Annotated in this window: 57 protein-coding genes and 1 pseudogene (2 of these 58 only partly in view); 13 read left to right on the plus strand and 45 right to left on the minus strand. The window is 41.3% G+C overall.

The features are described from left to right. Positions 1 to 1,077 carry the 3' portion of a type 2 periplasmic-binding domain-containing protein gene (locus tag PGQ38_RS00865; protein WP_148461458.1) on the plus strand. Its footprint begins 576 nt before the window's first position, so the window shows 1,077 of its 1,653 coding nt (coding positions 577-1,653); the start codon falls outside the window, past its left edge; the stop codon is at positions 1,075 to 1,077. Between the two features lie 70 nt (positions 1,078 to 1,147). Here PGQ38_RS00865 and PGQ38_RS00870 read toward each other — a convergent pair whose 3' ends face one another. From PGQ38_RS00870 to PGQ38_RS00895, 6 genes are all read right to left on the minus strand, one after another. Next, positions 1,148 to 2,575, minus strand: coding sequence for an alpha-L-fucosidase (locus PGQ38_RS00870; RefSeq protein WP_148461457.1), 1,428 nt, complete (start codon positions 2,573 to 2,575; stop codon positions 1,148 to 1,150). Between the two features lie 66 nt (positions 2,576 to 2,641). Beyond that, entirely contained in the window at positions 2,642 to 4,072 is a 1,431-nt protein-coding gene (locus tag PGQ38_RS00875; RefSeq protein ID WP_148461456.1) for a sialate O-acetylesterase, read from the minus strand. Positions 4,073 to 4,427: 355 nt separating this feature from the next. After that, positions 4,428 to 5,903: an FGGY-family carbohydrate kinase gene (locus PGQ38_RS00880; protein WP_270430549.1), complete on the minus strand. Its 1,476-nt coding sequence runs from the start codon at positions 5,901 to 5,903 to the stop codon at positions 4,428 to 4,430. 147 nt (positions 5,904 to 6,050) lie between these two features. After that, positions 6,051 to 6,983, minus strand: a complete 933-nt coding sequence (locus tag PGQ38_RS00885; protein WP_270430551.1) for a transketolase family protein — start codon at positions 6,981 to 6,983, stop codon at positions 6,051 to 6,053. Next, positions 6,976 to 7,809, minus strand: coding sequence for a transketolase (locus PGQ38_RS00890; RefSeq protein WP_270430553.1), 834 nt, complete (start codon positions 7,807 to 7,809; stop codon positions 6,976 to 6,978). Before PGQ38_RS00890 ends, PGQ38_RS00885 begins: the two co-directional genes overlap by 8 nt. 2 nt (positions 7,810 to 7,811) lie before the next feature. Then, the gene (locus PGQ38_RS00895) at positions 7,812 to 9,212 is read right to left on the minus strand and encodes an L-fucose/L-arabinose isomerase family protein (RefSeq protein ID WP_118577679.1); all 1,401 of its coding nucleotides are present in this window, start codon (positions 9,210 to 9,212) and stop codon (positions 7,812 to 7,814) included. A gap of 336 nt (positions 9,213 to 9,548) precedes the next feature. Here PGQ38_RS00895 and PGQ38_RS00900 point away from each other — a divergent pair, with 336 nt between their 5' ends. From PGQ38_RS00900 to PGQ38_RS00910, 3 genes are all read left to right on the plus strand, one after another. Beyond that, positions 9,549 to 10,556 carry a LacI family DNA-binding transcriptional regulator gene (locus PGQ38_RS00900; RefSeq protein WP_118577680.1) on the plus strand — a complete coding sequence of 336 codons (1,008 nt, stop codon included), beginning with the start codon at positions 9,549 to 9,551 and terminating at the stop codon, positions 10,554 to 10,556. Positions 10,557 to 10,966: 410 nt separating this feature from the next. After that, complete coding sequence (locus PGQ38_RS00905) at positions 10,967 to 11,668, plus strand: hypothetical protein (RefSeq protein ID WP_118577682.1); 702 nt, start codon at positions 10,967 to 10,969, stop codon at positions 11,666 to 11,668. Positions 11,669 to 11,769: 101 nt separating this feature from the next. Further along, on the plus strand, positions 11,770 to 12,348 hold the full coding sequence (locus PGQ38_RS00910) for a TetR/AcrR family transcriptional regulator (RefSeq protein WP_118577683.1): 579 nt from the start codon (positions 11,770 to 11,772) through the stop codon (positions 12,346 to 12,348). A gap of 108 nt (positions 12,349 to 12,456) precedes the next feature. Here PGQ38_RS00910 and PGQ38_RS00915 read toward each other — a convergent pair whose 3' ends face one another. From PGQ38_RS00915 to PGQ38_RS00950, 7 genes are all read right to left on the minus strand, one after another. Beyond that, complete coding sequence (locus PGQ38_RS00915) at positions 12,457 to 14,001, minus strand: AMP-binding protein (protein WP_118577684.1); 1,545 nt, start codon at positions 13,999 to 14,001, stop codon at positions 12,457 to 12,459. Positions 14,002 to 14,080: 79 nt separating this feature from the next. Then, positions 14,081 to 14,311 carry an acyl carrier protein gene (locus tag PGQ38_RS00920; protein ID WP_173770817.1) on the minus strand — a complete coding sequence of 77 codons (231 nt, stop codon included), beginning with the start codon at positions 14,309 to 14,311 and terminating at the stop codon, positions 14,081 to 14,083. A 97-nt stretch (positions 14,312 to 14,408) separates the two neighbouring features. Continuing rightward, a complete protein-coding gene (locus PGQ38_RS00925) occupies positions 14,409 to 15,797 on the minus strand; it encodes a condensation domain-containing protein (protein WP_118577803.1) in 1,389 nt (462 codons plus the stop codon). Positions 15,798 to 16,033: 236 nt separating this feature from the next. Next, positions 16,034 to 17,005 (minus strand): alpha/beta hydrolase, encoded by a 972-nt coding sequence (locus PGQ38_RS00930; protein WP_204454636.1) that lies wholly within the window; start codon positions 17,003 to 17,005, stop codon positions 16,034 to 16,036. A gap of 144 nt (positions 17,006 to 17,149) precedes the next feature. Then, positions 17,150 to 18,103 carry a Fe-S-containing protein gene (locus PGQ38_RS00935; RefSeq protein ID WP_204454638.1) on the minus strand — a complete coding sequence of 318 codons (954 nt, stop codon included), beginning with the start codon at positions 18,101 to 18,103 and terminating at the stop codon, positions 17,150 to 17,152. A 29-nt stretch (positions 18,104 to 18,132) separates the two neighbouring features. Beyond that, positions 18,133 to 19,269 (minus strand): Fic family protein, encoded by a 1,137-nt coding sequence (locus tag PGQ38_RS00940; protein ID WP_204454640.1) that lies wholly within the window; start codon positions 19,267 to 19,269, stop codon positions 18,133 to 18,135. 489 nt (positions 19,270 to 19,758) lie between these two features. Further along, positions 19,759 to 19,884: a hypothetical protein gene (locus PGQ38_RS00950; RefSeq protein ID WP_270430555.1), complete on the minus strand. Its 126-nt coding sequence runs from the start codon at positions 19,882 to 19,884 to the stop codon at positions 19,759 to 19,761. A gap of 126 nt (positions 19,885 to 20,010) precedes the next feature. Here PGQ38_RS00950 and PGQ38_RS00955 point away from each other — a divergent pair, with 126 nt between their 5' ends. Beyond that, on the plus strand, positions 20,011 to 21,168 hold the full coding sequence (locus PGQ38_RS00955) for an IS91 family transposase (protein ID WP_204454642.1): 1,158 nt from the start codon (positions 20,011 to 20,013) through the stop codon (positions 21,166 to 21,168). Positions 21,169 to 21,214: 46 nt separating this feature from the next. Then, entirely contained in the window at positions 21,215 to 21,388 is a 174-nt protein-coding gene (locus PGQ38_RS00960) for a hypothetical protein (RefSeq protein ID WP_003864616.1), read from the plus strand. 207 nt (positions 21,389 to 21,595) lie between these two features. Here the strand turns inward: PGQ38_RS00960 and PGQ38_RS00965 are convergent, their stop codons facing one another. The 3 genes from PGQ38_RS00965 to PGQ38_RS00975 form a co-directional block, all read right to left on the minus strand. Next, positions 21,596 to 22,030, minus strand: a complete 435-nt coding sequence (locus PGQ38_RS00965) for a hypothetical protein (protein WP_204454643.1) — start codon at positions 22,028 to 22,030, stop codon at positions 21,596 to 21,598. Positions 22,031 to 22,082: 52 nt separating this feature from the next. Further along, the gene (locus PGQ38_RS00970; protein ID WP_270430559.1) at positions 22,083 to 22,418 is read right to left on the minus strand and encodes a hypothetical protein; all 336 of its coding nucleotides are present in this window, start codon (positions 22,416 to 22,418) and stop codon (positions 22,083 to 22,085) included. A 111-nt stretch (positions 22,419 to 22,529) separates the two neighbouring features. Beyond that, positions 22,530 to 22,763: a hypothetical protein gene (locus tag PGQ38_RS00975; protein WP_204454647.1), complete on the minus strand. Its 234-nt coding sequence runs from the start codon at positions 22,761 to 22,763 to the stop codon at positions 22,530 to 22,532. 232 nt (positions 22,764 to 22,995) lie between these two features. On the opposite strand from PGQ38_RS00975, the gene PGQ38_RS00980 reads away from it, so the two are divergent. The 3 genes from PGQ38_RS00980 to PGQ38_RS00990 are packed head-to-tail and all read left to right on the plus strand — an operon-like array spanning position 22,996 to position 26,791. Beyond that, positions 22,996 to 23,556 carry a helix-turn-helix domain-containing protein gene (locus PGQ38_RS00980; protein WP_204454649.1) on the plus strand — a complete coding sequence of 187 codons (561 nt, stop codon included), beginning with the start codon at positions 22,996 to 22,998 and terminating at the stop codon, positions 23,554 to 23,556. Between the two features lie 29 nt (positions 23,557 to 23,585). After that, positions 23,586 to 25,694, plus strand: coding sequence for an HsdM family class I SAM-dependent methyltransferase (locus tag PGQ38_RS00985; RefSeq protein ID WP_270430561.1), 2,109 nt, complete (start codon positions 23,586 to 23,588; stop codon positions 25,692 to 25,694). Then, on the plus strand, positions 25,673 to 26,791 hold the full coding sequence (locus PGQ38_RS00990) for a restriction endonuclease subunit S (RefSeq protein ID WP_204454653.1): 1,119 nt from the start codon (positions 25,673 to 25,675) through the stop codon (positions 26,789 to 26,791). The genes PGQ38_RS00985 and PGQ38_RS00990 overlap by 22 nt, the downstream gene beginning before the upstream one ends. Before the next feature lie 406 nt (positions 26,792 to 27,197). Here the strand turns inward: PGQ38_RS00990 and PGQ38_RS00995 are convergent, their stop codons facing one another. The 4 genes from PGQ38_RS00995 to PGQ38_RS01010 form a co-directional block, all read right to left on the minus strand. Beyond that, entirely contained in the window at positions 27,198 to 27,620 is a 423-nt protein-coding gene (locus PGQ38_RS00995; RefSeq protein WP_204454655.1) for a HEPN domain-containing protein, read from the minus strand. Beyond that, complete coding sequence (locus PGQ38_RS01000) at positions 27,607 to 27,948, minus strand: nucleotidyltransferase domain-containing protein (RefSeq protein WP_173703807.1); 342 nt, start codon at positions 27,946 to 27,948, stop codon at positions 27,607 to 27,609. The genes PGQ38_RS00995 and PGQ38_RS01000 overlap by 14 nt, the downstream gene beginning before the upstream one ends. 357 nt (positions 27,949 to 28,305) lie before the next feature. Further along, on the minus strand, positions 28,306 to 28,500 hold the full coding sequence (locus PGQ38_RS01005) for a hypothetical protein (RefSeq protein ID WP_204454659.1): 195 nt from the start codon (positions 28,498 to 28,500) through the stop codon (positions 28,306 to 28,308). Between the two features lie 149 nt (positions 28,501 to 28,649). Continuing rightward, positions 28,650 to 29,489, minus strand: coding sequence for a site-specific integrase (locus PGQ38_RS01010; protein WP_330674418.1), 840 nt, complete (start codon positions 29,487 to 29,489; stop codon positions 28,650 to 28,652). 100 nt (positions 29,490 to 29,589) lie between these two features. Here PGQ38_RS01010 and PGQ38_RS20330 point away from each other — a divergent pair, with 100 nt between their 5' ends. Next, on the plus strand, positions 29,590 to 29,754 hold the full coding sequence (locus PGQ38_RS20330; protein WP_373118348.1) for a hypothetical protein: 165 nt from the start codon (positions 29,590 to 29,592) through the stop codon (positions 29,752 to 29,754). Here the strand turns inward: PGQ38_RS20330 and PGQ38_RS01015 are convergent. The 16 genes and pseudogenes from PGQ38_RS01015 to PGQ38_RS01090 all read right to left on the minus strand — a co-directional run bounded on the left by PGQ38_RS01015 (position 29,688) and on the right by PGQ38_RS01090 (position 44,630). After that, positions 29,688 to 29,882 (minus strand): zinc-ribbon domain-containing protein, encoded by a 195-nt coding sequence (locus PGQ38_RS01015; RefSeq protein ID WP_202017096.1) that lies wholly within the window; start codon positions 29,880 to 29,882, stop codon positions 29,688 to 29,690. The genes PGQ38_RS20330 and PGQ38_RS01015 overlap by 67 nt on opposite strands. A gap of 145 nt (positions 29,883 to 30,027) precedes the next feature. Beyond that, a complete protein-coding gene (locus PGQ38_RS01020) occupies positions 30,028 to 30,630 on the minus strand; it encodes a Type 1 glutamine amidotransferase-like domain-containing protein (RefSeq protein WP_055271744.1) in 603 nt (200 codons plus the stop codon). Between the two features lie 212 nt (positions 30,631 to 30,842). Then, the gene (gene lysS, locus PGQ38_RS01025) at positions 30,843 to 32,876 is read right to left on the minus strand and encodes a lysine--tRNA ligase (RefSeq protein WP_270430562.1); all 2,034 of its coding nucleotides are present in this window, start codon (positions 32,874 to 32,876) and stop codon (positions 30,843 to 30,845) included. A gap of 12 nt (positions 32,877 to 32,888) precedes the next feature. Then, positions 32,889 to 33,371 (minus strand): transcription elongation factor GreA, encoded by a 483-nt coding sequence (gene greA, locus PGQ38_RS01030; RefSeq protein ID WP_148461413.1) that lies wholly within the window; start codon positions 33,369 to 33,371, stop codon positions 32,889 to 32,891. Positions 33,372 to 33,765: 394 nt separating this feature from the next. Then, the gene (locus tag PGQ38_RS01035; protein ID WP_148461412.1) at positions 33,766 to 34,233 is read right to left on the minus strand and encodes an Hsp20/alpha crystallin family protein; all 468 of its coding nucleotides are present in this window, start codon (positions 34,231 to 34,233) and stop codon (positions 33,766 to 33,768) included. A gap of 345 nt (positions 34,234 to 34,578) precedes the next feature. Continuing rightward, a complete protein-coding gene (locus tag PGQ38_RS01040; protein WP_204454670.1) occupies positions 34,579 to 35,784 on the minus strand; it encodes an ATP-binding protein in 1,206 nt (401 codons plus the stop codon). A gap of 166 nt (positions 35,785 to 35,950) precedes the next feature. After that, complete coding sequence (locus tag PGQ38_RS01045; RefSeq protein WP_270430564.1) at positions 35,951 to 37,774, minus strand: ATP-binding protein; 1,824 nt, start codon at positions 37,772 to 37,774, stop codon at positions 35,951 to 35,953. Next, a complete protein-coding gene (locus PGQ38_RS01050) occupies positions 37,723 to 39,096 on the minus strand; it encodes a GGDEF domain-containing protein (RefSeq protein WP_270430566.1) in 1,374 nt (457 codons plus the stop codon). Before PGQ38_RS01050 ends, PGQ38_RS01045 begins: the two co-directional genes overlap by 52 nt. Next, entirely contained in the window at positions 39,084 to 39,287 is a 204-nt protein-coding gene (locus PGQ38_RS01055; RefSeq protein WP_319017142.1) for a phosphatase PAP2 family protein, read from the minus strand. Before PGQ38_RS01055 ends, PGQ38_RS01050 begins: the two co-directional genes overlap by 13 nt. Before the next feature lie 88 nt (positions 39,288 to 39,375). Beyond that, a complete protein-coding gene (locus tag PGQ38_RS01060) occupies positions 39,376 to 39,549 on the minus strand; it encodes a hypothetical protein (RefSeq protein ID WP_226840925.1) in 174 nt (57 codons plus the stop codon). Positions 39,550 to 39,720: 171 nt separating this feature from the next. Beyond that, a pseudogene (locus PGQ38_RS01065) lies at positions 39,721 to 39,879 on the minus strand (TnpV protein); the annotation flags it as partial. 221 nt (positions 39,880 to 40,100) lie between these two features. Then, positions 40,101 to 41,135 carry a hypothetical protein gene (locus PGQ38_RS01070; RefSeq protein WP_195991983.1) on the minus strand — a complete coding sequence of 345 codons (1,035 nt, stop codon included), beginning with the start codon at positions 41,133 to 41,135 and terminating at the stop codon, positions 40,101 to 40,103. Positions 41,136 to 41,573: 438 nt separating this feature from the next. Then, on the minus strand, positions 41,574 to 42,419 hold the full coding sequence (locus tag PGQ38_RS01075) for a metal ABC transporter permease (protein ID WP_204454672.1): 846 nt from the start codon (positions 42,417 to 42,419) through the stop codon (positions 41,574 to 41,576). Continuing rightward, positions 42,416 to 43,129 (minus strand): metal ABC transporter ATP-binding protein, encoded by a 714-nt coding sequence (locus PGQ38_RS01080; RefSeq protein WP_118577697.1) that lies wholly within the window; start codon positions 43,127 to 43,129, stop codon positions 42,416 to 42,418. The genes PGQ38_RS01075 and PGQ38_RS01080 overlap by 4 nt, the downstream gene beginning before the upstream one ends. Then, positions 43,126 to 44,199 (minus strand): metal ABC transporter substrate-binding protein, encoded by a 1,074-nt coding sequence (locus PGQ38_RS01085; protein WP_204454674.1) that lies wholly within the window; start codon positions 44,197 to 44,199, stop codon positions 43,126 to 43,128. Before PGQ38_RS01085 ends, PGQ38_RS01080 begins: the two co-directional genes overlap by 4 nt. 11 nt (positions 44,200 to 44,210) lie before the next feature. Continuing rightward, the gene (locus PGQ38_RS01090) at positions 44,211 to 44,630 is read right to left on the minus strand and encodes a Fur family transcriptional regulator (RefSeq protein WP_173716476.1); all 420 of its coding nucleotides are present in this window, start codon (positions 44,628 to 44,630) and stop codon (positions 44,211 to 44,213) included. 228 nt (positions 44,631 to 44,858) lie between these two features. On the opposite strand from PGQ38_RS01090, the gene PGQ38_RS01095 reads away from it, so the two are divergent. Then, a complete protein-coding gene (locus PGQ38_RS01095; RefSeq protein WP_195589602.1) occupies positions 44,859 to 45,815 on the plus strand; it encodes an L-lactate dehydrogenase in 957 nt (318 codons plus the stop codon). 128 nt (positions 45,816 to 45,943) lie between these two features. Here PGQ38_RS01095 and PGQ38_RS01100 read toward each other — a convergent pair whose 3' ends face one another. Genes PGQ38_RS01100 through PGQ38_RS01110 form a run of 3 tightly spaced genes read right to left on the minus strand, consistent with a single transcriptional unit; the run spans position 45,944 to position 48,245 of the window. Beyond that, positions 45,944 to 46,786 carry a 4Fe-4S binding protein gene (locus PGQ38_RS01100; RefSeq protein WP_118577806.1) on the minus strand — a complete coding sequence of 281 codons (843 nt, stop codon included), beginning with the start codon at positions 46,784 to 46,786 and terminating at the stop codon, positions 45,944 to 45,946. A gap of 7 nt (positions 46,787 to 46,793) precedes the next feature. After that, on the minus strand, positions 46,794 to 46,955 hold the full coding sequence (locus tag PGQ38_RS01105; protein WP_148461398.1) for a CD1871A family CXXC motif-containing protein: 162 nt from the start codon (positions 46,953 to 46,955) through the stop codon (positions 46,794 to 46,796). A 21-nt stretch (positions 46,956 to 46,976) separates the two neighbouring features. Further along, entirely contained in the window at positions 46,977 to 48,245 is a 1,269-nt protein-coding gene (locus PGQ38_RS01110) for a TlpA family protein disulfide reductase (protein WP_187565313.1), read from the minus strand. A 174-nt stretch (positions 48,246 to 48,419) separates the two neighbouring features. Between PGQ38_RS01110 and PGQ38_RS01115 the strand changes: the two genes are divergently transcribed. Both PGQ38_RS01115 and PGQ38_RS01120 read left to right on the plus strand, forming a co-directional pair. Continuing rightward, positions 48,420 to 49,094 (plus strand): response regulator transcription factor, encoded by a 675-nt coding sequence (locus PGQ38_RS01115; protein ID WP_204454676.1) that lies wholly within the window; start codon positions 48,420 to 48,422, stop codon positions 49,092 to 49,094. Continuing rightward, positions 49,091 to 50,308: a HAMP domain-containing sensor histidine kinase gene (locus tag PGQ38_RS01120; protein WP_270430569.1), complete on the plus strand. Its 1,218-nt coding sequence runs from the start codon at positions 49,091 to 49,093 to the stop codon at positions 50,306 to 50,308. The genes PGQ38_RS01115 and PGQ38_RS01120 overlap by 4 nt, the downstream gene beginning before the upstream one ends. On the opposite strand, the gene PGQ38_RS01125 is transcribed toward PGQ38_RS01120, so the two are convergent. The 6 genes from PGQ38_RS01125 to PGQ38_RS01150 all read right to left on the minus strand — a co-directional run. After that, positions 50,305 to 50,871, minus strand: a complete 567-nt coding sequence (locus PGQ38_RS01125) for a M15 family metallopeptidase (protein WP_173716470.1) — start codon at positions 50,869 to 50,871, stop codon at positions 50,305 to 50,307. The two genes, PGQ38_RS01120 and PGQ38_RS01125, sit on opposite strands and share 4 nt — an antisense overlap. Positions 50,872 to 50,985: 114 nt before the next feature. Then, positions 50,986 to 52,392, minus strand: coding sequence for a YfcC family protein (locus PGQ38_RS01130; RefSeq protein ID WP_118577704.1), 1,407 nt, complete (start codon positions 52,390 to 52,392; stop codon positions 50,986 to 50,988). 406 nt (positions 52,393 to 52,798) lie between these two features. After that, a complete protein-coding gene (locus tag PGQ38_RS01135) occupies positions 52,799 to 53,926 on the minus strand; it encodes a linear amide C-N hydrolase (RefSeq protein WP_270430571.1) in 1,128 nt (375 codons plus the stop codon). A gap of 275 nt (positions 53,927 to 54,201) precedes the next feature. Further along, entirely contained in the window at positions 54,202 to 56,259 is a 2,058-nt protein-coding gene (locus tag PGQ38_RS01140) for a beta-galactosidase (protein ID WP_270430572.1), read from the minus strand. 152 nt (positions 56,260 to 56,411) lie between these two features. Continuing rightward, the gene (locus tag PGQ38_RS01145; protein ID WP_173769134.1) at positions 56,412 to 57,344 is read right to left on the minus strand and encodes an aldo/keto reductase; all 933 of its coding nucleotides are present in this window, start codon (positions 57,342 to 57,344) and stop codon (positions 56,412 to 56,414) included. 236 nt (positions 57,345 to 57,580) lie between these two features. After that, positions 57,581 to 57,671, minus strand: partial view of an oleate hydratase gene (locus PGQ38_RS01150; protein ID WP_173769135.1) — the 3' portion only. Its footprint extends 1,877 nt past the window's final position; the window shows 91 of its 1,968 coding nt (coding positions 1,878-1,968); its start codon lies beyond the right edge, outside the window; it ends in the stop codon at positions 57,581 to 57,583.

Here is a 57,671-nt window from a genome sequence, read left to right on the forward strand (position 1 = left end):
TGGATGGATAGCCTTGGGATTTCCAATCCGGAAAGCTTTCAGGATTTTGCAGACATGACGATTGCTTTTGCAAAAAATGATCCGGATGGAAATGGCATTGATGATACGCTCGGTTACAATGTTAATTCCATAAATGCACTTGGAAAATGGGTGATTCTTGGCATCGCTCCTGAATGCAATGTTTATTCCTGGACGGAAAATAACGGTTTCTATGTTCCTTCCTGGTCCACGGACGCATTCAAGCAAGTAGTAAAGGATTATCGCCTGCTGTACGAAGAGGGTGGTCTGGACCCTGATTTTTACACCAAATCCCCCTCTGCTGTTATGGATGACTTCGCAGCAGGACGGCTCGGTGCCCTGGAATATAAATCCTCCCCTTCTTCACTTATGGAATTAAAAAACAGATGGGATGCCTTGAATGATAAGTCCTTCGAGGACTGTGTGGATGTGCTTCCTGTTTTTCCCGCACCAGACGGGATTCGATACAGTAATTCCTCCAGCATCTTCTGGTCGGAATCTTATATTTCCTCAGATGTAGACGATACAAAAGCAGAGCGCATTCTTGCTCTATTTGAATTTCTTCTTTCTGATGAAGGACAGGATTTCTGTCATTATGGATTAGAGGGAATTGATTATGAAAAGGATAAAGATGGAAATTATTCCTGCCTTCTGGATACAAAAGGAGAAAGCCTTACCACAGCTCTTGCCAGAAAATATCCATCTTCTATTTTGTTTTCCGGTATTGCAACCTGGGGCGGAAGCTGGAAAGATTTTGAAGTCAATGATATGAATACCCTCCGTTATGGAAAATTTGCAACTATTCTTGCTTCTGAATCCGCCAATTACTGCAAGGAGCACACTACGCAGGTCAGCCGCCCTTATGCATTCATGAGCTATCCAAAAGAACCAACAGAGGAATTTAGCACCTCCAATGCATTTAAACAATTCATAAGCTGTATTATCGGAAATGACGATGCCGTAGACATGTGGGAAAATGTGTTAAAGCAAATGCGATCTGACGGACTGGACGAATATATTCAAAGGCAAAATGAAAATTTCGCAAAATCACAAAATTAATTTAAAAATCCCCACCTGAAGCTTTGCTTATACAGCAATAATCTCAGATGGGGATTTTATATAGATAAATTTATTTGATTTTCAAAACATAAGCACAGTCACAAGGCTTCTTTTTCGGTGCTTTTACATAAAGCCCGTCTTCTTTTCTGTAAAAAGCAAGCTCACCTTCATTTCCCAGCATAGTTACCTTCTTAATCTCACCGTCAAAAGCACCACCCTTACGAAGTGTACGGATACAGAACTCTCCGTCCTCTGGCCAGCCAAATGCAATCGCATAAAGAGCATCGCCATGTGTGGTAAAACGGAAGTCCTGAGCAGTAAGAGTATCACTATGCACATCAACAGCATCGCCCTTATCAAGCTGCTCCTGGATTTTTCCCACATCATAATTGGCATCATCTACTGTAGTAGGACCTTCTGCTGCCACCTTAAATGGCCTTGTCTCATAAATTGCCTTACCGTTTAAAGCCAGCCAGTCCCCGATCTCTTCCAAAATACGCACTGCATCGGGATGGAAGGAACCGTCTGCATATGGACCTACATTTAGCAAAAGATTTCCATTCTTGGAAACAATATCGCAAAGCTGATGGATAATCCGCTCTGCTGATTTATATTTGGGATTTTGTACCATACACCAGGTAATGTTATCCTCCAGCCGGTCGTCAGACTGCCATGGGAAGTCCTTTGGGGAAGAAAATCTTCCGCACTCAATATCATAAACGCCGATATCCTTAGGATAATCCTCCTGTTTGTATGTAATGATTCCGTCCTTAATTTCTCTGGTGTTGTAATAATATTCGGCTACATCATAGCGATAGTCTTCCTGGATAATGCAGGTACGGCTGTCAAAATACACCTCATCCGGCTCATACTTGTCGATAACCTCCAACACCTTATCCCGCCAGATTTTGCAAAATGCTTCGTCAGGATAGCGATAAGGAATATAGCGATTTGTCTCAAGAGGCAGTGCAGGACCGTAATATTTTTCATTTTCCGGAATATACACATCTGCCTCATTATCCGTTGACATAAACCATCCCCACAACCACTGGTGGTGAAAGGTTGCCACTGTACGAATTCCCTGCTTGCGAAAGGCCTCTGTGCATTCTCCCACAATATCACGGTGAGGACCATAATTCATACTATTAATTGGATTAACTGCGCTGTCCCACATGGAAAAATTATCTGCATGCTCACTAACTGCACCGGCATATTTTGCGCCGGAACGCTTTACAAGAGAAGCCCACTGATCCGGATCAAATTTTTCTCCTTTGAGCATATCATAAAAGTCCTTATAGCCAAAGTCATGAAGACTTCCATAGGTTTTCTCATGATACTGGTTCTGCTCCAAGCCTTTGCAGTACATATTTCTGGAATACCACTCGTTTTGATATGCCGGAACGCTATATGGTCCCCAGTGAAAAAATAATCCAAACTTTGCATCTCGAAACCACTTTGGTGCTTCTCTTTTTACATTGTTCCAATTGACCTCTCTCATGTTTTCCAATACTCCATTCTGCCCGCAGGCGTTTTTTGTTGCACTGCCATGGGCAGGCTGAATTTATTACAATTTTATTGACTTCTTATAGAAAGACAGAAGCGGCAAAAAGGTCACTTCGTCCACTGGTGGCTGTTTAACCGGATCTGCCTGCCATACAAAGGAAAGCTCTGCTTCATCCTCCACTTCTCGTGCCAATTCCAGATAAAGATGATTTTTGTTCTCTCTGTTTCCGCGAATATGAAGGATCTCCACCTCACCCTCACTGTCTGTCAAAGTAAATCCGCTGTCTTTTCCCACTGCTGAGTAAACCAGGAAGCAATTCTTAACATGATCGCAGGTAAGCTTCAGCCAGATTCCGCTTCCCTCCAGCTGGAAGCTCTTTCTTTCCGCTTCGTCTGCTCTTTCAACCTTTACAAGCTCAGGCGGCTGATACTCTTCCTTTCCATTTAACACATGGGCACATTGCTTCGCCAGCTTTTCTCCAAGCGCTACATTAGCCTGTGCTGTATTGTGGATTCCATCGCAAAGGCTTAAATTGGAAGTTGTCAAAACAGAAACTCCCGGTATCTCCTTCGCTGCTCTTGCCTGAGCATCACGCACCATTCCCCAGCACTCGTCATTGATTCCATTGATCTGTCTGTTCAGCTGCATGGTAAAAAACGGGATCTCATATCCCAGTTCTTTTCTGGTTGCTTCCACGTACTCCCTAAAATGCTCCAGATATTTTTCTGCCGGTCCCGGATTGGTGTCTGAGCATCCCTGATACCAGAGCACTCCTGCATATTTTCCCCCGGTCTGATGAATCTTGTCCAACATATTTAAGTACAAATCTCCGTCCTTTGGATTCCATCTTTCCATAGGAGAACCGCCAAGAGAGGTCTGAATCAATCCCACAGGCATTCCCGTCATTTTCCCATAAGTCTTTCCAAACGCAAGATAAGGAGATACTCCCGGCACACCCATCTCTTCATTGGCCAGAGATCCGGCAAAAGTGCTTTCATTCATAGGGTGGCTTGCAATATCCCACTTGTTTCTGTTACGATACAAATGCACATCCATGCTAGGTGGGTCAATGCAAAAATCCCTGCTGTATCCCGCTGAATTAGATTGACCTGCAATAATAAACAGGTTTCCTACTCCCAGATGGAGCACACAATCTCCACGATAGAGCCATGTAAGATCCGGAACAGTGCTCTTTGTTTCCAGGCTGGTGTCAATCCTGTAAGGTCCCCCGGCCGGAATCTCCAGTGTCACCTCAAATTCCCCCTGAAATTTCTCATTACATGTAAAATGATCTGCATTTGTCCAGGGAATCACCGTCATATTGTCATCCTCACGCATAACTCTCACAACCGGAGTAACCCTTTCAACACCCACTTCAATTGCTGCCGGATGAACCTGAAAGTTTCCCTTTAAAGCTACAGATGCCTTACCATTCTCCTGCTGCAAAATTTCCCAATCTGCAGGAGCCTTCGTCAACGTAATTCCATGCATTTTAATTCAACCTCTCTTTCCAGCTACATAATCTATATCAAGCGGATATTCCAGGTCCGCTTCGCTACTTGCTCATAACTGAATAACTGCTTCGCAGTTTATCAGAAGGAGCTTGCTCTTTCGTCTTGTTTTTCATTATAAAGTCTTTTCAATTTCATTGGTATATTCATTTTTCAGACCATTATGTAAATTTTTCAGATAAATGAAACTGCCTGCGCCTCTTACAAGTAGTCAGGAACCAGGATTTTATGGACATAGGGCAAGCCCCATGAGCACTGTCCTAATCCTTTATAGGCCATCTTGTTCATAGGGCTTGCATATAGGAGACGGACTAAACCATCTTAAATACCAATTGTTATTTGTTTGTGATCACAGAAGCAACTGCCTTCTTCCATCCTGCATATTTCTGCTCCCGTTTCTTGGCATCCATGTCCGGTTTATAGGACACGCGGTTTAATTTTCCAAAAATACTTTCATCCCAGACGCCAAGCTGCAATCCTGCCGCATAGGCCGGTCCAATAGCGGAAAGTTCCTCGGAATCCGGAACCAGAACTCCGGCATCTGCAATATTGCTCTGGAACTGCATCAGATAGTCGTTTCGGGTCGGACCGCCATCTACGCGAAGCTCCTTCACCGGAACACCAGCATCCTCAGACATAGCCTGTACAACATCTGTAATCTGATAAGCAATACATTCAAGTGCCGCTCTTACAAACTCAGCCTTGCGGGTAGTACGGCTCATGCCTACAACAGAAGCTCTCGCCTCGCTGTCCCAGTAAGGCGCGCCAAGACCACTGAATGCAGGAACCAGATACAGGCTGTCCTCCTGAATGGCCTCTTTCGCCAGTTTACCGGTCTCTCCAGGAGAAGAAATGATCTGAAGATCGTCCTTCAGCCAGGTAATCACAGCGCCTGTATAGTTCAGGTTGCCTTCAAGCACATAGTTAACCTTGCCGCCGATTTTCCACGCAAGAGAAGTAACAACCCCATGGGTACTGAGAATTGGCTTCTCACCAATATTCATCATAATAGAAGAGCCGGTTCCATAAGTGGATTTGATCATGCCTGGCTGCAGGCATCCCTGACCAAAAAGAGAGCCGTGGGAGTCTCCCAATACGCCATGGATCTGGATTTTATGAGGAAGAAGTCCCTCGAAATCCGTCTCGCCGAAGCAGGCGTCGGAATCTGTAACCTCTGCCATATTTGCCGGATCAATGCCAAATAATCCGCAGATTTCCTCATCCCATTTCAGGTCAAAAATATTGAAAAGCTGTGTTCTGGAAGCATTGGAATAATCGGTTCTGTATTCTTTGCCCCCTGTCAGCTTGTAAACCAGCCAGCTGTCAATCGTTCCATGGCAGATTTCGTGACGTTCTGCCGCCTCTTTTGCGCCCTCTTCATTTTCCAGAAGCCATGCGATCTTGGAAGCCGGGAAATATGGGGAAAGATTCATTCCGGTTTTCTGGCGGATCAGCTCTGCTGCGCCAGCCTTTTCCACACGGGCACAGATATCCACGGCACGGGCGCACTGCCATACAACTGCAGTTCCGTAAGGCTTACCGGTGACGCGGTTCCATGCAAGAGAAGTTTCACGCTGGTTACTGATTCCCAGCCCAACTACATATTCCTTCTCTACCCCCTCCAGAAGTTCTTTCACAACCTCCAGAACATTGCTGTAAATTTCCTCCGGATCATGGGAAACCCAGCCCTTTTCATTGATGATCTGCCTGTGAGGGCGGTCGGTACGGCGCATAATGCTTCCTGTCTCATCGAAAAGGAGCGCCTTGGTACCCTGGGTACTCTGATCAATACTAATAATATATTTCGCCATGTTTACTATCCTCTTAAACTTTTATATTCTCTAAAATCAACATCGCTGTAGCTTAAATCTGTTTTGTAGCTAAATAATAAGCGTGCCTGACCGGATCTGCACTTTGCAGTCTGTCAGTCACGCTTAAATTTGTTTCTTATTTGATTTTTATTTCAGAGCTTCCACAGCCTTCTTCGCAATACCCTCGGCATTTAATCCATAGTAATCAAATACTTCCTGGGAGTTACCTGTGATAACCGGAGCATCCGGAAGAGCCATGTTCAGCACTTTCCTCGGGCAGTTAGCACCAACAACCTGTGCAACCATAGAACCCAGTCCACCAAATGGAGCGTGCTCTTCTACCGTGATCACTGCCTTTGCATTCTGAGCAGCTTTGATAACACCTTCTGCGTCAAGCGGTTTCACGCAGTACATATCCAGTACAGTTGCGGAAATTCCCTGCTCCTCCAATAACTTGGCTGCTGCAAATGCCGGACGAACCATCTCGCCGCAGGCAATGATTGCCACATCTGTTCCCTCTTTCAGAACAGTTGCCTTGTCCATTTCAAATGGGCAGTTATCTTCTGTATAAATATCCTCAACCGGATTTCTTCCAACACGGATATAAGATGGTTTCTCATCCTTCAACAGTGCCTCGATCAGATGCTTTGTCTGATGACGGTCACTTGGAAGGTAAACTCTCATATTCGGGATTGCGGACATAGCTGCGATATCCTGTGCAGAATGATGGCTCATTCCAAGTGCGCCGTAACTGATGCCACCGCTGATACCGATAAGAGTAACATTTGTATTGGAGTATGCCACATCAACCTTGGCCTGCTCGTAGCTTCTTGTGGATAAGAAGCAGGCTGGTGAGCATGCAAATGGTTTCTTTCCACATTTTGCAAGACCTGCGGAAATACTTACCAGATTCTGCTCTGCAATACCGGTCTCAATAAACTGATCCGGGAAATTATCTGCAAATGGTGTCATGGAAGCGGATCCTCTGGAATCGCTGCAAAGCACCATAATATCTTTATCCTCTTTTGCCTTGTCCATCAAAACTTCACAGATGGCCTGTCTGTTTGGAATCTTATTCATGAAGAGCGGCCTCCTTTCTTGCTGCAAAATCCGCGATGATCTGATCATATTCTTCCTGTGTCGGAACCTTGTGATGCCAGTTTGCCTTGTTCTCCATTACGGAAGAGCCGCAGCCTTTTACAGTGTTGGCAATTACAGCGGTTGGTTTGCCTTTTACAGTTTTTGCTTCTTCAAAAGCAGCATTTAACTGGTCAATATCGTTTCCGTCTTTTACATCGATCACATGCCATCCGAAAGAACGGATACGCGCATGAAGATCATCATGTCCCATAACATCCTCTGTGTTTCCGGAAATCTGAAGACGGTTACGGTCGATTACTGCGCAAAGGTTGTCCAGCTTGTACTGATGTCCTGCCATGAAGCCCTCCCATACGGAACCCTCTGCCAGCTCACCGTCACCCATTACGGTGTAAACACGGTAATCTCTGTTATCTTTTTTGCCTGCAAGAGCCATACCTACACATACCGGAAGTCCATGTCCCAGAGAACCGGAGTTCATCTCGATTCCAGGAAGCTTATTGTTCGGGTGTCCGATATATTTGGAACCAAATTTTGAAAAATGTGCTTTAATATCTTCCAGATCCAGAAAGCCCTTTGCTGCAAGTACGGCGTAGTAAGCCTCTACAGAGTGGCCTTTGCTGAGTACGAAACGGTCGCGATCCGGGTCATCCATGTTTTCCGGGGAAATATTCATCTGGCAGAAATACAGGCTCATCAGAGTATCAATCACACTCATGTCACCGCCAATATGACCGCCCTTTCCGGCAACGATAATGTCTACAGTATCTTTTCTTAAGTCAAAAGATTTTGCCTTTAAATTTTCCATTCTCATTCACCTCTTAAATATGCTTTCACATCTTCTTCAATAGGATCATATAAATCAGGAGTGATTCCCATGTATTTGCATGCCTCGTAAAGTACCGGAACTACGTCTTTATGGATACCTACGCAGTGATGGATGTATGGTCCTTCTACAATCTTGGCTTCCAGACGTTTGATGTTCTCAACCTCAACCCAGAGATAAGTTCCCATACCTTTCGGTCCGTCAACGCCTTTTGCTTTTCCAAGGAGCATGGAGTATTCTCCGTTATCACCGTCGAAACGTGCCAGTGTCACTTCACCATGCTTTGCTTCTGCTGTAATGCTTCCCGGATGGCTGAATGCCAGCGGATAAGTAAGCTTCGGTGTCTCTCTTGCAACAGAGATCGGCCATGGTCCGCAGTGCTGAAGGAGCTCGCCGTTCTCAATGTCAGGATGGCGGATGGTCCAGTCTGCGAAGAAGCTTCTTGTATCATCAAGTGCTGCTGCCTCAACAAGAAGAGCGGTAATTGCACCGTGAATATCTGTCTCACATACAACCGGAATTCCCTCTTCATTGAGAAGTGCGTTTGCTGCACACGGCATAATTCCGATCTCGCTCTGCAGCTGGTTCCAGCACTGGATTGCAGCTGCCTGACAGCCGTATTTCTTAATAAGATTTCCCATAGCAACCTTCAGAGCTGCTACATTCTCAAGCTCGTTGTCTTTTACACAGATTTCCATGTTCTGGCGGCAGTATTCTACAACCTTTGCAACCTCTGTTCCTTCTGCTTTTGCTTTCTTCATCTCATCTGTCAGCTCTGGCATTGGGATTGGGGTCAGCTGGATGTTGAATTTCTCAAGAAGTTCACCCTCGTTGCACATGGTGGACCAGAACTCATATGGTCTTGTGGAAATCTGAAGAATTCTCATGTTGCGGAAGGTTTTTACTACATTACAGACAGCCATGAAATCACGAAGGCCACGCTCGAATACCGGATCATTCAGTCTGCAGTTTGTCATATATGTAAATGGAACGCGAAATCTTCTGAGGACTTTACCTGTTGCAAAAAGTCCGCACTGTGTATCACGAAGACGAACACCGTTCTCGTCTGGTCTCTCATCAAGAGGTCCCCACAGAAGAACCGGTACATTTAACTCTTTTGCAAGTCTTGCGCATTCAAACTCAGTTCCGAAGTTGCAGTGTGGAAGGAAAAGTCCGTCGATTTTCTCTTTTTTGAATTTCTCTGCAATCTTGATGCGGCCTGCCTCGTCATAAAGAAGCCCCTCGTCATTTACGTCTGTGATGTCTACAAAATCGATTCCTAATTCTTTTAATCTGTCTGCAGTAAGTCCACGATACTTAACTGCATCCGGTGCACTGAAAATACTTCGTCTGGTTGGCGCGTAGCCGATTTTGATCTTTGCCATTCTGGTATTCCTCCTTGTTTATATTTATTATTTTCCTTTGGTTTTTCTTAGCTGTAAAATCTCTTTCTTTATTACTTACCCAGATATTCTGTTTGCTTTTCTTTATAGCTCTAGTATAGGTCTCCTTCAGCTTTATTCCAATAAAAAATAAAGTATTTTTGACTTTATTTCAGCTTTATTTTTCACAAATATATTGTTTATTTTTCAATTAAGAAGTACAATATATACAACAGAAAAAATTTCTGCCAAAGAAATATGAACAGTTTCCACAGGAAACCAACTTTCTGCCCTAAACAGCAGATACTTTACTAAATACCACTCCGGGAGGTGCCGCAAATGTCCATTACTGCTAAAGAACTGGCCAGAAAACTGAATCTTTCACAGACTGCCGTCTCCATGGCGCTGAATAATAAGCCCGGAGTCAGCACTGAAACCCGCCGGCTGGTGGTAGAAGCTGCGGAAAAATACGGCTACGACTTTACCAAACTTTCTCTAAAGAAAAATAAAGCCGGAAGCATTTACGCGGTAAGCTATCGTTCCCATAATGCCATCATGTCCTATTCTCCTATTTTTGATGCTATGGTGGAGGGTATGGAATCCGTAGTGCAAAAAGATAATTATAAACTGAAAGTAATCACATTTTATGAAAAGCGGGATAATCTGGAGCATTATCTGGGGGATTTAAGAACTACTGACTGCGTTGGAATTATTTTGTTTGGTACTGAAATGCGGGAAGAAATGGTCCGGCCTTTCCTGAAGCTTCCTTTTCCGGTGGTGATCCTAGACGCCTATTTTGAAAACCTTAACTGTAATTATGTTGTTCCCAATAACCGTCAGGGAGCTTATCTGGCTACCGATTATCTGATCAGCCGGAGAATGAAGCAGCCTGGATACCTGCAGTCTGCTTATCCTCTCCGCAACTTTTCAGAGCGCCTGGAGGGATTTTATCATGCTGTCCATGATAACGGAATGTCCCGTTCCCGCTGTATTATCCACCAGCTTTCTCCAACCATTGATGGAGCAATGGCAGATATGCTTGCAATTATTGACAGGGGAGATACTCTGGCAGACTGTTATTTTGCGGACAATGACCTGATTGCAATCGGAACTATCAAGGCCTTGCGGCTCAGAGGCTACAAGGTGCCGGAGCAGGTGGCAATTGTAGGCTTCGACAATATCTCTGAGGGACGCATTATCGACCCCTCCCTTACCAGTATCAGCATCCCCCGTCATTATATGGGACAGGTTGCCGCCAGAGAGCTTCTCTCTCAAATAAACGAACCCCGGCAGCATACCTGTAAAATTGAAGTTTCGGCAAATCTGGTAAAACGATTTTCAGTTTGACGCAAAAAAAGGTATCGCAACCTTTCACTTCCGGTTGTGATACCTTTTTAATTACTTATTGCAAAGACGTTTAATTCCAAAACCCCTGTCTTTTTACAGTATTTATGATATATTTATTTGTTTCAATTTTTTCGAAAATATCGTCTTTTATTGTGAAATTATCACAAAATTTACTTTTCAATTATAACATCCGTGCATTTTTTCATCTGAAAAAACCGGATTTTCTGCGCTCTTTTCACCCAAAACAAATCACGATGCATACAGATCATGCAGCCTTATATTTTACCCAATTACACTGGTAAAATCTTTACGTTTATGGTATACTTATTTCATTATCTGCAGATAGCAATGTCAGAAATATAGTAACCTGACATTTTCTACCTTACACTAATAACCGGAGGGATATTTATATGGATGAAAAAATCATGAAATTTTTAAGGAAAAACAATATCCATATCAGTAATATCAAATATCTGCTCAGGCAGGAGAATAAGACCTGTATTTATATGACCGATGGACGAGTTGTGAAAACTTTTATCACAGTCAAAGATTTATATGAAATTCTTATACCTTATGATTATATTTCCATAAATAAGGGCACCGTGGTTTCCAGAGGACAGATTGATCATATTGAGAACTGCACCTATCATATGAAGGATGGCGTACGTCTGGAAGGACGTAAGCGTGGCGCGGCCACTCACAAATTTCTGAACAAATCTTTGCATCAGGATCCTGCCAAGACTTTATCTCCAAATATTCGTACGCGTTTTTCTGTATTAGATGATATGCCCATTGCTTTTTGTGTAATCGAACTGATTTTTAATAAAAACGGAACTGGAATTGACTTCGTTTTCCGCTATTGCAATAAAGAAATGCTTCTTCTGGAAGGCATGGATACTCTGGAAATACTTGACCAGTCTTTTTATCAGGCATTTCCCAACGGAGATAAGAAGCTCCTTGCCGCATATACAGATGTTGCCTTGAATGGCGGAAGCTGTCGTCTCAAGACTTACAGTGCCAGGATTCATCGTGAACTTATTATCAAATGTTTCCAGCCATTGGAAAACTTCTGCGCATGTATATTGATTCCTGCCTATGAAATAGAGAAATAAACATTTTCCAGATTTCCATATATACATGATATGAGAGTCAAAAGGTCTTTTGCCACTCATATCCTTATATTTATTGATAAAATATTGGGAGGGAAGCGACTATGCAAAATTCATTTCCTGACGAAAGATATTCTGTGGCGGATGAAGCCATCCTGGGTGCTTTTTTTAAACTTCTAAAGAAAAAAACTCCTGATCAGATCACAGTATCCGATATCACTAAGACAGCCGGTATCGCGAGAAGCACTTTTTATAATCATTATCAAGACATTCCCTCTCTTGTATCCGCTGTTGAGGAAAAGACGATCCAGGATGTTTTTTCTATAATGGAAAAATTTCATCCTGAAAATGACCGGGATATCTGTCAGTCCTATTTTCTGACACTTTGCCACTATACAATGGAAAATCCTTTCCTTTCCAGTCTTCTGAGCACCCCCCATGGGAATGATCTCTTTGAAAAAATGCTGACTATGCTTCATCACTATGTCACCGCTACTACCTCCAGTGCCAGACCCGGCAGACACACAAAAGAGGAAATATCTTATGTGATCACCTGTGCGATCGGCAGCACAATCGGTGTTCTTCACAAATGGACCCGGGATCATTTCGATCTTGCACCAGAAGTCATTGCAGAGATTCTGACTCAGGTTTTCCTGACTGGCATGCTGCCTCTTTTATCCTAACGTGTTTGAAAAAGCATTCCCGCAAAATGAGGCGTGCAGATTGCGGGAACACTCTTTCAAACAAGCATAAGAAAAACCCGTCTAAGCAATTCACTCAGACGGATTTTTTTATGCCTGTGGCTCATCAATCAGGACATCCTGTCTCCTGATTTTCTTTGTTGTACTACGTATAAACGGATTTTTCCGGATCACCAGGCCTGTAATACGACGATAGGTCGGCTGACTTTTATTGTATACATCCAGAAATGCCTGAAGCTGTAAACGAATCATCTCAGTATCCAGTGCTTTTGCCTCCACAACTGCCTGTTCCGGATAGATACGTGCTGTCAGACCATTCTCTTCACCTGTTACAATCACTTCCGCAACAAGTGGATTCAGCGCAAGCTTATTCTCGATTTCTTCCGGTGATACATTTTCCCCATTGGAGAGAATGATCAGATTTTTCACACGACCGTTAATAAAAAGGTATCCATCTTCATCCATATACCCCTTGTCTCCAGTATGCAGCCAGCCATCCTTCAGCGTTTCTGCTGTTTCATCCGGCATCTGATAGTACCCTTTCATAACACTTGTACCCTTTACCAGAATCTCCCCGTTTTCAAACTTTATCTCCACATTCTCAAGTGGTTTTCCGATAGAACCCGGTTTATGATTTTCCGGTGTATTATTACTGATAACCGGAGAACATTCCGACATGCCATATCCTTCCAGTATCTGAACGCCATATTCTGCAAAACGGTCAATATAGTACGGATCCAGATGTGCCCCGCCGGTAAAAATCGTCTGCAGTTTTCCGCCGAATACTTTTTCTGCAAGAACCGCCTTCGGGATTTCCGGATCAGCAGCCGCCAGTCTCTTATAAATTGTCTCAATCATCATCGGAACCATGAGCATGATATCTGGTTTAAAAATGCTCATATTTCTGACCATATGAAGCAGGGAGTCATTGATACAGATAGTTGCCCCCTGAGAAAATCCCTTCAGCCAGTCCATGATAAGGCAGAATGCATGATGGATTGGAAGTACACTGAGCATGGCAGTTCCAGGCTCTGCTGAAATCTTAACTGCCTCAACGTTGGATGCCAGATTATTCTGTGTCAGCATAACCCCTTTGCTCTTGCCTGTGGTTCCGGAAGTAAAGATAATAGTCGCAATAGCTTCTGCATCCGGACAGGAAGCATCTTCTGCTGCACTCTTTCCCATATCTCTCAGCTCATTGATACTGTACACTCCTGAAGGCAGATCCTCCACCTCTTTCTGGAGCATCCACACCTTCTGAAGCTTCGGACAGTTTGCAAGAAATGCTTCCAGATATGGTCTGTGTTTCGGACTTAAGAAGAGTGCTTCGGAATCGGAGCGATTTATCAGGTCGATCAGTTCTTCACACGGGAGTGCAGCATCCAGCGGCACCGCTGTAGCGCATCCTGTAATAATTCCCAGATAGCTTTCGATCCATTCTACAGAACTGGTTCCGATTAATGCAATATGTTTTCCCTCAAACCCTTCTGCAAGAAGTCCTTTTCTGGTAGAAATCACGTTTTTCATTATTTCGCTGTAACTTTTCTCCAGAACTTCTTTTCGGTTAAGCCATTTTACTGCTTTGACTTCGCCAAATTTCTGTACACTTTCTTCTAATATATTCCTGATCAGCATATTTTTCCTCCTTCACTGTTCAGTGAACTGACACTCTGTTAAGTCTTACTGTTCACTCCGGGAACAGTAACATTAAGTCCTACTGAAGCTCCTCAAGAAGCTTGAGTGCCTCCTCAAGAGTTGTAATTTTTGTCACTTCGTTTTCATCCAGTTCAATATCAAAGGTATCCTCAAGCTCACCCAGGAAAGACATAAAATCCAGGGACGTAAATCCCAGATCCTCGCGAAATCTCATCTCACCTGTCATCTCCTCCGGTTTCACTTTACTGTACTGCGCCACAATATTTTTAAATTCCATTTCCTGACTCATTCCATTTCCTCCTGATTTTTGATTTCTATAAAAACAATGCCGACAAGTTCTCTTTAACCACTCTTAACCTTTCAGGCTTTGTGGGACCTGTTACTCTTTATACCTGTTCCATAATCTCTCCAATGCTCATATCCGGCTCTGCAATTCCTTTAAAAAGAATACGCATCATATAATAATACAACAATTCCATGTCATGCTCCTCCAGATGCGCAGTCTGATAATGATAGGAAAAGTTCATTCCCCCATCCTCGGTATGAGATACGGTCAGATACATTTTCTTGGTTGCAGCGCCGTTTGCAAACCATTTGGCATGCTGGCGGATAGTTCCAAGCATTTCATTCTCCACCCTCACCGGCATTGGCTGATAGGTCAGATAGCAGCTTTCATAGCTGGTATGCTCCGGTATATGATATCTTTTTCTCATCTCATCCACAATAAATGCCGGGTCATAATTGCTGTGCATATAAATTCGATTCTGCATATTCTGGATTTCATAAGCTGCCGAAAGAAAATCTGTCTCTGGTGAGATCACTGTTCTGCATGGAAACATAATGGTTCGGCTTCCTCCGGAAGTCCATTCGTCATGGGTAGAACGTCTGGATATAAAATTCTGAATTGTAATATCTTCCTGTCCATTATTTACTTTTGACAAATAAGTACGGATACCAAGCAGAAGCAAATTTGTCATAGAGAGCTGATGATTCATACAGAAATCCATCAGGTTCTGTGTCGCATACGGTTCCAGATGATAATCCTTTACTGCAACAAACAGCTCGTTCATCTCAATGTCAGAAGCACGAAGCTTCGGATTTCCATGGCGCTTTCTTGCTTCCTCCAATACGGATGGTCCCTGAATATCAGAATATAACGGCTCACCCAGTGCATCCAGCTGGTCATCCCAGAATTTTTTATCTTTTGCAAAACGCTTTTCATTGCCCGCCTTTGCCAGGTCTTTTTTCAGAACCGTTTCAAAATCTGCCAGTTCCTGAGGACAGGCTGTTCCATATCTGTAATGCGTATATAATTGGAACAAATCTTCGATCATAACTACAAGTCCACAGGAATCGATCAGTCTGTGATCCATATGTAAAAAGAAACCATTGTATCCTTCTGGAAGCTTCAGCATGGTAAATTCACACATCGGAATATTATTTCCGTCAAATGTTTCATATGCCCACTGCTGCATCAGCTCATCTGCCTTTGCCAGACTTTCCATTCCTGACAGATCCTTCAGCTCAATATCACGTGGGTCCTGTTTTTCAATATACTGTTTTACATTTCCATCTTTATCCGGCTTTGTAAAACGGACTCTGGTACAACCGGAACGCTCTGTTTCCATCTGAATACATTTTTTTAATAATCCAAAATCCAGTTCTGCCTGTACAGAAGCCACAACGCTTACACCCGATACCTGCTGTGTACCATAATCCAGAATCCAGTTGTGATGCATTTTCTGAGCTGCCGTCAAAGGATAATAATTTCTCATATAATAGATAACCTCCATTGTCCCGGGTTTCCTCTTTATCCGGGACAGAAAACATTGTATGTATGCTTCAGGTGAAAAAATATCATACCTTCTCAGGAAATTCCAGTACCCAGAAGACTTAATGAACACTTTATAAAAAATTGACCGAGACTTATCATACATTTAACATAACAATTCAAAGGTGTATTTCCTGCTATGTACTATGTCTGATAAATCCCGGTCAGGATTTTTTCCGTTTAATCGTATTTTTCAAAAAATTCCATCATCTTATGCTGATACAGTTCCGGATCTGCATAGGCACTGCACAGATGCCGAGCGCCCGGTATGATCACCAGTTCTTTCTCTGCCCTGCAGAACATATAATTCTGAAAAGAGTTATTGGGATACACATAGGTGTCCTTCTCTCCATGGAAAAAGAGAACCGGTCTTTTATTTTTTTTCATGGCTTCTGTAGTGTCTGCATCTTTCATATGAAATCCAGCCAGAAGAGAACAGAACCAGTCCAGTTCCATCAGAAGCAACGGAATATGATGCAGGTGAAACCAGTTAGCTGCCATATCACGCATCTGCCTTTCCATAGACTGAAAACCACAGTCCGCAATCAGGCCCTTTACTTCCGGTGGAAGAGTATGTCCTGATGCCATCAGCACAGATGCTGCACCCATGGACTGTCCGTACAGGTAAATGGGAAGCTTCTCTTTGTTTCGTTCAGCCATATATACTGCCCATTGCTGCACATCCCATTGTTCCTTTGCTCCAAAAGTAATATATTTTCCCTCGCTGTCACCGCAGCAGCGATGCTCGATAAACAGGACATCACACTGATGCTCATGCAGATATTTCGCCATAAACGACAACGTGCCAAACCGGCTGCCACGATATCCATGACTTAATATGACGATCCGTTTCGCAGCTTCTGCAGGCAGATATAATGCATGCAGTTTTAATCCGTCAATACTTTTGATATAACAGTCCTGCATGTTCTGTTCAAAGCACCATTCCTTACTCTCATTATATTCTCTGGCATAACCGTTCTGTGGATGATTTTCCCTGATATGAGACAGTTCAAACCATTTCCTTCTTTCCTTTTTCTGCTCTCCCCTTTTGCAGCAGACCACCATGTTAAAAAAGCGCCATCCCATCTCCAGTGATCCCAGAAAAACAGCCGCCAGTATTGCGAACAGCTTAATAATTTTTTTCTTCGTCATGATTTCCTCCGCAGTTCACATTTTGAATAAGAATCCTGCCCGTAAAACTTCAGTTATATCAGACAGCTTTAAGGTCTTTCACCATAGACTCAGGTGACAGATAAGGTATCCACCTTTCAAGCTGATAGCTCTCCGATGAAGATACTATTTTACCGGACCATCCCACGAAGCAAATTGATCTGTATATGTATCCAGATCTGCCACACTTACCGTCAGTTTTCCGTCTGTATTCTTATAATCTATATACATAGGATTGCACCCGCCTGTAGTTTCACCTACACTGTCTGTCGTGAATACATTTCCACAATTCTGGCATACCAGTCTTCCGTTCTGTTCCTTAAAATACGCCCTTGGCGATGGATTGCATACCTGACATGTATTAAGTGATAAGCGCGGAGTTCCATCCGAGCCTTTTACAGCAATAAGCTGGATATTGGTTCCATTGGAATCGTAATTGATATACATTGGATTCGAAGTCAATGTATCTGCATTAATTGAAATTTCACCATTCTCTACGGCAGGAGTTTCATATACCACTATTTCCTCTTTCTCCGCATCTGATTCCGTATTTTCAGCTTCTGACGTATCCAGACTTCCAAAACCAAGCATCAGAGGAACCGTTCCCAGACTGAACATCAGCATCGCAGCCGCACCTGAGACAGGATTTCCCGATCCAAGTGCTATAATCTGCATGGACTGCATGGGGCCACACGGCATCAGCCCATTCAACAGTCCGACAAAAAACGGTCTGTTCTCTCTTCTTCTTTTCTTGTTTATTTTATCAGTCAGCCTTTGTGGAAATCTGATTTGGAACTTTCTTAATAATGTAATCCAGCTCAACATGTTTATTCCCATGATCACCATGAACAAACCCGCTATTATTTTCAATATCCCCTGCAGAAGCAGTGGAATTCCCATTCCGCCGCCTCCTGTTAACAGCATTCCCATTCCGCCCAGCAAAAAACCGATTACCGAATATGAAATCACACGTCCCGTATTATATAACAAGGATGGAAAGATTATCTTATTTTTCGGAGTTTTCCCATTGTCATCGTCTGCCACAGGAATGCACTGCGACAGATTAATCCCTCCACACATCGCTATACAATGAACAGATGTAAGAAGCCCTACTTCTTGAATTTATATCTTCCTTTTCCGTGACCGGATACCGGTTCAATAATGTCTGCCTTTACCAAATTGGAAAGAAGTTTTGAAGCACCTGAACCTTTTAGCTCAAGAAGCTCCATAACTGCACTTCTTCCAAACACCTCATCAAAACCAAATCTTTCAAAAAGTCTATGAATATGAATCGTCGTTTTTACTGAGAAATCACTACCTTTTCCGGAAAGCACACTTTCAATATCCACTTTTTTGTCTTGAACGTCCACTTTTTCATTCTCAATATCCACTTTCGAATCCCCAATGTCCACTTTTTCTTCGTTCAAAAGTCCACTTATATGAAGATTTCTATTATGAAGCTCATTTTTCTCGTTCAAAAGAAGATTTCTGAGAAATACTTCCAGATACTCTGTTGTTTCGTGAATACCTTTTTGCAGGTTCGTATAATTTGCACGGACAAGTGCATTTCTAAAATACCACGCATTTTCCGCAAAAATATCATTGGTTGCAGAAAAGCCCAGTGTCCTTAAATATTTGATAAAGAACACTGCCGTTGTTCTCGTATTGCCTTCTCCGAAGATATGGATTTGCCATAACCTTGAAACAAACACCGCAAGATGATGGATAATCTTGTCCATTGAAAGTCCTTTATAACTAAAATCTTTCTCCTGCGAAAAATCATATTCCAGTGTGGCTCTCAGTTCTGAAGCACTACCGTACATTACAGTTGCTCCATCAAGCACCCATTCTTTCTTTGTGATGTTGTAATCTCGAATCTTTCCGGCGTGTTTATAAATACCCCGAAAGAGTTTGCGGTGGATAGAGATATACTCATTTGGAGAAAATGAGAACGCTGTTTCAGAAAGAATTTCAGCAATACGGGACGAAACCTTATCAGCTTCTTCGGTACGCTCATCATCGGACAAATGCACAGGTCTTTCCTCATAGTAACTATCAATAAGGCTCTGTGCTTCTTTCATTGTGATTTTGCCTTCAATATTCTGAATGGCAGTATCAATCAAATATTTAGATGGTTTGAGTCCGTCCACTGCCTGAAGTCCGATTGCCGTACTCCAAGCATATCCCTTATGAGCTTTATCCGGTTCAGACTCCCTCAAATATTCCTTAAACGGGTCTTTTTCCATATCCACTACCTCGCTTCATAGTCTTATAATTCAATCTAATTTGTGCAGACTGTCTGCGCAAATTCAAATCTGCACTATTCGCTTTTCTGCATATCCTCATCAGCTTTTGCAATCATCTGTCTGTACTGTTCTCTCACACTTTCCGGTGCAAGTATCTGTACCTTGCCATTCCCCCCCAAGGGATACTGTTTCATTCTTATTTGATATTATACTATGAATAATCTATTTTTTTCAAGATATGAGGATTCGTTCGCAACTTCTACTCGTCAAGGTGTTACTGTTCACTCCGTTCACAATAACGCGCTTCGCGATGCACAGAAATCATGCATTCGCATGATTTCGCGCCGTAATTCTCGGGTTTTCTGTGAACTTTGTTCACAAAAAACGCCTCGCGGAACGTTACCAGTGAACAGTAACGTCAAGGTGTCACTTTTTGATAACACCTGATACTACATTTTCGAGGATAAGAAAAAGAGAGGCCGAAGCACCTCAATTATACATTCTATTATTAACATTCAATGCAATCATCGCTATAATCTTTTCAATCGGCGGCTCTTTTCCGTCCGGTGCAACTGCTTTCCCAAAAGCCACCGCTTCCGGTTCAGCACTTTTCATTGCTTTCCGAACAGCAAACTGCATTTCCGTTCATAAAAAAGTGTCTTCGACACTTCAACTCCCCTGCCCCTCAATCTTGAGGGGATAGGGGTTTCTTTTTTTCAACTTTTCATTCATAATAGGCTTATGAATATCTTACAAAGAATCTTTACTGACTACTATGAAGAAATTAAATATACACTTCATCCCAGATCTACTGAGATGGAAAATATCGATAAGATGATCAACTGTGGTGATCCATCTTTTGGCGGTGCCCTGTACGGTTGTCCCCATTGCGGCAAGCTTAAATTTGTCCCCTTCCGATGTCACAGCCGTTTCTGCCCTACCTGTGGAAACAAGTATTCTATGGCACGTACTACTTCTATGTCTTTTAAGCTTGTTAATGTCCAGCACCGCCACTGTGTTTTTACTATTGATGAAAATATTCGTGACTTTTTTCTTGAAGACCGTACTCTGCTCGACTGCCTCTTTCACTCTGTTACCAGTGTCGTCTCTCGTATGTTCTTCAAAATGAACAAGTCTAAAAATTATACACCTGGTTCTATTATGGTACTACATACTTTTGGCAGGGATTTAAAATGGAATCCCCACATCCACTGTCTTATATCGGAAGGTAGTTACAGTGATGATGGATTCTGGCGTCCGGTCCATCACTTCAATTATACTTATCTGCGTAATGCTTTCCGCACAGCACTGCTTGATGAAATGGGACGCAGACTCGGATCTTCTTTCAAAAAAGTAAAATCCCAGTGCTACACGAATCATAAAGAAGGCTTTTACGTTTATGCAAAACCAAACAAGTGTGACCCTGAAACGGTCATAAAATACATTGGACGTTATCTTGGGCGGCCAGTTATTGCCACATCCAGAATTGACAGCTATGATGAGGACTCGGAAACAGTCACATTTCATTACAACCGTCATGAAGATGACAAATATATTCAGGAAACAATCCCTGCATTAGATTTCATCAGGCGTTTGATCCGACACATACCGGAGAAACACTTTAAAATGATCCGGTATGGTGGCCTTTATGCACGTCACCGCGAAATAGATAAAAATCTGCACCTAGCAATTTCAAAAGCGAAACGGCATACTCTGCGCGACTTTAACAAATGGCGCACAGCTATCCTTTCTTCTTTTGGATATGATCCATTAAAGTGTCCAGACTGTAAACATGAAATGCTCTTTCTGGAACTTTACTTTAACCACAAGCGCGTCTCCCTCGAAGAAATGTACGAGAAAATAATGTCCAAAGCTCGTAGAAGATGGTCTTCTGCATAATTTTTATGGATTCTGTGATATAATCCTCTCAAAGGAGGAAAACACCATGAAACCAGATATCGAGGAACTGCGCAAAAAATACATCGAAAATCCACCAGAAGGAATGACTTCCAGGGACATTCGCCACATGAGCGAAGAAGAACTTCTGGATATGGATTATTTTCTAAATGATGACGAACTTGATGACGATTTTGGAGAGGAAGGCTTTTATATCTTCTAATCCAAGGATCGTCTTGTCGTCGTGCCCGCCTCCGTGCGGGCATTTTTCAATTCAAGAGAGCGCCTCAGGCGGTCTTTCCTATAAAGAAAAAAAGCACCTCTCAGATTAACTCTAAGAAGTGCTCTTGTTGTCGTGCTTATCAATCATTGATCCAGTGAATCAATTTTGATTTCATTCTCAAACCTGTGTCCTTTCACCTGAAATTCGTCATCTTTCCATTGGTATGGTCGTATAGAATTCTCTTTTTGTTACACCTGACTTTCTGTCCCTCTTCTTGTAATAAGGTATGGGCGGCTGATTTTTCACATCTCGTTTATCTCCGAATACTATCTCCATATCGGCTTCATCCCTAATCGCAAAACAAAAGCCCACGAACTGAATCAACCCGATTGCACATATTACAGGAAATATAACAAGCATAATTGTCATACACGCAGAAAACACCGATTTAAACAAAGGGTATATTTCCATATTTGTAACGAATCTTTTTTCTGTAATTACCATCAGCACAACACCACCTGCAAACAGAATCCACAGAAGATTGATTATCGGATAATTCCATAACTGCTGAATGCCAAGACGAAATCTGCACTCCTGTTTTTTTCTATTGTGCCTTCTTTCGTTAAACTCTTTATTATCCATTTTCCACCTTTCTTCTAAAACAGGGGATGGAAGCCCATCCCCCGGTACAAACTCAATCGTAATTCAAGCTGAATCCCTCTGACATGAAATTACTTAACTCCATAAGCAAATCATGTACATGGTTGTACTTTCTGAAAATAATGTTTTCAAGCGAACGGTCAGAATCAATAATGAAATGATTCTCTTCGTTGTACGAACCACAGCTTTCATCCTTTTCTATAAAAGACCAGAAATCAGCATCATACGCCATCGGGCGAATATTCTTATCTGCGAATTCCTTAATCTTTCCATATACATCCTCAGGAAGCTTATTACGATATTGTCTAATCTCAAACAGCTTGTTACTTATATAAGCTCTGTCCTCATATTCTTTAAGTGCTTCACTCATCAAGATATGACATTCTATGAGCATAGTTTCAATATTCTTATCCATTACTAATTCCTTTCTGATGAACAAGGGGATGAGGTTATCATCCCCCTGCCATCTTTGGTAATTTGATTAAGCCTTGAAAATCATCTCTACCTTACCCTTCATATTGAAGCTGATATCGATGGCATCGTTAAGCTTAGTGTCTTTCGGAAGGGTGATTCCATCTTTTAAGAAGAAATCTGCCGTACGAAGTCCTTCAACGTTCTCGTCCTGAAAAGCACAATAGATTTTTGTTCCGTTGACTTCTTCGCCACTGTTGTTTGTGAAATGGATTCCCTGTACACCAACAAGTTTAGCCTTCATAGCTAGTCTCCTTTCTGCTTCTGCTAATATCTGCATAGGCTTTTATATTTCGGTTGCGCTTCCGATGACTATAATATAAATCCTCTCAAAACTATTGTAAAAACCTTTGTACGATAGTTTTAAGCATAGTTTATGGTAGTTATTCTATCTTGATTTTTCGTATATATGCTTTATAATGGGTTTTAAGAAACAAATGATATTTTATTTATTCATTTTTCCGATGGAGTACACTATGGAGAACAAAACCGATAGAAAATCTGTAGGCTTACGAATACAGGAACTCAGAAAAAAAAATAAAGAAACTCAAAAAGACCTTGCAAGTGTTATTAGCACGACACCAAACTCCATTTCCAAACTTGAAAATGGAGAAATCGGCTTGACCTTCGATAATATGATTCTTATCTCGGAACACTATAATGTATCACTTGATTATTTATGCAAAGGCGAAGGTGGTTCAAACCTTCTCGAAACCCTTAACAAATATGTATCCCTGGATTATCACGATATTAGCGGCGTTACAGATAATGGCACCGTTTATCCTCTACCAACTCTGACAATTAACAGAGCTTATTTCGAGTATCTTATACAAACAGCTAACGCCAAAGCTGATAAGAACATTCCTGAAGAGCTAAAAACACAATGGCTTGACATAGAAACACAAAAATTCAACGAAAACATAATCCATGACACCTACAAGGACTATGCAACCATTATTCCTGTAAAAGAATCCATAATACACAGTAATCCCGATGTACTTATAACCGTTTCAAACTCGAAACTGAAAGATGTATAAAAAAAGAACTCAACCAAAGGAGAAATACGATGTCAGAACAAACTATCCAAGATGGTCTTTATTCCATTCCAGTACAGCTCGACAAGTATACCTGCCGTAGTCTCGGCGCTACTACAATCAAAGACCTTGTTAAGAACAAGGAGATAACCGGACTTACTGCCAAAGAATGTAAAGACATCAAAGCAAACAAGCCCGATGTTCTTGTATTAAACAAAAACAAAGAAATCGTAATCTTTATCGAAATGAAAACTCCTGACGAATTTCATTCAGATGCACTAAAACGTTTAGCGAAGTATCAGGAGCTTCTTGTAGCAAAACAGACCAAGGCTAAAATTTATGTAATCTCTGACGGAGATACATTCATTTGGTTCAATCCTCTTACAGAAGAACATATCCTCTATGAGGATGGATCTCCTGTATATAGAAAAATCAATCCTAAAGAATTATCTCAGGAACAAAACAAAGAACTAGCTGAGTTTATTGATGATGTTTGTTATTGCATCGATGATAAAAACAATCAGCTTATTCCTAAAGATTATATTGACCCTACACCATTAGCCAAAAAGACAGCGAGAATATTACAAAACATGTCTCTGTCGTCTGCCAAGAATTCTCTTTATACATTTGTTGAAATGTTCACCTTCAAGTTTCTATCCGATATTGGTGTTTTAAAAGGAATATACTGTTTTGACAGCGTATATGAAATATATGAAAAACAGAGTGCTAAAGATGCCTTTAAGCAATACCTCACCACAATAAGAGAGCAATTATTAGTTCTTTTTCCTGTTGCAGATGATAACACAACTATTATAAACGGTAGATTGTTTCATACTCAGGTCGATGAAATGGGAAATCCTATAATCATAGATAGTGCAGCTGATGGCTTTGGAAAGCTTTTGGATTGCTTCAAGGATTACGAGAACGAACACGGTAAATTCCTGTATATAAACAAAGATTTTAAATCTAAACTGTTTGAAACCTTTATGAAAAATAGTTCGGATAAAGAAGGTATGGGACAATTTTTCACACCATTAAAAGTCGTTCAAGAAATGGTGCGAATGGTTGATGTTCGTGAGGGAATGGATATCTGTGACCCTGCTTGCGGTGTTGGTAAGTTTTTATTAGAAGCATCATTGAAATTATCCAACCCCTTCTATTTTGAAAATGGCATCTTAAAAAAATCTGTTAACCTCTATGTGATGGAAAAAAGAATGGAAGATAACAATGATGATTTAACAACAATACTTGCTAAATCTAATCTATTATTATTCTATTCTGACCTTTTCAAAAACAACAGTGATGATTCTAAGCGTATACAAAAACTATCAAACGAATTACTTAGCACGGTTATAAAATCAAGTCACTCTACTCTTGGAACCCTTGAAAAGTTAGTTCCAGAAAAATACGATTTGATTTTAGCCAATCCACCATATTATCAAAGTGCTGTTATAACGGAAGCAAGCAAAAGTGTATCTTTATCTGGTAGTTCATCCAAAGCATATACAACTGGCGGCAGAGGAATAGAATCACTATTTACAGAATGGATTATTAAATCCCTCAAAAAAGGTGGTGAAGCTAATATCATTCTTCCCGATGGTATTTTCACAAACATCGCCAATGATAAATTAAAGAAATTTATACTTGATACTTGCTACATAGAAAGTATCATCTCCTTACCCGTTGGAACATTTTTCAACACTCCTAAAAAAACATACATACTTACAGTACACAAACGGACTGATGCAGAGAAGAGTTCTGCACAGCCTTATCCGATATTTGCTTATCTATGCAGCACAATAGGAGAAACTTTAGATTCGTACCGTTTCGATATCGATGATAATGACCTGAGAGACGCTGTTGATCTCTATACCCTGTATAAGAACAACAAGTCTCATTCCATGGTTCAAAATGCGGTAAATGATAATCCTCGAGCAAAACTTCTCAAAATAGAAAAGTTTGGGAAAGACGATAATTGGGATATTAATCTTCATTGGACAGATGAAGAAAAAGAAGCACTTGGAATAAAAAAGAAAGACAACATCATGAACCTCGATGAATTCAACGGATATATATCCGAACTAATCGATGAAATCCACGATTATCAGGGAGCGATAGAATGGTTAAAGGAAGATTTGTAAAAAAAACTATTCACGAAATATTTGATTTTAGCATCAGCACAAACAGTGGGTTGACTAAATCTTTTGTCAATTCACATAAAGGAACTGTACCCGTTTATGGTGCATCACAAGACCTATCTATCCCCTCTTATGGATATATCCAAGACGGTTTAGAAGGGATTAAATATTTCGATGATTGTCTAACATATAATAAAGATGGTGCATCTGGTTTAGTTTTCTTTAGAAAAGGGCATTTTACCATCTCGGAAAAAGTAGTCCCTCTTGTTATTTTTGAAGATATCCGCAATCAGCTTGATTGCAACTATCTTAAATATGCAATTGAAAACGAATCAAGAAAGCAGGAATACACTTTTTCAAATAAAGCTACAAAAATAACTTTCAAAAACATTGAGATTAAAATACCCATTCTTGATGATGGGACTTTTGATTTATCTAAGCAAATAACTCTTGCCCAGAAGTACAAAGAAGTTGAAGAAAAACGATTATCATTAATTAACAGATTAGACGAAATCAAAGATATTGCTTTCAGATTACCCAAAGATAAAAATATTAAATGGGCTGAGGTAAAATGTTCTTTTTTGTTCAAACCAACTAACGGAAATAGCATCTATACAAAAGAATACTGTAAAAATCACGCTGGAGATATCCCTCTCTATTCAGGTAACACCGAAGGTTCTTTTGATATGGTTGACAGTTTCGATTACGATGGCGAATATCTTACATGGGCGAAAGACGGTTTAGCAGGGTATATGATGCTTCATAGTGGAAAATTTTCTCTTACAGGACATAGAGGAATACTTATTCCAACAGATAATTGTCAAAATATCGATTTAACTTATATCAAATATGTTCTTGAACCCATCTTTCGAGCCAATAAAAAAGGTCGAGAAGGTGATTTGGGCAAAAACGAATATACTACATTAAACTCAGATATGATAAAGAAAATGAAGGATACTATACCAATCCCAATCTTAGATAACGGTTCATATGATATTGAAAAGCAAAAAGAATTAGCAATAAAGTATGAAAAATTAGAAAACATAAAATTGGAATTAATGAACAAAATAATCGAGCTAACTAACATCGTAATTGCCTAAAATGAAAGCACCCTCTGAACTATTCAGAAGGTGCTTTTTAACGTGTTCTCTTATTTGGTCGTAAATTGCTCGTAAATATTGACCTTGCCTACTTGTAACCACTGATTTTACGCCATTTCTTACGATAAAGATTTCATCGTCGGGAAAATCAGGATGTCTCTTAATCCATCTCTCCAATGTCCCACAAATGCCTATTTTTCGGGCTTTTTCGCATTTCGTGATTCCACGGAAATCTACGTTTTCCTACTATTTTTTGTACCGATTGGTACAAAATTGGTACAAGATTGGTACAAAGATTGTACCCCAAGATCCAGCTATAATAATTCTCTTACAACATATTCAAGACTGGTATGAAAATGCTGTTTCAAGACTTTTTAACGTTATATCCATATTCAATTTGAAGTGTTCATTCTTCCTGTGCCCATCTTTTCTGAACATATTCTTCTACCAGCTTCACCAACTCTTTGGCGGTCTGAATCTGTTCCTCAGCCTCGACCTTAGTAGCCATATAAAAATCATCATAATCACTGGCATGTCTTATTTCTTCTGATTCAGCAATTTTCTTTCCGAGCTTTCTTGGAAAAATCTCGGTTTTGACATAATTTTTATTGAAGTTTGCCAATGCATCCTTATGTCTTTTATAAGCATTTCCGTCTAGCGCATGAATTGCAGACACAGCATGATAGATTCCGTAATATGCACGATTATTGGCACCACGAAACTCTTTCGCACCGAGAAGGATCTCTGCGGCTTTAATGTCACTTTGTGCCGTTTCAATTCTATACAGAACCAGATCCTTCTGTGTTCCTTTTTCATTAGGCTGCTTCAAATAGCTTTACCCCCTCTTTTTCCACGTTTGCATAAAATGGGTACGCATCAACCCAATTTTGAAAATGCTGTTGACTTTTAGCTATGGGCTTTATATCAAGATCGTGATCCATATTAAAATCAAAGGTTTCACCAGATAATTCATGCCGATACTGTTTTATATCCATATCAGATAAATCCAGAAGAATCATAATATCTATATCTGAATCATCCCTGTAATCACCTCTTGCATAAGAACCATACAAAATCACCTTTTTTAAATGTTTTCCATATATTTTCTGCAAAATTTCTGTGTACTGGTCCAATAAATTTCGTGTTGTTATTGGCATAGTCCCACCTCCTGCTGCTCATTACCAATTTCAATGCCTCTCACGGCACCTTCTGTTCAAATATAGTAGATATCTTACTTTATTATAAGCGTACCACACTCGGTTATGCAATAAGTATTTTTCTCCAAATTTAGACAAACATCTCCCACTTAATAAGGAATAAAAGCAGCCACCCTATTATTTATAGAATAGCTGCTCAGTTAAAATTCCATATTCAGTTTTATTCTACAAATCTGACAGTGAAATTCGGTCGTATGCACCATTTTCTTATCTTCTGAGTGTGGCTCCAAACCGATAATTGTAATATCTTTCTGATCTGGACCGTAAACCCAGTACATTCTCATTGCGCCACTGGTTTTATTTTCCAGATATGATTGCCACACTTTCATTCCTGTACCTGCTTTCTAATTCTGCAAAAAAATCTTTGTAATCTCTTCCTTTTCCTTTTTCAATATCATGGTAACTGTCCATTACCATCTTACGGACATCTTTCTGGTTCTCTTCCATTGCATCTATAAAATCTGATTTTCTCACTGTTGCTGTTGCTCCCATCGACAATTCCTCCTTTCAAATTATCCAATGTTTCATTCACTTGTTATAGTCTATAGCTCCATAGCTTATCTTTTATTCCCTTTACATTTATTATAATCTTACTACCACTGCTTATGCAATAAGATTTTTTCGACAACGCCAGAAGAGAATCACGCATCCTTTTCCTGTCTGTTTTTCCATTCCTGCTTCTTTTCTTTCAGTTTTTTCTGGAAATCATCAAACTCTGCCTGTTTTAATTCTTTTGTTACTGTCGTATATATATCAAGTGTCACATCACTTCTGCTATGACCACACAGGTTCTGTATCACTTTAATATTTACTCCTGCTTCTACCAAGCGTGTTGTAAACGTATGTCTGAGTGAGTGGCAGGAGAAGTTTGGAAGTAACACGGGATTCTTTTTTTCTTTCAGAAGCTGTTTGTCATTACAGTCTCTTATAATACGCCGTAAAGCCCTATTTAGGGTTCCCTGGTTCTGCACATTACCAAAGCGGTTTACAAAAATGAAGTTGTGGTACCCGTCAATAGTTACTTTGGACTGTATTCCTGCCAGATCCTGCATTCTTTTCTCTAACAGGAACGCATTCTTTACTTCCTCCGTCATAGGAATCTGACGCACTCCAGCTTTGGTCTTCGGAGAATGAATATCGAAATAACAGCCGTTCTCATCCCGATGTTTATAATAAACCAGCGTATGGTTCACGTCTATTATTCCAGACTTTAAGTCGATATCATTCCAACGTAACCCGGTAATTTCACCTACACGCATTCCAGTTCCCAGCATAACTGTAAAAATAGGAAGCCAATGATAATACTGTGAGTTCTCTTTGGACAAAAATTCCATAAACAGCTCCTGCTCTGGTAATGTCAAAGCGCGTCTATGTGAATCCTCATAATGATGAGAACTTTTTAATTCTTTCAGCAAATTATCTGAAATATTTCTTCTTATGTAATTGTCTTCAACAGCAAGCTGCAGAATCTGATGTATCACTGTATGAATATTATCTATTGTCGCAATCTTTAGGCCCCTTGCATTACTCTGGAGAGGGTTACGTACAAGAAAGCTGATTACTAAAGGCCTATGGATTTTTATAGATGAGTTCCAGAATCTTTCTTTGAAAGAGGATTCCGTTCTGTTAGAAATGCTGTGTGAAGCAAGAAAGTATCATGTGAATATTGTGCTGGCTACTCAGTCAATCGCTGGATACAGAAACGATATCAAAGCAGCACTGGATAAAACGGCAGTCCATTCGTGACCGCAAGCACCTTTCCACCATACTTTCTTATTCGAGCCGAAAGTTATACTGTCCGGTGTCAGTGGTAAATTCTTTTCTGACCACTCTGCAATCAATTCTGGATGTACTGCCGCTAAGCTGTTACTCATATCAAAACCTCCACTTCCTCTGTGATTAAAGTATATGAGGTTTCGGCTTTTTCTTGTAGTTTGCGAATATCCGTAAAAATAGAAAAAGCCCTTTGAGAAAAGATTTCTCCTCTCTCAAAGGGCTTGATAAATGGGAATTTTCAAATTAGTCTTTGCAAATAACCTTTGAACCTTCACCATCAATTACAATTCCCTGACGGTTGTTAATCGGGCATAGATTCAAATCCGAAAACTCAGTCATTATTTTCTCGGTAACTTTCTTAAATGGTGCTGTAAGATAATGCGGAAGAACATAGAAATCAATCAAATCAAGCCCTGCATCATCTTCTTGTGAGTAGTCCTCTGGCTTTTCATCCATTTGCTCGATATATTGGATGCTTGGAGCGCATATAATTGCGCCTGCCGACTCGCCGATCATCAATTTTCCATTTGCCAATTCCTTTTTCAGTAGCCCATCAGTTCCCGTTTTACGGAGCTGGTCCATAAGAAAGAAAGAATTTCCGCCGGTAAAATATATCACATCTGCTTCTTCAAAAACAGACTGTATCGTTGAATAAGCCTCCGTTGAAATATCAATTTCAGTTACGATTGCTCCCAACTTTTTGAATAATTTTCGAGCCGAGCCGACATAACCGGTGTAGCCTTCACGCAGTGAAGCTGTTGGAATAAATGCGACTTTCTTATTTTCAATTTCTTCCTTTATCAGACTTCCCACACTTGAAAAGTGCGAACATAAAAATAGTTTCATCAATATTCTCCTTTATAAATACCGATTTATCTTTTTCTTTCTGAAAATGGGCAATTCCGCAATGGAACTGCCCATATATCTTTAAAATATGCGATTTTTAAGGCTCTGCACCGTTTCAAGCACCATTTGGTGTAAATTTGGTGTATTTGTGTATTTTCAGAGCTTTTTCACAAATGAAGTACATCCCGTTTTGCAAGGTAAAACGGTACTTCTTAATAGAGCTTTGCACCTGCCGGAATATGGTCATCTACCATAAGGAGATGAAGCTTTTCTTCGCCTTCTTCTTCGTGTACTGCACTGAGAAGCATACCACAAGAGTCAATGCCCATCATTGCTCTTGGAGGAAGATTTGTGATTGCGATAAGTGTCTTACCAACAAGTTCTTCCGGCTCGTAATATGCGTGAATACCGCTTAAAATGGTTCTATCTATGCCTGTTCCGTCATCAAGAGTGAACTGAAGGAGTTTCTTTGACTTCGGTACAGCAACGCATTCTTTAACCTTAACTGCTCTGAAATCTGACTTTGAGAATGTATCAAAATCAACATCTTCTTCAAACAAAGGCTCAACCTTTACCTTAGAAAAATCAATTTTTTCCGGCTCTGAATTTGGTGTAGAAACCTCTTTAGAACTTACACCATTTTCGGATTTTACACCACCGAGGGTCTTCATTGTCGGGAACAGCAACACATCACGAATAGCCTGGCTGTCTGTCAGCAGCATAACAAGACGGTCAATTCCGTATCCGATACCACCTGTCGGCGGCATACCGATTTCCAGCGCATTCAAGAAATCTTCATCTGTATGGTTTGCTTCTTCATCACCAGCATCTGCAAGTGCATCCTGCGCCTTGAAACGCTCGCGCTGATCAATCGGATCATTCAGCTCTGAATATGCGTTACACATTTCCCATGTATTAATGAAAAGCTCAAAACGCTCTACCTTGTTTGGATCAGAAGGTTTCTTCTTAGTCAACGGAGAAATCTCGATTGGGTGATCCATAATAAATGTAGGCTGAATCAGCTCTTTCTCACAATATTCTTCGAAGAAGAGATTGATAATATCGCCTTTCTTGTGACGCTCCTCATACTCGATATGATGTTCGGCAGCAAGCTTCTTGGCAGCTTCATCATCTGCAACCTGGTCAAAGTCAATTCCTGCATATTTCTTGATCGCATCATTCATGGTCAGACGCTCAAATGGCTTTCCAAGATCAATCTCGATACCATTGTAAGAAATCTTGGTGGAACCGCAGACCTTCTCCGCCAGATAGCGGAACATGGATTCCGTAAGTTCCATCATTCCTTCATAATCTGTATATGCCTGGTAAAGCTCCATCAGTGTAAATTCTGGATTGTGACGGGTATCAACACCCTCATTACGGAATACACGGCCAATCTCGTAGACTCTTTCAAGTCCGCCAACGATCAGTCGTTTCAGATAAAGTTCCAGTGAAATACGAAGCTTAACATCTTCATTCAGTGCATTGTAATGTGTCTCAAATGGTCTGGCAGCTGCACCACCAGCATTGGAAACCAGCATTGGAGTCTCTACTTCCATGAAGTCACGGCCAGCAAGGAAGTTTCGGATCTCTTTAATGACCTGAGAGCGCTTGATAAATACGTTCTTGCTCTCCTGGTTCATGATCAAATCTACATATCTCTGACGATAACGCATATCTGTATCTGTCAGTCCGTGGAATTTCTCCGGAAGGATCTGCAGGCTCTTTGATAAAAGAGTCATTTTCTCTGCATGAATAGAAATCTCACCGGTTCTGGTTCTAAATGCAAAACCTTCCAGACCGAAGATATCGCCGATATCAGATTTCTTAAAGTCTGCATAAGAATCTGCTCCGATAGCGTCTCTTGCAACATATACCTGAATGTTTCCCTGTAAGTCCTGGATATTGCAGAAAGAAGCTTTTCCCATGACTCTCTTGAACATCATACGTCCAGCGATTGCCACATGGAGCGGGCTGGCATCCATAATACTTCTTCTCTCTTCGTAGTCGTTCTTCTGAACTTCCTTCGCCTGCTCTTCATCAAGACCTGTTACATCCGGCTCTGTACGATCCTTCAGCAGCTCTGCTTCGTGTGCCTCATAAAGGTTCTTTACTTCCAATGAATGATGGGTCTGATTAAATTTTGTTATCTGAAATGGATCCTTGCCATTCGCCTGAAGCTCTGCCAGTTTATCACGGCGGATTTTCAGAAGCTGATTCAGATCCTGATTCTTCTGTTCTGCCACTTTTGTGCCTCCTTAAATATTACGCTGGATTTCCAGCACTTTGTACTTCATGATACCGGATGGCAGCTCTACTTCTACAATATCACCTGTGTGTGCGCCCATAAGAGCCTTTCCTACAGGAGATTCATTAGAAATCTTGCCTTCCAGGCTGTTTGCCTCTGTGGAGCCAACCAGCTTCAGTTCTATATCTTCGTCAAACTCGAAGTCATGTACTCTTACTTTACATCCTACGCTGATCTTGTCAAGATCTACTTCGTCCTCAACTACAACCTCAGCGTTCTTCAGGATTTTCTCAATTTCTTCAATACGCGCTTCGATATCTCTCTGCTCATCTTTAGCTGCATCGTACTCTGCATTCTCGGACAGGTCTCCCTGCTCTCTTGCCTCTTTGATCTTACCTGCTACTTCTTTTCTTTTTACTACCTTTAAATCATGCAGCTCTTCTTCCAGTTTTTTAAGTCCTGCATAGGTTAGTAAGTTCTTCTTTTCTTCCATTATAGCCTTACTCCCTTTCATTCCGGCGGCTTGTCGCCCCGTATCATACATTTCTTATATGCTGTTTCTCCCGGAAAATTCCATTACTATAAAAGTCCTGAACAAAAAGCTGCAGAAATATACCAACCACAGATAACATTCATTCGCCAAACAGTCCACTTTTATAATTGTTAATGCCTGCAGAAGCAGACATTTCATTACCCAAAAGGGTACAAATTCACTAGGATATTCACAGTTTCACCATTATAGCTAAATCAACAGGCATTGTCAAGACAGAAAAATAGCGAACAAATGTAAAAAAAGATGCCGCAGAACCACCATTTTCCGTGATTCTGCGGCATCTTACTTCTAAATTATGCTATTCTCTCAGAATATGCTTCTGAAGGGGGAAAAGTTATCCTTCGATGGCAATGTGTTTCTTCTCTTCCACTGCTGGTTTCGCTTCTTTCTTCGGAACAAACAGTTTCAGAATGCCATGTTTAAACTCAGCCTTAATATCCTCCTGCTGTACGTCCTCGCCTACATAAAAGCTTCTGCTGCAGGCTCCTGCGTAACGCTCCCTGCGGATATAATGACCGGATTCTTTCTCCTGCTCATCTTTGTCCAGACCTTTCTCAGCGCTGATGGTCAGATAGCCATTCTCCAGGGAAGCCTTAATCTCATCTTTGGTAAATCCTGGAAGATCAACTACCAGCTGATAACCGTTATCCATTTCCTTAATATCAGTCTTCATAACGTGGCTGGCTCTCTTGCCATAAAGCTTCTTCTCGGTATCTTTCATTGCTTTATCATCATAATAGAATGGAAAATCATTAAAGAAATCATCAAATAAGTTCTCTCCAAAAATACTAGGCATTAACATAAGTCATCTCTCCTTTTTATATATGCTGTTTACCTTGTTTCTTGGAACTCGGGTGGTAGGGAATTCATAAAGCCTTTCGCTTTTGCTTTCTTTTTATCCCCTTCCTTTGTTCTAGTTGTAATATAGCACCTATTATTAGCACTGTCAATAGGTGAGTGCTAATATTTTTGTGAAGAATTTGTGAACGCTACGGTCTGTGCTAGACGGATATCCACCGGACATCCAGTCCCCATCACATACTGCATAAAAAGGAACAACATATTTTTGCAACTTATCTTGCACTTTCACTGCTATCAACAAATGTATCTTCTGTTTATATATATTATTACCATGAATTTGCATTGCTCAGTCTACAATCCCCAATAACCAGTCTCTGGCATTAATACGTCGAATTCCCTCATATTGTTCTTCTGGTTCTTCATCCATTGTTAAGATAATCTTTGGATAATGATCTCGTATCGCCTGTAATGGCCTTAATTCTCTTAAAAGTGTATTTTCATCTCGTACAGTCAGTGCCACCTGGAAATATACTGTTCCCTTTTTATTCTGTGCCACAAAATCCACTTCATATGAATCGATTTTTCCAACATACACCTCATATCCTCGACGTAACAATTCCAGATAGACTATATTTTCCAGAACATGTCCTGCATCTGCCTGCCTCGAACCTAAAAGCATATACCTCATTCCAATATCAACTATATAATATTTTTCAAGAGTTTTTAAATATTGTTTTCCCTTTATATTATAACGTTTTGCCTGATATATAATATAACTCTCGCTAAAAGCCTCTAGATATTTTTCCACCGTTTTTGTATCAATTTTTCGCCCTTCTGAGGTCATCGTATCTGCAATTTTTTTTGATGACAATGGATTTCCTATATTATCAAACACAAATCTTAAGACACTCTTAAGCATCATAGTATCTGTAATTTTTTTTCTGTTTATAATATCCTTTACAACAATCGTATTATAGATTCCTTCCAGATAATCTCTGATCTCATCTGGCTGATTTTTTAATTCCAGTGTAAACGGAAATGAACTATTCTGCAAATACTCAGCATATTTGATTCCTCTGTCATTCATACTGCCAGTACTCTCCATATATTCCTTAAAAGACAACGGCAACATTTCAATCTGAATATATCTTCCTGAAATCATAGTTGCAATCTCACTGGACAACATATATGCATTGGAACCAGTCACATAAATATCTATGTTTTTTTTAATATAAAGACTGTCCAACACTTTCGGAAAATCTGTTACATTCTGAATTTCATCAAGGAAAATATATGTCATTTTTCCATCAAGCAGACGTTCCTTTAAATATTTATATAATTTCCTGTAATCTGTCAGTTCTTCATAATCAAGATCTTCAAAATTAATAGAAATAATCTGTTCTTCCTCAATCCCATGCTCTTTTAAATAATTGCGATAAATTTCCAGAAGCATAGATTTTCCACAACGTCGTACACCTGTAACAATTTTAATCAACTGCTTATCTTTCCAGGCTATCAGTTTTTCTAAATATTCTTTTCTTTCTATAATCATAATAATGCTCCTTTCTTTACTAATTATATTCCAAAAGCAACAAAAAAATCAATAGTTTTAGGATTGTAGTCCCAAAACTATTGATTTTTTATTTTTATTGGAACAAAAATCAACTTACTAGCTGCTTCTGATAATTTACTGATGGCAATAGATCTTGCAGATGGCATTACTTTCCACAGCACTCCACAATGGCCTTTTCCACATCTTCTATCTGGAATGGTTTTGCCAGATGTGCGGTCATGCCGGCTGCGAGACATCTTTTTGCATCTTCCTCAAATGCATTTGCAGTCATTGCAATGATCGGAACTGTTTTTGCATCCGCCCTGTCCATAGCACGTATGGCTTTTGTTGCTGCGATACCATCCATAACAGGCATCATGACATCCATCAATATGGCATCAAAGGTTCCCGGAGAATTACTTTCGAAGTACTCCACCGCCTGTCTGCCGTTTTTTGCAACTGTAACCTTCGCACCGTCATCAGTCAGCAACATTTCTATGATTTCAGCATTAAGCTCATTATCCTCGGCTGCCAACAGATGCAATCCACGAATATTATATTTCTCTGCAATTTCCTCATCCTTTTTCTGTTTCTCTGCAATCTCAAAAGGAATGGTAATGACAAACACAGATCCAACTCCCACCTGACTTGTCACTTCAATACTTCCATGCATCTGCTCAATCAATCCCCTGGCAATCGCCATTCCCAGACCAGTTCCCTGATAAACACTACGGGCATCTGTTTTTTCCTGTGAGAACGGATCAAAAATGCGGCTCAGGAACTCTGCACTCATCCCTATACCTGTATCAGAAATTGTCCATCTGTATGTACAGATCCCATCATGTACATCTACAGCCTCCATTACCGTGGTAATCTTTCCTCCCGGCCGGTTATACTTAATGCAGTTTCCATAGATATTCAGAAAAATCTGGCGAAGATGCAGTGAGCTTCCATAGACATAAGGATAGGGAATATCCTCCTTATTTTTCTCATAAATCCACTGAATATCCTCATCTGCTGCCCTGTGTGTGATAATGCTCTCAATCTCATAGACCAGATCTTTAAGACAGATATATTCATGAGTCAAAACAATATGACCTTCCTCTATTTTGCTCATCTGCAGAACATCATTAATAAGGGAAAGTAAATAATCCGCTGCTATCTTCATCTTTTTATGATTTTCCCGTATCAGTGCTTTATCCTCAAAATGGGTCTCATCAATCTTTAACAGACCAATAATACCATTCAAAGGTGTCCTGATATCATGGCTCATACGGCTTAGGAAATTCGTTTTCGCCCTGCTCTCGGCACGCATTTCATTAAATGCAGCCTGAAGGCGTGCCTGTTCCTGCTCATCCCGTTCATGTCTCTGTGTGGTATCCTGCAACAGAATGATTGCATAAATCATAGGGATCTCAGCAAGAATTTCTGTATCAAACACCACCATTCTGGTCATAAGAACTGTTTTCTGTACCCAGCGGATACTTCCATCATCTTCGCGGGCACAATACTCCACAGACATATTTGTTTCTCCGTTCTCAAACCTCTTACGAAGCTTTTCACAATTATCTGTCATACAGTAACCGGCAATTGTTTCCTGGGTGATTTTTTTCTCATATTCCCAGCAGTAATCCTGATAAGAACATGGAAGTGAATAATCCATAAAAAGTTCCCGGCTCTTCTGTTCTTTTCCATTCAGTACAATCCTTCTTTCCAGAACATCTTTTGTCAGATTTACTGTATAGATCACATCTGACAATTCCAGAAGCGCATCCACATAGCTGTCATTTTCCAGGATAGACTGTTTCAGCTGTTCATAATAAAGCTGCAGCTGCTCTTTTGCCCCTGTCTGACCTTCTGAAGTCTTTCGGATGGTTTCAAATGCCAGGAGAAAATGATGCAGCTTTTTGTCCTCATCCCAGTCCACAGGAATCAGTGTCAGGCGGTTATATGCCCCCTGTTTCCCGATATTATACTCATATTCCAGCACATTTTCTTCGTATGCATTTTCTTTTGAAGTTCCGAAATCTGCAGCCCTTCGCGAATATCTGCCTGACAGGACTTTTCAATCTGTTCCTCTATGATCTGTTCCACTGCACCGGAATATGCACCATCAGAGGCCAGGAAAAAATTTTCACTGGAACGAATCGCCCGATAGGTATCCATCCCGGCATCACAATACAGACAATCTGAGAAATTACTGCCGTGCTGATTAAGCAGCTTTAACAGCTGATATCCCTGATTCTTTTCTGCTGCAGCCTCTTCCCTTTTTACATGATTCTTATTGATATACATGTTTTTGTCTGCGCAGTTAAACAGCTCCCTCATTGTACTTCCGGGAAAATCACAGGCCAGTGCAAAACCTACCGCATAGCTTAGCTGAGTATCCGGATACACTCTGGATTCCTCTGCCATATCTCTGCGCACCTTTTCAAGGCACTGTGTCATCTGTTCCCTGTCCAGTCCATGGGTAACTACAAGAAACTCATCTCCACCTGCTCTTCCCACAAACTGCTCTGCTGGTATGGAAGCCCGCAGGCAGATAGCAAATCTACGGATATAGGCATCACCGGCTTCATGTCCTCTGCTGTCATTAATACGCCGGAGATTATTAAGGTCAAAACTGCAGACACCGGTATCTGCATCCGTTTCTTCCTCACTCAGTAATTCTTCACATTTATTTTTGTTCGGAAGTCCTGTCGCATCATCCAGATATACTTTTCGCTGCAACAGACGGTTCATTGCAGCATACTGTATTGCTTTTATAAACTCATATCCGATCAGCAGCATCAACACAACAATATCTGCTGTGATATATTTTTCAAGCAATGATAAGGATGTGGCTTTTTTCTGCGAATATTTTTCGGCCAGACCTGTTGCTTCATCACAGATTACAAAGAAATCCTCACTTCTGGATATAATATCTGTTTTTTCATATCCTTCAGACCGCCCCAAACAGATTTCTTTATACAGATCAGAAAATCCCTCGTCCAGTTCCTGCATTTTATTCTGAAAATCCGTATCATTCAGATATACCAGATTCAGTTTCGTATTTCCATTGCGCAGACCATCAATGAAAGACCTTACCTCCTGGATCATTGCATCGTCCTGTTCCCCGGCAACCTCCAGCTTGATGATCCTCTGTGTCTCTCCACGGACTAAACCAGTATAATTTACAATACGGGCCGTTCCCTGAATATCAGAAACAATTCCCATCATTATAATAATAAGAATAGCCAGAATAACTGCCAGAACACCAATACTGACCTGAATCATACTGGATTTCTTTTTCTTATTCTTTACTTCGGACATGGTCCTCCCCCTTCTTGTTTTATTCTGTAAAAAATGGCCTGGATGAACCGATATCCCAGATATCCTGATATAGCGCCTGCCAGGACTCCGCCAAGAACATCTGTGGGATAATGCACATACAAATACAATCTTGATATTCCTATCAGACAGGCAAGAACCAGAACCGGTTTCCACAGCTTCTTTTCTCCCATTCTTTCAGCATATACATTATTTTACCCTACTTTTTCCTGTATGCCTACTCAAATTTGAATGTATTTATTTATAAACAGGATTAGGGTGTCAAAAGGTCACTGACCTTTGATATATATTTCCTTTTGCATCAAATAAGTGAAACCGGCTCAGTTCCGGTTCTTCTTTTGGATCTCGCTCAAACCGAAGAATATACTGTTCCAGTAATTTCTCAACTTCTTTCTGGTTATCCAATTTGCCAAGATACTCCTTCTCTTTGAACAATTGCCAGCCTGCTTTTCCATCAAGACCAGCGTCTTTGAAAAATGTCAGTAACTTATCACTTCCTTTCAGGCAAAGAAAAAGACGCAAGCCACATTTCTATGACTCACGCCTTACTTCGCTCACAATATTCTATTTTCATTAGTTATCTGCTAGATTGTTTACTGGCAACATTTATACATAAATCAATTCCTTGAGAATAATCTCTTCCGCAATCGCTCTGTGCTGATTAGCAGCTCTTACCCAGGCAATCTGATTTTTCTCTTTATCCGGTAATGGTTCTTTTTCTTCCAACTGTTTCAGGATCACTTCTTCCCGTTCTCTGGCTACCTGCGTTCATTTTATTAGCACTCTCCATTTCTCATCATTTTTTGACCACAAATTTACGACATTTACGACAAATCTGACACTGCTTTACAATACCAGACAAAATGACTGATGCCCCGGAAAGCCTGTAAAACAGGCACTTCTAGTATACACAAGCCAGGACAAAAATCGACTTTCATTATCAAGAGGTGAGTGCTAATTTCACATTTTCCAATTTTTCTATTTTCCTACAGCATTTCCCTCAGCTGATAATTTGTATACACCTGTTCATAATCATATTCCGAATCATACCTGGTAAGTGTCACCATAGGATCTGCACCCGGAATAATCTGGTAGCTATAGGAAACTTCGTAATCCTCATCTATAAATTTCACAGCCCCCTGGTTTTCAGAGCCTTCTGTGATTTCCGTCCTGTAAGCTGTGAAAACACGTCCGCTGTTTATGTCGTTTGCCATGGCTGTCATAACTTCGGCCAGATTTCCAAGATCCTCATTTATCGTAAACTGGTTCCAGCGGTCTACCAGAACCGCACCATAGCATTTATCGCCATACTCACTGGTGGCCTCTCTCCAGCAAATGTTGATATAGTTATCATCCGTTATTCTGTAGCTTCCAACATAGTCCCTGGGATCATAATATTCATCTCCTGCCCAATGAGCTGTAAAGGTTCCATTGTCTTCATCCACGGAAACTTCATAACCTTTTTCCAAATTCGCAGCCCCAAGATAGCGGGCAATGATCTCCTCCGGATTGTCTGTTTCCGGATGATAAATGTAGGGATTCTCCTTTGGAATCTTAGCTTTTTCACTATCTTCCAGATCGTCCAGATGATCCAGGCTCTGAGCTTCTCCTGTCTGCACCAGTTCACGTCCAAAAATCACCTGGGTATCCTCATCTAAGCTCCCCACAAACTCTCCGTCCACTGTATCAAGATAAATGTCTCCTTCCTCCAGGGAAACAAGTATTTTCCCGCCCTCCAGCTTCCATGAGACCTTCAGAATTTCTGCCGAGTCTGACTCCTCACTATTGTAGGACATTTCCATGTAAGCACTTCCGTCTTCCATCAGCCTCATTTCCAAGTATTGGTTCAAATATTCCGCTACATTGTGGCGTTCGCTGCTTTCGTCGGAATATATTACATAATTGGCATACCAGATGCCCATATAGTCCTCCGGATTTTCGATTTCTGCATGGGCAATAGCAGGAAACAATGCGGCGGTTAACATTCCGGTAAATATTGCAGCAATTATTTTTCTTTTCATAAGCACCCTCCCTGGATCATATAATTTTTCTGAAAAATATAGTTTTAACTTTGCAGCCAGATACAAAACAGTAACCAGAAATTTTTTCTACAACTGTATCATTCTGCTGTAACTATATTATAAGAAATTTACCCAGGAAAAAGCACTATACTCTGGTTAGTATTTTTCTCATTGCCCATATAAAAAGAATCCTGCTTGCAGGATTCTCTGCCTGCGGAGGGTCGCCTCGAGCGACAGCTACCCTTCCGCCGCAGTGCGTTCCTGCTCAGTAAGGCTTTTGATGTAATAGGCAATTCCAACAGAATTTCCTATTACATAAAAAAGGCGTCCCCTGCAAGCTGAACCACTTACAAGAACGCCCTATACATCGAATATTAAGTAACTGCCATATTAACTTGTCAGATTTTTCAGACACGCTCTACCGCTCTATACCATATTCTATCTCTCTAAAAGCTTCCCAACCAGGCTTGTCACCAGAAACGCCGCAATATCTACAGCCACAATAGTAGACCCTACCGGCGTTCCGCCCAGGATGGAAACAATAATTCCAAGAAATGCACACAACACAGATAAAATCGCCGAACAGATAATTACTGCGCTGAATCGTTTATAGATTCTCATTGCCGACAGTGCCGGGAAAATGATCAAAGCTGAGATCAGCAGGGACCCCACCAGATTCATAGCCAGTACAATGATCACTGCTGTGATCACCGCAATCAGAAGATTGTACATATCTGTCCTGGTTCCAGTAGCTTTTGCAAAATTTTCATCAAAGGTAACCGCAAATATCTTATGATAAAATACTGTAAACAGTGCCACAACAATAACAGACACCACTACACACAGCCACACCTCAGATGTGGTCAGGGTCAGGATTGACGTAGAACCAAACAGGCTGCTGCACACATCTCCGGAAATATTAGCGCCTGTGGAAAAAACATTCATCAGCAGATAGCCAACTGCCAGGGCTCCAACCGAAATCATAGCGATTGCCGCATCTCCTTTGATCTTCGTACTCTGTCCTGTACGAAGAAGCAGCACCGCACAGATCACAGTTACCGGCATGACAAACAGCATATTGTTGCTGAAATTCAGCACCGATGCAATAGCCATAGCTCCGAATGCCACATGGGACAGTCCGTCCCCAATAAAGGAAAATCGCTTCAGCACCAGCGTTACCCCCAGAAGAGAGGAGCAAAGTGCAATAAGCACGCCTACGATCAAAGCATACCACACAAATGGATACTGGAAATAAAATACCAGTTTTTCAAAAATTCCGCTCATGCTTTTCCCTCCTCTCCAGCATCCACAAGCCTCTTTCCAATCTTGCTTTCCAGATATTCCTCTTTTGTTCCGAAGAAAACCTTCTGCCCAATATGCAGCACATGACTTGCATAAGTTGCTACTTCACTGATATCGTGAGAAATCATGATGATGGTTACTCGGTCTTCTTTATTTAATTCGTTGATAATCTGGTACATATCCGCAGTTGCAACCGGATCCAGGCCAGAAACAGGCTCATCCAGAAGGAGGATTTTCCTTGTGGCGCAGAGAGCTCTGGTCAGAAGCACTCTCTGCTGCTGCCCGCCGGACAATTGTCGATAACAACGGTCAGCCAGATCCGTAATCCTGGTTTTCTCCATCAATTCACGGGCTTCTTTTTTCTCTGCTTTATTGTAAAAAGGACGAAGTCCCATTCTTCCCAGGAAACCGGACATCACAATTTCGTCTACCGAAGCAGGGAAGTCTCTCTGAAGTGCAGTCTGCTGTGGCAGGTAGCCAATCTCGTTGATTTTTAAATCGTCTCCCAGAATGATACTGCCGCTCATAGGGCTCTGAAGATGAAGAAGGGTTTTCATCAGTGTGGATTTCCCAGAGCCGTTTTCTCCTACGATACAAAGGTAATCACCGGAATTTACGCTGAAATTCAGCCCGGACAAAATCGCTTTTCCTTCATATCCCAATGTAAGGTTCTCGCAAGTAATCAGACTCATAATGCCTCCTTCAGAATCTGGAGATTATTTTCCATGATGGAAAGGTATGTGGTTCCCTCTTCCACATCCTTTGTTGTTACGGACTGCATGGAATTTAATGTCAAAATCTTCTGATCCTTAGTGTTTGTATTTTCAATTACTGCTTTCGCTACTTTCTGATCGGAATTCTCGATGGTGAGAACAGCCGGAAGGTTCAGCGCATCCAGCTTGCCAGCCAGAAATGTGATGGTCTCGAAGCTGGCATCTGTTTCTGCGGAACAGCCGGCAAATGCAGCGTAGTAAGTAAGATTGTAGTCGTCAATTAAATAGCGGAACGGAAAACGATCTGCAAAAAGCAGGGTTTTTGACTGGGATTTCTCCACTGATGTCTGGTATTCCTGATCGAGAGCTGCCAGTTTTTCTTCGTAATCCTCGGCGTTCTGCTGATAAAGCCGGGAATGCTCCGGATCAGCATCAGCAAGACTACTGGCAATGGTGTCGCAGAACAGAGACGCATTTTTCAAAGACAGCCAGACATGCTCATCGTATTCCAGATCATCATCGTGGGTATGCTCTTCTTCGTGAGTGTGACCATCTTCATCCTGCATCCCCTCTACAATCTCTTCCTCCTTCACCTGGTCTCCCAACACGTCCATCAGGTTGATTGCTTTTCGGTCTGGGTTTCCGGCGCCCTTCAATGCATCGGCAACCCAGGAATCAGACTCACCGCCTACATAAATAAACAGGTCACAGGTGGATACTTTCAAAATATCTTCCATGGTAGGCTGGAAACTATGCATGTCTGTTCCGTTACCCAAAAGCAGGGTAAGATCCACATTATCAGCCTGGTCACCCAGGATTTCCTTTACCCAGTCGTATTCTGGAAAAATAGTGGCTACAATCTGAAGCTTCTGACTATCTGAGCTGGCATTTTCCTGTTCGCTGCCATTTACCCCGCTCTGGCTTTCTGTTACACTGGAATTGTCAGTTCCTGCTGCCGCACCTGCACCGCAGCCTGCAAGAAGGCAGGCAGTACCTATTGTGGCAGCTGACATGAATAGCCTTTTGAATTTATTTTTTAATTTGTGCATGTTCAACCTCATTATTTTCCTCTACACTCCTCACAAATTCCATAAAACACCGTCCTGGTAAAATCCCACTGAAATCCATGGTCTGCCAGCATATGCTCGCCCAGATGTGTCATTTCCCCGCATTCCAGATGAATCACCTTTCCACACTTCTCGCATTTGCAATGAAAGCATATATGTTTATGACAATGCTCATCATGTCCCAGATACTCGAAGCATGCACTGCTGGTGCCGTCTACCACATATTTGGCAACCAGGCCCTGCTCCACCATCCGGTCAAGCTGGCGGTACACCGTTGTGGTTCCGATAGAAATCCCCTGACTTTTAAAGTATTTACATATATCGCTGACTGTAACATGTTTTCCTTCCATAGAGCACAGATAATTCTCCAGCTCTGTAATCTGTCTGGTACGATATTGTGCTTTTTCGCTCATTTCCCGCGCCTCCAATTTGAAAATCATTTTCATATTATAGCAGATTCTTTTTCAAAGTCAATATGAAAATCGTTTTCATTTTTATCATTCCGTATTTTTTACAGTGCAATCAAAAATTCTCTTGTTTCTGCAGCACACAAGTGCTATTCTTATTCACAAAACAGACATGTCGTCTATCGGTGACATCACTATATATGAAAGTTTACGTTTCTAAAGGAGCCTGACATCATGGAAAATATAAGTTATGGAAAAATTGTTCTGATCGGCGCAGGTCATGTGGGATCTGCAATTCTGGACTCTCTTCTGCGAATGAATCTTGCAGATGAGATCGTTGTCATAAACAGAAATGAAAAAAAAGCATTGGGAGTCGTACTGGATGCCAGCCACACCACCGCCTTTGCATACAGTGCCAACGCAAACATCCGGGTGGGTACCTACGAGGACTGTAAAGACGCCCAAATTATCATCAACACCGCAGGTCCCAGCATTCAGCCAGGTAACTCCCGTGACCGCATGGTGCTACTGCAGACCAATGTACAGGTGATGAAGGAGATCATGACACAGATCACCACTTACACCCGTTCTGCCATTATTATCAATGTTTCAAATCCAATGGACATTCTTACTTATATTGCACAGAAGGAATTCAACTATCCCCGAAATCTTCTGATCGGTACCGGTACTCTTCTGGACACCGCCCGCTTCAATAAAATGCTTGCCGACCTGTGCGGTGTAGATGCAAAAAATGTCACCGGATTCGTTCTGGGCGAACACGGCGGCACAAGCTTTATTCCATGGAATGCGGTTAATATTGTAGGAATTCCTTTCCATGATTTTCAGAAACAGTTTGGTCTGAAAGAGCCTGTTGACTGTGAAAAGCTGCTTCACGAGGTGAAGGTCAGCGGTCTGGACATTGTAGAATTGAAGGGCTACACAAGCTCCGGCATCGCCCTCAGCGTCTGCCGTCTTGTAGGAGCCATTATGCGAAATGAACGTGCCGTTGTACCGGCTTCCGTTGTTCTGGAAGGGGAATACGGATTAGAAGGAATCGCAATGAGCCTTCCATGCGTTATTTCACGAAATGGCGTGGAACGCACACTGCAGATTCCGCTGGATAAAGAGGGTGCGAAAAATCTTAAGATCTGCTACGAGTATCTCCGTAATGTAATCGAGAGTATTTCCTGACACCATAAATAATAAAAGCTTACTACAACTTAGACATTTATTTTTTCAATGTCTAAATCGCAGTAAGCTTTTTTACTTATAAAGCATACATAAAGTTAATCCCCATAAAAATGGTAAAAACATTCCTGTTATCTCTTGCACCCACTTGCAATGGCGTGTACCGGACATGCCTGCTTACACCGTCCGCAACGGATACATTCCGGACTGTTGGGGTTTTCCACAGGGTTGACCACCATCTGGCAAGCCTTTGCACATTTTCCACAGTGAACGCATTTTTCCATATCTACACGGTAGCGGTAAATGGAAACCTTATTGAATACGGAATAAAATGCGCCAAGCGGACAAATATAACGGCAAAATGGTCTGTAAATAATAATGGAAAGAACAATTGTCACGATCAGAATTGTATTTTTCCATATGTACAGCCAGCCAATGGCACCGCGCATAGCCTTGTTCAAAAGTACCAGCGGCAATCCGCCCTCCAAAGTTCCGGCCGGACAGATCAGCTTACAGAAATAGGGTGCTCCCTGGCCCATTATATCTGTGAGAAACAGGGGAAGCAGAATTACAAACACCAGAAAAATCACGTATTTCAGCTTTCGAAGAAGTTTGTCTCCTTTGAAAGTACGAATTTTCTTTGGAAAAGGAATCTTATTCAGCAGATCCTGGATCAGTCCAAACGGACAGAGAAAACCACACACCAGCCTTCCCAGGATCGCACCTACAAAAATCAGAAATCCGATTACGTAGTAGGCAAATTTAAAGTTCCAGCTTCCAACCACAGCCTGTAAGGAACCAATGGGACAGGCTCCTGCTGCCCCAGGACATGAATAGCAGTTCAGTCCCGGAACACAGGCATTTTTCAGCTTTCCTGTATATATTTTTCCAGTTACAAATCCGGATATATGGGAATTTGTAAGTGCCGCCCAGAGTGCCTGTATGGTATGTCTGGGCCAGTTTTTTATGTTCATTTTCTTATCATCCAATTCCAATACACTCCATACAGATATTTACAGCTTTTGTAAAAACAACTTCCATTTCACCCCGGTAAATACCAAAGGCCATCATCAGAATCCCCACCGCTGCAAGGGCGATTCCTGTCCATTTGGACTGAGTGATTTTATTTATATAATTTTTCATCCTACATTCCCTAACCACTTTTTATTTTTCGGAATTAATTTTTTCCAGTGCATCCTCTACAGCTGTTTTCCAGTCTTCCAGATTTCTGCTGCCCATGATCGGATCTCCTACAATGTTTCCATCTTTATCTACAAAGAAGGATTCCGGGAAGCTGCTGAGACCGCTGATACGTCCATTCATGTTTCCTGCATCCGGAATCAGAAGAGGATAGGTAACTCCTGTTTTTTCCTTGAGAATCTGCGCTTTTTTCACAGTATCTTCATCTGTAGTTCCGTCCTCGCCTACAGAATCAATAACCATTCCAACTACGCCCACACCCTTTTCCTTCATCTCCTGATAAAGCTTGTCAAGGTCTGGCATTTCATTTACACACGGAGAGCACCAGGTTGTAAAGCAGTTTACAAGAGTCAGGTCATAGTCACTGAATACTTTTTCTGTATAGGCATTTCCATCAATATCCGTTGTCTCAAATGCGCCTACATTTCCTGCATCCGGGTTGGCATTTTCTGCAGGCATATCAAATACAGATTTGCTTGGATCAAAAGCTGTCATTTCTGTGATCGTAGTCTCAATTTTTTTGATCTCGTCTGTCAGGTCAGACTCTGCATCTTTATTAATGCTGAGATAGTACTTATAATTTCCATCCTCGCTTGTTCCCAGCTCTTTGTGCTCGTTACAGCCTGTGATGGAATCCAGATCATCGATCACATCCTTGCTGTAAACACCAAGTGTACCAACTCTTTCGATGCTCTTAAGCCAATCCTCATAGCCGGTTCCAAGAAGGTTTACATCTTCGTTTTTCTGTTCCTCAGTAAGCTTATTCCAGTGGAAAAAGGCATACTTGAAGCCAGTACTGTCATCATTCCATTCTTCCTCTGTGATCATAAGCATATCGGAGTTTTCGATCTGTTTCTTCAGTTCTTCCGGAAGGACTGCCTTTAAGCCAAGGAATGGGAAATCGTAGGAATCCTGCACCTTCATATTAATATCTGCTGCTTTTACTGTTTTTTTCACAGGTGTGCCATCTTCAGAGAAAACAGCTGTCTCAGAACTGTCACCTGCTACCACTGCGCCTGCTTCGTCTGCTGATACTGCCGCACCGGCCTCATCTGCAGAAACTGCTGCGCCAGCTGCATCCGCAGGTGCGCTCATGCCTGCTGCATCTGCCGGAACTGCCATGCCAGCTTCTTCTGCGGATACGCTTTCAGCCTTAATCATAGCCGGATTGAAAGATGTTGCTGTCAGAACTCCTGCTGCCAGAATTGCCATAAGTCTTTTTTTATTCATCATTTTTAATTTTCCTTTCAGCGTTTTTTATTTGTCTGAACGTATTTTAACATCTTTCCTATAAAATCTGTGTTAAGATTTTTATTTTTTTCAAAATATGATAATATTTAAATTATAAATACTCTCTTTTTTGCGAGTATCTGATCTGCGCAAAATCATATTACGAAAGGAGCAGCTATGCACATTTTAATTATAGAAGACGAAGAACAGCTCTGCCGCTCTGTTGCGGAGGGACTTCGCATAGATGGTTATGAAACAGATATCTGTTTCGATGGAGACGAAGGGCTTTGCCTGTGTATGACAGAAAATTATGACCTGATTCTGCTGGATCTGAATCTTCCCGGCATGGACGGGCTGGAAATTCTCCGCCAGTTCCGGGAACACAATACGAATACCCCGGTTCTGATCCTGTCTGCCCGGGATCAGATTGAAGATAAAGTAAACGGTCTGGATCTGGGCGCCAATGATTATCTTACCAAACCCTTTCACTTCCAGGAGCTGGAAGCCAGAATCCGAAGCCTTACCCGGCGGAAATTTGTTCAGGAGGATGTATGCCTGAAATGGAATCAGCTTACCTTTGATACCAGAACAAGAGAAGCTTCTGTAAATGGAGTGCCGCTTTCCCTTACCAGAAAAGAAAGCAGCCTTCTGGAATATTTCCTGCTCCATCAGAACCGGGTGATTTCACCGGAAGAAATGATTGAACATATTTGGGATGGAAGTGTAAATACCTTCAGCAATTCCATCCGTGTGCACATTTCATCTCTGAGAAAAAAACTAAAGGCTGCAATTGGATTTGACCCTATTCAGAATAAAATTGGCCAGGGCTATATATTGGAGGAATACAGATGACAAAAAAACGTTTCCACACCTCACTTCAGCTGAAACTCACTTTATTGCTGTCCTTACTGATGATTGTCTCCTGTGTTCTTATGTACTTCTTCATCAGCCATTCTGCCGTATCGGGAATGGACGGATTGCAGAATTATATGATCAAGGTGGATCCACAGGATGGAGATTCACCCATTACCTTTAATGTAGATCCCAAAGCTCTTTTTCCTCAGTTTGAACAGGAAATTCAGGAAACCAAGGAGGATTTTCTTCTCCGAAGTGTTATTGCCACCACGATCATTATTCTTCTTTCCAGCGTGTGTACTTATTTTCTTACAAAAAAGACCCTTACGCCGCTGCAGAAGCTAACCAGTGAAGTCAGTCAGATCCAGGCGCAGAACCTTTCCACCCAGCTGGCAGTTCCCAATTCAAAGGATGAAATTGCACAGCTGACTAGCTCTTTCAATGAAATGCTGGCCAGGCTGGACAATGCCTTTAGTACACAGAAACAGTTTTCTGCAAATGCAGCTCATGAGCTGCGGACACCACTTGCAGTATTGCAGACCAACCTGGAAGTTTTTGAGAAAAAGCAGGAACCGGAAATGGTTGAATACCGACAGCTTTTCACCATGATTAAAGAACAGACAGCAAGGCTTTCCCAGCTGGTGGGAACCCTTCTTGACATGACGAATCTGAAATCTGTTCCACGAACAGATCAGGTTACACTGGAAGAGCTTGTTGATGAAGTTTTCTGCGATCTGGACCCAGTTGCAGAAAAAGCAGGGATTTCAATTCATTTTGATGACAGCGCCAGTCAGGATTGGCATACTGATGTCCACACGCCTGATGCATCTGCACTTAATAACAATATTCGCAATATCACCGGCAGCTATGTACTTCTTTATCGTGCAGTCTACAATCTTGTGGAAAATGCCATTAAATACAACCGTCCCAATGGCTCTGTCACAGTTTCGGTGAAGGAGAAAAACGGTCAGGCTATGATCCTGGTAAAAGACACTGGCATCGGCATTTCACCTGAAAATCAGAAAAAAATCTTTGATCCTTTTTTCCGTGTAGACAAGTCCCGCAGCCGGGCCATGGGAGGTGCCGGACTGGGGCTGGCGCTGGTTGACTCCATTGCCCGGGAACACGGTGGCTCAGTGAAAGTATTAGAAAGTAATGAAAAAGGCAGCATAATCGCACTTATGCTGCCCGTTAGTAGTTTAAAAAATTAAATTTCATAATCCGAAAACGGCGCCGGATCTGTAGATACATCATAAAAATGCCACCATTCACATTCATATGCCTGGAAGCCTACGGACTCCATTACTTGTTTCAAATACTCGCCGTTTCTTCTTCCGGTTTCGGAATGACCGGAATAATTCAGTGAAGCGCGTTCATCCATAGCGTCAAACGAAGATGGCATTTCGATTTCATTGCCCTCTTTGTCAGTTAAGGTGACGTCAACGCACATTCCGTTCATATGTGTAGGACGGAATTTTTTGATCTTCGTCATGTCGGGCGGACGGGCGATGAAGTCGTCGTTTGGCATAATTTCCCAAAAACGCTTCTGGGCACGGATAGGGCGGTAGGCGTCCCATATCTTTACCCGATAACCATCCTTTTCGAAAATTTCTTTGGCTTTTATCAGGATCTGCGCTGTGTGCTCATCCAGCCAGCAATCCGCTGACTGGTACACCTGCACGCCAGTGAAATTATCCGGCGTGGCATATTTCAGGTCGATGATGAAATCGGAAGACAGGTCCGTAAGTTTAATTAAATTTCCTTTTCTTTCCATTAGACTTACCTTTTCAGAACAGTTACCTTTATGTTTTTAAAGTTCACTGGTTATCAAACAATTAATGTTCTTGAAGCTTTTCCTTGAAGTTCCGGAGCGTGTTTGAAAAAGGCTCTAGAACCCAATTCCAGTTGCAATTCCCAGCAAAATCGCCTGTGTCACAAACAAGATCAGAAACAGCGGCGTAAACCACTTATACCATTTCTGCAAGGAAATTCCACCCAGGCCACAGATGATAACGATATCTGCCGTCGGCCAGAAAATATTGGAAAGTCCGTCGCCAAACTGGAATGCAAGAACTGCTGTCTGTCTGCTCACACCAATAATATCTGCCAGCTGTGCCATGATTGGCATGGTTGCAGAAGCCTGACCTGTTGCAGATGGTATGAAGAAGTTGATCAGAGTCTGTACTACAAGCATTACCTGTGCAGAAACTGCATGAGGCGCATTTTTCAGTACGTTTGACAAACCGTAGATAACCGTATCCATAATCTGCGCATCTTGCATAACAACTGTGATAGCCTTCGCAATACCAGTAAGGATACATCCCCACATTGCAGTCTTTGCGCTGTCAATAAACTCACTGCACCATTTATTCGGAGACCACTTACAGATTGCTGCAGCAATCATGGACATAAGAAGGAACAAGCCACAAAGCTGCGGGAAATCCCATCCCCATTTGATCAGACCCAGCATAAGAACAACCAGCACTACAAGAACATCCAGAAGAACCAGACCATCTTTTAAGGTAAAGCTGTATTCATTTAACTCATCTCTGTCAAAGGCATGAATGTTTTTTTCACCAAATACAACGGATGCACCTGGATTTTTCTTAATTTTCCGCCCGTAAACCATTACATAGATAATGGAAATTGCCATGAAGATCACGAAGCAGATCGCACGGTATCCGGTTCCGGAATAAAGCTCTACACCTGAAATTGTCTGGGCAATTCCTACAGAATATGGATTCAGTGTCGCACCCATAAATCCAACAAACTCTCCAACTGCAATAATGGCAAATCCGAACATTGCATCATATCCAAGAGCAACTCCCAGACCTACGATCAATGGATAAAATCCGTAGAATTCACTTGCCATACCAAACACAGAACCGCCCAGTCCGAAGATCATCATAATGATTGGAACAAGCAGAATTTCTTTTCCCTTCAGTTTCTTTAAAATGGTTCCGATTCCTGCATGGAAAGCACCTGTTTTCACCACAACACCGAAAGTTCCGCAGCAGCAGAGGATCATGAAGATTACATCAGCAGCCTCCACGCAGCCTCGATACAGTACACTGAAAAATCCAAGGAATCCGGTTGTGGTAACTTCGGATTTATCAATTGTGTGATAAGTTCCATCAATGGCTACGTTTCGAATTCTTCCATTGATGTTCATTTCCTGATAATCGTAGGTTCCGGATGGAATGATCCATGAAAGAATCGCCACCAGAAGTACAACGGATGCTACGATGATCAGGGTGTCTGGCATTGCCAGTTTTCTTTTTCTCTTTCCCGTCATAAATGACTCCCCCTTTAGATAGATGGATTATAAAAACTATTCGCTTTGCCTGAAGAGTTTTACACTTTTTTCTTATGCATACCCCATACATTTATCCACTCCGCAAACAGCAATTATAAATTCATAATACACTGCATATACTATGGAGTCAATCAAAATTAACGTGTTAAAGCGTTATTTTTCAGACTAAGTTGACATATTGTTTCAAATTTATAGACAAATTTCACTAACATTCCAGTCAACACTGTAACAAGATTAGTATTTCAAATAATCAAAATGCCCCGCCGGGGAAATGATGAAGCTTCCCTTTGACGAGGCATTTAAAACCTTATATTGAACTTCTGGTTCACGTGTCTTTCTCTTCCTTTAAGACTACCGGATTATGTTTGAAACAAGCTCTATGTTATTATTTTAATGTAATCGTGTTATCCTTCAGATTATACCCGATCACATCATCCCAGTTTCTCCGAAGGGCAATCTCTGCGGTGAGATTGGTATCATCATAAACAATAGACCACTGGGTATTACTGGTAACTTCCTCCTCGGACGGCTCCTGTGATGCGGCCTTCAAAGCCTCCCATGCAACATCACTGTTGTAAACTTCCTCATAGTCAAAAATAGCTTCCATTTTGTCATACCGCTCTTTTCCGTGACCGTAAATGCCATTCTTCTGATTCGGAAGGACTTTATCCTTATAGAGTCCAAAGAAATTCGTGATGGAACGAATTGGTGTGGCAACCAATTCTCTGGTTTCACTTTCACAGTCATACTCCACTACTCTGCCATCACCGGAAGCATCTGTGATATAAAAATGATAATCTCTGCCGCTTGTAGCAAACATGTCATACTGATTCAGAAGCTCTACGGCTTCTTCTGTAGTTGCCGCACGGTCCAGAATCAAACGGATCACAAGCGTAGTTCCGATCACCGGCTTGCCTGTATTCTGGTGAACCGGTTCGCTGTCCAAAGTAAGAACTGCAATAGATACCCCTTTTTCATTCATGCCATCCAGGCAGATAAATGGTGCTGTTAATGTGGCAAGCTTTTTCTTCATACTCGCATCCGGAGTATTTGCTGAGATATTATCCAATGCTGCGAAAGCCACGGATTTGTAACCATCCTCCGGTTCACAGTAAACCAGCATTGCAGAAGTATCCCGTTTGAAATCATAGTTTCTGCCCATCAGCACATTTCCGTCTGCTTCCTGCAGGGTAAAAGCACTGCAGCCAAAATCCGGTGCTTTAATATGTACTGGCAAGATAGGAAGTGCCTCTTTCACAATGGCATCAACAAAACTCTGGTTATCTGTTATGCCGTATTCGATCAGCCGATCCAGATCATAATCATATTTCACATCCATGCGATACAGATTATACTCGTCGTAATCTGTCACTTTCTGAATACTGCTTATGGTTTGAAAGCGACCCTCATACACTGAAATAAAACCACCCGCAGCCACTATCAGAAGCAAAAGAATCACCAGTAAAACCGTACGGATTATCTTATGATTCTTCGATTGTGTCCTCATCTGCATACCCCCCTCCTGTAATATTTTTTATATAATCATTATACTGGATTAAATAATAGGTATGCAAGACAATTATTGGATATAACTTGTTTTTCTGTTGAATTAACCTGTTTTATTCATAACCTAACCCCTAACCATGACGCGTTTAAAAACTGAAATCAAACGCGTTCTATGAATTTGGCTCACTACCTTATAAACAACAAAGAGCCGGATTTCTCCGACTCTTCGTTTAACTATTTCTGATTTATTTAATTTCATATTTTCAAAAACATTTTCCTGTTTCATTCCAAAACTTCATAAACTATTGTCTCATACGGTTTCATGCAGATTTCACCATTTGCAATTACATTATCATATAAGGACCGCATCTGCTTTTTCAGCACAATTTTTTGTTCTGAACCCATATAGTTCAGGACAAAGAAGTATTTCTTATTTCCTTTCACACGCTGAATGACTTCCACCTCCTGTGGAGCTTCAAGCATAGCCTGGAATGGTTCCAGAATTCCTGTGTATTCTAACAGCACCTTCATGCTTTCTCTGGAAAAAGTACTGCCAAAATGAATTGCATATCCCTTTCCTGTATTCTTTCTGATTACGGCTGGTTTTCCTGCGTAATAGCTATTGTCGTAGAAAGCCAGAGTTTCTCCCTCCTCTACAGGCTCCATAATGTCGTTAAATATTGGCATGTCAATCGTCTGACCGTCCCAGTTGGCGGTGACAGACGGCTCTGCTGGACTTGTGAATGTAAAATCTCTCACATCTGAACCAGTAATTTTCTGCAAAAGTCCGGGCAGCGGAAGCATAACACATTTGCCATTTTCCTGCTTATATCCGGAACGGCAGCCTATGATCAGGATTCCGCCATTTGCTACATATTCTTTAAGTAAAGCAGCTCTTTTTCCCGTCATAATAACAGGATGTGCATAGATGAGCACCGGATATTTCTGCAATTCCTTTATATCTGTATCCTCGTTCAGATATAATGTATTATATGGGGTGTGATAAATTTCAGAAGCAATGAAGATTTCTTCTGAGCTCTGCGCTTCCACCCTTTTATGCCATACATCCACATTCGTATCCCACATATTGTCGTAGTCTTTTAATACTCCAAATGCAGCTGTATAATCCGCTCCGCAAACTTCATCCAGACACTTTAATTTATTATAAAAGTCTTTTACCTCTGCCAGCTTACGGTTATCCCGATTGTCATAATCCAAAATTCCATGCCAGTACATTTCTGTACTAAAAGTACAGGTTCTCCACCTGAAAAAAGAAATATAATCTGCGCCATGGGCTACACTCTGCATTGCCCAAAGTGTAAGCTGACCAGGTCTTGGTGCCGGACCTTCCATTCTTGTAGTCCATCCACCTGCCCCAGACTGCTGTTCCATAATACCAAAATGAGGACATATGGAACGTACTTCCGTTAGATTTTTACTCCAATGACGGTCATTCAGGTCTTTCGCGGTCTTCAGATCTCTGTTCAACCCAAATGCAAAACTTGGATAGGAATCATATGTATAAACATCCAGGCATTCCTCTGCCATCTTGTGATTATCCAGATTCCAGAACATACCATTTGTGGTGATATAGTCTCCGTCTTTCTTATATTTCGAGATTATTTCTGCCTGCATTTTACAGAAAGAAATTGTACTTTCTGAAATAAAACGGTAATAATCCAGCCTGAGATGTGGATTGCAACCATTATTTAACACCGGTCGCGGAACATAAATCTGCTCCCAGTCTGTATAGGTCTGATTCCAGAAAGCAGTTCCCCATGCTTCGTTGAGGTTATCCAGAGTTTTATACTTTTCTTTCACAAAATTACGAAAGGCAACAGAATCTGCCTCTGAATAAAATTCATCCACCTCACAATTCAGTTCATTGTCAATCTGCCATCCCACAATTGCCGGATGTTTGCCGTAATGCTGCGCCAGCTTTTCTACGATCCTTGCAGATAATTCTCTATATTTTGGTGAATTGTAATTGTAATGTCTTCTGGCTCCATGACGATATGGAACTCCATCTTGACGGCAATTTAAAACTTCCGGGTATTTTTCCGTAAGCCATGCCGGCGGTGTAGCTGTAGGTGTTCCAAAAATCACCTGCATTTCTTCCTGTTTACATAACTCCATAAATTCATCCCAGAAATCAAAGGTAAAAACGCCCTCTTCCGGCTCCACTTTGTTCCAGGCAAACTCTGCTACACGGATCACGGTAATCCCTGCCGCCTTCATTCTCTGTAAATCATCCTGCCACAGTTCTCTACTCCAATGCTCCGGATAATAACAGGTTCCCATGGTCATTTCTTTCCATTGAAAATTTTGTGGTTTTCTCATATTCTGCTCCTTTTTAATTCATTTCTTTTGAAACAAAGGCGATGTGAAAAAACTCGATTGAGTTTTTTCGCATCTCCCTTTTTTGATTGATTTCAATTATTATATGAGCAAGTAGCGAAGCGGAACCTGGAATATCCACTTGACTTACTTCATCAGGGCAAATCATTTCCAGCAGCCAGATATATCTCGTACCACTCTTTTTTACTCAACCTAACTTCCGTTGCTTTTGCTGCTTCACGAACACGAGTCGATTTTGTAGTGCCGATTACAGCCTGAGTTGCTCCAGGGTAGCGGAGAATCCAGGCAAGGGCAACAGCCATAGGAGTGACCACCTTTTCAGAAGCAATTCTGTTGAGCACAGTGTTCAATTCCCGATAATTATCAGATCCAAGAAAAGTTCCCTGAAAATATCCATACTGAAGAGAAGACCATGCCTGAACCGGAATCTTTTTCATACGGCAGTATTCCAGTACTCCACCGCCATCTCGCATGATTCCCTTATCACACTGCATATCCATGTGAAAACCAGCGTCAAAAACCTGGGTAACGGCACAGCTAAGCTGAATCTGGTTTGCACAAATTGGGAACTGTATTTCCCTGTTTAGCATTTCCATCATCATAGGCGTCATGTTGCTAACCCCAAAATTCCGTACTTTTCCAGCTTTATAAAGGCGGTCAAAAGCCTCTGCAATTTCATCTGGTTCCATAAGCGCATCTGGTCTGTGAAGAAGCAGGCTATCCAGATGATCTGTATGAAGTCTGGACAGAATTCCATCTACAGCCTCCAAAATATAATCTCTGGAAAAATCGAAATAGGTAAAATCCGGATCACAACGGATTCCGCATTTTGACTGAATAAAAAATTCAGTACGCAAAGAAGGATTCTCTGTAAACACTTTTCCTATCACTTCTTCTGATTTTCCGCCACCATAAATGTCTGCAAGATCCAGAAAATTAATCCCCTCTTCAAGACCAGTCTCAATCAAATCCAAGACCTCACCAGTGGACATCTCTGAAATCCTCATCAATCCCATAACAATTTCAGATACCTTATCTTTATCTTTTCCAAATTCAATATACTGCATACGATTTTCTCCTCTTGTACCAAACAGCTTCTTGTCCAGAAACCGCAATATTATATCTTATTTTGCAGAAAGCCTTTTTCAGACACGCTTTAGTTTATCACACTGTTAATAGCCTTGCAAGATTCCGCTTTTTCGCCATTAAACAGTTTTTCAATTTCATTTGTTGTAGTACAAAACAAAGAGCCGGATCACTCCGACTCTTCGCTCGTTTCAGCATATAAAATTTTTACAACCGCTTATTTCTCCAGCATATAATCCTTAATCACATCATGGTCTCTCAGCACCTTCTCCACCAAGGTTCCCTTGATTGCTTTCAGCAAAGGTTTT

This window comes from Blautia faecis (assembly GCF_027662325.1).
Lineage (GTDB): Bacteria > Bacillota > Clostridia > Lachnospirales > Lachnospiraceae > Blautia_A > Blautia_A faecis.

What these genes read in the sequence shown, in the direction of transcription:
- PGQ38_RS00870 (WP_148461457.1), bottom strand. Translation starts at nt 2,575, where the DNA reads ATGAGAGAGGTCAATTGGAACAATGTAAAAAGAGAAGCACCAAAGTGG.
- PGQ38_RS00875 (WP_148461456.1), bottom strand. Translation starts at nt 4,072, where the DNA reads ATGCATGGAATTACGTTGACGAAGGCTCCTGCAGATTGGGAAATTTTG.
- PGQ38_RS00880 (WP_270430549.1), bottom strand. Translation starts at nt 5,903, where the DNA reads ATGGCGAAATATATTATTAGTATTGATCAGAGTACCCAGGGTACCAAG.
- PGQ38_RS00885 (WP_270430551.1), bottom strand. Translation starts at nt 6,983, where the DNA reads ATGAATAAGATTCCAAACAGACAGGCCATCTGTGAAGTTTTGATGGAC.
- PGQ38_RS00890 (WP_270430553.1), bottom strand. Translation starts at nt 7,809, where the DNA reads ATGGAAAATTTAAAGGCAAAATCTTTTGACTTAAGAAAAGATACTGTA.
- PGQ38_RS00895 (WP_118577679.1), bottom strand. Translation starts at nt 9,212, where the DNA reads ATGGCAAAGATCAAAATCGGCTACGCGCCAACCAGACGAAGTATTTTC.
- PGQ38_RS00900 (WP_118577680.1), top strand. Translation starts at nt 9,549, where the DNA reads ATGTCCATTACTGCTAAAGAACTGGCCAGAAAACTGAATCTTTCACAG.
- PGQ38_RS00905 (WP_118577682.1), top strand. Translation starts at nt 10,967, where the DNA reads ATGGATGAAAAAATCATGAAATTTTTAAGGAAAAACAATATCCATATC.
- PGQ38_RS00910 (WP_118577683.1), top strand. Translation starts at nt 11,770, where the DNA reads ATGCAAAATTCATTTCCTGACGAAAGATATTCTGTGGCGGATGAAGCC.
- PGQ38_RS00915 (WP_118577684.1), bottom strand. Translation starts at nt 14,001, where the DNA reads ATGCTGATCAGGAATATATTAGAAGAAAGTGTACAGAAATTTGGCGAA.
- PGQ38_RS00920 (WP_173770817.1), bottom strand. Translation starts at nt 14,311, where the DNA reads ATGAGTCAGGAAATGGAATTTAAAAATATTGTGGCGCAGTACAGTAAA.
- PGQ38_RS00925 (WP_118577803.1), bottom strand. Translation starts at nt 15,797, where the DNA reads ATGAGAAATTATTATCCTTTGACGGCAGCTCAGAAAATGCATCACAAC.
- PGQ38_RS00930 (WP_204454636.1), bottom strand. Translation starts at nt 17,005, where the DNA reads ATGACGAAGAAAAAAATTATTAAGCTGTTCGCAATACTGGCGGCTGTT.
- PGQ38_RS00935 (WP_204454638.1), bottom strand. Translation starts at nt 18,103, where the DNA reads ATGTGTGGAGGGATTAATCTGTCGCAGTGCATTCCTGTGGCAGACGAT.
- PGQ38_RS00940 (WP_204454640.1), bottom strand. Translation starts at nt 19,269, where the DNA reads ATGGAAAAAGACCCGTTTAAGGAATATTTGAGGGAGTCTGAACCGGAT.
- PGQ38_RS00950 (WP_270430555.1), bottom strand. Translation starts at nt 19,884, where the DNA reads ATGAAAAGTGCTGAACCGGAAGCGGTGGCTTTTGGGAAAGCAGTTGCA.
- PGQ38_RS00955 (WP_204454642.1), top strand. Translation starts at nt 20,011, where the DNA reads ATGAATATCTTACAAAGAATCTTTACTGACTACTATGAAGAAATTAAA.
- PGQ38_RS00960 (WP_003864616.1), top strand. Translation starts at nt 21,215, where the DNA reads ATGAAACCAGATATCGAGGAACTGCGCAAAAAATACATCGAAAATCCA.
- PGQ38_RS00965 (WP_204454643.1), bottom strand. Translation starts at nt 22,030, where the DNA reads ATGGATAATAAAGAGTTTAACGAAAGAAGGCACAATAGAAAAAAACAG.
- PGQ38_RS00970 (WP_270430559.1), bottom strand. Translation starts at nt 22,418, where the DNA reads ATGAGTGAAGCACTTAAAGAATATGAGGACAGAGCTTATATAAGTAAC.
- PGQ38_RS00975 (WP_204454647.1), bottom strand. Translation starts at nt 22,763, where the DNA reads ATGAAGGCTAAACTTGTTGGTGTACAGGGAATCCATTTCACAAACAAC.
- PGQ38_RS00980 (WP_204454649.1), top strand. Translation starts at nt 22,996, where the DNA reads ATGGAGAACAAAACCGATAGAAAATCTGTAGGCTTACGAATACAGGAA.
- PGQ38_RS00985 (WP_270430561.1), top strand. Translation starts at nt 23,586, where the DNA reads ATGTCAGAACAAACTATCCAAGATGGTCTTTATTCCATTCCAGTACAG.
- PGQ38_RS00990 (WP_204454653.1), top strand. Translation starts at nt 25,673, where the DNA reads ATGGTTAAAGGAAGATTTGTAAAAAAAACTATTCACGAAATATTTGAT.
- PGQ38_RS01000 (WP_173703807.1), bottom strand. Translation starts at nt 27,948, where the DNA reads ATGCCAATAACAACACGAAATTTATTGGACCAGTACACAGAAATTTTG.
- PGQ38_RS01005 (WP_204454659.1), bottom strand. Translation starts at nt 28,500, where the DNA reads ATGGGAGCAACAGCAACAGTGAGAAAATCAGATTTTATAGATGCAATG.
- PGQ38_RS01015 (WP_202017096.1), bottom strand. Translation starts at nt 29,882, where the DNA reads ATGAGTAACAGCTTAGCGGCAGTACATCCAGAATTGATTGCAGAGTGG.
- PGQ38_RS01020 (WP_055271744.1), bottom strand. Translation starts at nt 30,630, where the DNA reads ATGAAACTATTTTTATGTTCGCACTTTTCAAGTGTGGGAAGTCTGATA.
- greA (WP_148461413.1), bottom strand. Translation starts at nt 33,371, where the DNA reads ATGGAAGAAAAGAAGAACTTACTAACCTATGCAGGACTTAAAAAACTG.
- PGQ38_RS01035 (WP_148461412.1), bottom strand. Translation starts at nt 34,233, where the DNA reads ATGTTAATGCCTAGTATTTTTGGAGAGAACTTATTTGATGATTTCTTT.
- PGQ38_RS01040 (WP_204454670.1), bottom strand. Translation starts at nt 35,784, where the DNA reads ATGATTATAGAAAGAAAAGAATATTTAGAAAAACTGATAGCCTGGAAA.
- PGQ38_RS01050 (WP_270430566.1), bottom strand. Translation starts at nt 39,096, where the DNA reads ATGTCCGAAGTAAAGAATAAGAAAAAGAAATCCAGTATGATTCAGGTC.
- PGQ38_RS01055 (WP_319017142.1), bottom strand. Translation starts at nt 39,287, where the DNA reads ATGGGAGAAAAGAAGCTGTGGAAACCGGTTCTGGTTCTTGCCTGTCTG.
- PGQ38_RS01070 (WP_195991983.1), bottom strand. Translation starts at nt 41,135, where the DNA reads ATGAAAAGAAAAATAATTGCTGCAATATTTACCGGAATGTTAACCGCC.
- PGQ38_RS01075 (WP_204454672.1), bottom strand. Translation starts at nt 42,419, where the DNA reads ATGAGCGGAATTTTTGAAAAACTGGTATTTTATTTCCAGTATCCATTT.
- PGQ38_RS01080 (WP_118577697.1), bottom strand. Translation starts at nt 43,129, where the DNA reads ATGAGTCTGATTACTTGCGAGAACCTTACATTGGGATATGAAGGAAAA.
- PGQ38_RS01085 (WP_204454674.1), bottom strand. Translation starts at nt 44,199, where the DNA reads ATGCACAAATTAAAAAATAAATTCAAAAGGCTATTCATGTCAGCTGCC.
- PGQ38_RS01090 (WP_173716476.1), bottom strand. Translation starts at nt 44,630, where the DNA reads ATGAGCGAAAAAGCACAATATCGTACCAGACAGATTACAGAGCTGGAG.
- PGQ38_RS01095 (WP_195589602.1), top strand. Translation starts at nt 44,859, where the DNA reads ATGGAAAATATAAGTTATGGAAAAATTGTTCTGATCGGCGCAGGTCAT.
- PGQ38_RS01100 (WP_118577806.1), bottom strand. Translation starts at nt 46,786, where the DNA reads ATGAACATAAAAAACTGGCCCAGACATACCATACAGGCACTCTGGGCG.
- PGQ38_RS01105 (WP_148461398.1), bottom strand. Translation starts at nt 46,955, where the DNA reads ATGAAAAATTATATAAATAAAATCACTCAGTCCAAATGGACAGGAATC.
- PGQ38_RS01110 (WP_187565313.1), bottom strand. Translation starts at nt 48,245, where the DNA reads ATGATGAATAAAAAAAGACTTATGGCAATTCTGGCAGCAGGAGTTCTG.
- PGQ38_RS01115 (WP_204454676.1), top strand. Translation starts at nt 48,420, where the DNA reads ATGCACATTTTAATTATAGAAGACGAAGAACAGCTCTGCCGCTCTGTT.
- PGQ38_RS01120 (WP_270430569.1), top strand. Translation starts at nt 49,091, where the DNA reads ATGACAAAAAAACGTTTCCACACCTCACTTCAGCTGAAACTCACTTTA.
- PGQ38_RS01125 (WP_173716470.1), bottom strand. Translation starts at nt 50,871, where the DNA reads ATGGAAAGAAAAGGAAATTTAATTAAACTTACGGACCTGTCTTCCGAT.
- PGQ38_RS01130 (WP_118577704.1), bottom strand. Translation starts at nt 52,392, where the DNA reads ATGACGGGAAAGAGAAAAAGAAAACTGGCAATGCCAGACACCCTGATC.
- PGQ38_RS01135 (WP_270430571.1), bottom strand. Translation starts at nt 53,926, where the DNA reads ATGCAGATGAGGACACAATCGAAGAATCATAAGATAATCCGTACGGTT.
- PGQ38_RS01140 (WP_270430572.1), bottom strand. Translation starts at nt 56,259, where the DNA reads ATGAGAAAACCACAAAATTTTCAATGGAAAGAAATGACCATGGGAACC.
- PGQ38_RS01145 (WP_173769134.1), bottom strand. Translation starts at nt 57,344, where the DNA reads ATGCAGTATATTGAATTTGGAAAAGATAAAGATAAGGTATCTGAAATT.